Annotated in this window: 46 protein-coding genes and 1 pseudogene; 31 read left to right on the forward strand and 16 right to left on the reverse strand. The window is 62.4% G+C overall.

What is annotated here, in order from left to right; all coding sequences use genetic code 11:
* The first annotated feature begins 324 nt into the window (after positions 1–324).
* From HFK74_RS30185 to HFK74_RS30215, 7 genes are all read left to right on the forward strand, one after another.
* Positions 325–1110, forward strand: coding sequence for an SDR family oxidoreductase (locus HFK74_RS30185; protein ID WP_180206730.1), 786 nt, complete (start codon positions 325–327; stop codon positions 1108–1110).
* A 10-nt stretch (positions 1111–1120) separates the two neighbouring features.
* Positions 1121–1591, forward strand: coding sequence for a MaoC family dehydratase (locus tag HFK74_RS30190; protein ID WP_180206731.1), 471 nt, complete (start codon positions 1121–1123; stop codon positions 1589–1591).
* A gap of 7 nt (positions 1592–1598) precedes the next feature.
* On the forward strand, positions 1599–2807 hold the full coding sequence (locus HFK74_RS30195) for an acetyl-CoA C-acyltransferase (protein WP_180206732.1): 1209 nt from the start codon (positions 1599–1601) through the stop codon (positions 2805–2807).
* 76 nt (positions 2808–2883) lie between these two features.
* The gene (locus HFK74_RS30200) at positions 2884–4101 is read left to right on the forward strand and encodes a helix-turn-helix transcriptional regulator (RefSeq protein WP_180206733.1); all 1218 of its coding nucleotides are present in this window, start codon (positions 2884–2886) and stop codon (positions 4099–4101) included.
* Between the two features lie 79 nt (positions 4102–4180).
* Entirely contained in the window at positions 4181–5557 is a 1377-nt protein-coding gene (locus HFK74_RS30205) for a DUF1329 domain-containing protein (RefSeq protein ID WP_180206734.1), read from the forward strand.
* Positions 5558–5735: 178 nt separating this feature from the next.
* Entirely contained in the window at positions 5736–6776 is a 1041-nt protein-coding gene (locus HFK74_RS30210; protein WP_180206735.1) for a Rieske 2Fe-2S domain-containing protein, read from the forward strand.
* Positions 6777–6875: 99 nt separating this feature from the next.
* Positions 6876–7049 (forward strand): hypothetical protein, encoded by a 174-nt coding sequence (locus HFK74_RS30215; RefSeq protein ID WP_180206736.1) that lies wholly within the window; start codon positions 6876–6878, stop codon positions 7047–7049.
* Here HFK74_RS30215 and HFK74_RS30220 read toward each other — a convergent pair.
* Complete coding sequence (locus HFK74_RS30220) at positions 7036–7197, reverse strand: DUF2986 domain-containing protein (RefSeq protein ID WP_180206767.1); 162 nt, start codon at positions 7195–7197, stop codon at positions 7036–7038. The two genes, HFK74_RS30215 and HFK74_RS30220, sit on opposite strands and share 14 nt — an antisense overlap.
* Positions 7198–7276: 79 nt before the next feature.
* A complete protein-coding gene (locus HFK74_RS30225) occupies positions 7277–8281 on the reverse strand; it encodes an amidohydrolase (RefSeq protein ID WP_218953876.1) in 1005 nt (334 codons plus the stop codon).
* 327 nt (positions 8282–8608) lie between these two features.
* Between HFK74_RS30225 and HFK74_RS30230 the strand changes: the two genes are divergently transcribed.
* The 3 genes from HFK74_RS30230 to nahK all read left to right on the forward strand — a co-directional run bounded on the left by HFK74_RS30230 (position 8609) and on the right by nahK (position 13737).
* A complete protein-coding gene (locus tag HFK74_RS30230; protein WP_180206737.1) occupies positions 8609–9793 on the forward strand; it encodes a porin in 1185 nt (394 codons plus the stop codon).
* Positions 9794–10010: 217 nt separating this feature from the next.
* Complete coding sequence (gene nosP / locus HFK74_RS30235) at positions 10011–11174, forward strand: nitric oxide-sensing protein NosP (RefSeq protein ID WP_180206738.1); 1164 nt, start codon at positions 10011–10013, stop codon at positions 11172–11174.
* Complete coding sequence (gene nahK, locus HFK74_RS30240; RefSeq protein WP_180206769.1) at positions 11143–13737, forward strand: hybrid sensor histidine kinase/response regulator NahK/ErcS'; 2595 nt, start codon at positions 11143–11145, stop codon at positions 13735–13737. Before nosP ends, nahK begins: the two co-directional genes overlap by 32 nt.
* Before the next feature lie 103 nt (positions 13738–13840).
* Here the strand turns inward: nahK and HFK74_RS30245 are convergent, their stop codons facing one another.
* The 6 genes from HFK74_RS30245 to HFK74_RS30270 form a co-directional block, all read right to left on the reverse strand.
* Positions 13841–14506 carry a response regulator transcription factor gene (locus tag HFK74_RS30245; RefSeq protein WP_008056546.1) on the reverse strand — a complete coding sequence of 222 codons (666 nt, stop codon included), beginning with the start codon at positions 14504–14506 and terminating at the stop codon, positions 13841–13843.
* 56 nt (positions 14507–14562) lie between these two features.
* On the reverse strand, positions 14563–15120 hold the full coding sequence (locus HFK74_RS30250; RefSeq protein WP_180206739.1) for a PQQ-dependent catabolism-associated CXXCW motif protein: 558 nt from the start codon (positions 15118–15120) through the stop codon (positions 14563–14565).
* A 270-nt stretch (positions 15121–15390) separates the two neighbouring features.
* Positions 15391–16182 carry an ABC transporter permease gene (locus tag HFK74_RS30255; protein WP_180206740.1) on the reverse strand — a complete coding sequence of 264 codons (792 nt, stop codon included), beginning with the start codon at positions 16180–16182 and terminating at the stop codon, positions 15391–15393.
* The gene (locus HFK74_RS30260; protein WP_180206741.1) at positions 16179–16907 is read right to left on the reverse strand and encodes an ABC transporter ATP-binding protein; all 729 of its coding nucleotides are present in this window, start codon (positions 16905–16907) and stop codon (positions 16179–16181) included. Before HFK74_RS30260 ends, HFK74_RS30255 begins: the two co-directional genes overlap by 4 nt.
* Positions 16904–17863, reverse strand: coding sequence for a YVTN family beta-propeller repeat protein (locus tag HFK74_RS30265; protein WP_180206742.1), 960 nt, complete (start codon positions 17861–17863; stop codon positions 16904–16906). Before HFK74_RS30265 ends, HFK74_RS30260 begins: the two co-directional genes overlap by 4 nt.
* A 25-nt stretch (positions 17864–17888) precedes the next feature.
* Entirely contained in the window at positions 17889–19073 is a 1185-nt protein-coding gene (locus HFK74_RS30270) for an ABC transporter substrate-binding protein (RefSeq protein ID WP_180206743.1), read from the reverse strand.
* A gap of 151 nt (positions 19074–19224) precedes the next feature.
* Here HFK74_RS30270 and HFK74_RS33350 point away from each other — a divergent pair, with 151 nt between their 5' ends.
* Genes HFK74_RS33350 through HFK74_RS30280 form a run of 3 tightly spaced genes read left to right on the forward strand, consistent with a single transcriptional unit; the run spans position 19225 to position 21253 of the window.
* The gene (locus HFK74_RS33350; protein WP_257230472.1) at positions 19225–19353 is read left to right on the forward strand and encodes a hypothetical protein; all 129 of its coding nucleotides are present in this window, start codon (positions 19225–19227) and stop codon (positions 19351–19353) included.
* A 2-nt stretch (positions 19354–19355) separates the two neighbouring features.
* A complete protein-coding gene (locus HFK74_RS30275) occupies positions 19356–20618 on the forward strand; it encodes a histidine kinase (protein ID WP_180206744.1) in 1263 nt (420 codons plus the stop codon).
* Positions 20615–21253, forward strand: a complete 639-nt coding sequence (locus tag HFK74_RS30280; protein WP_180206745.1) for a response regulator transcription factor — start codon at positions 20615–20617, stop codon at positions 21251–21253. Before HFK74_RS30275 ends, HFK74_RS30280 begins: the two co-directional genes overlap by 4 nt.
* A 156-nt stretch (positions 21254–21409) precedes the next feature.
* On the opposite strand, the gene HFK74_RS30285 is transcribed toward HFK74_RS30280, so the two are convergent.
* Together HFK74_RS30285 and exaA are read right to left on the reverse strand one after the other, a co-directional pair.
* A complete protein-coding gene (locus HFK74_RS30285; RefSeq protein WP_180206746.1) occupies positions 21410–22057 on the reverse strand; it encodes a pentapeptide repeat-containing protein in 648 nt (215 codons plus the stop codon).
* Between the two features lie 138 nt (positions 22058–22195).
* A complete protein-coding gene (exaA, locus tag HFK74_RS30290; RefSeq protein ID WP_180206747.1) occupies positions 22196–24088 on the reverse strand; it encodes a quinoprotein ethanol dehydrogenase in 1893 nt (630 codons plus the stop codon).
* Between the two features lie 254 nt (positions 24089–24342).
* Here exaA and pedF point away from each other — a divergent pair, with 254 nt between their 5' ends.
* The 11 genes from pedF to pqqE all read left to right on the forward strand — a co-directional run bounded on the left by pedF (position 24343) and on the right by pqqE (position 34781).
* Entirely contained in the window at positions 24343–24804 is a 462-nt protein-coding gene (gene pedF / locus HFK74_RS30295; protein WP_180206748.1) for a cytochrome c-550 PedF, read from the forward strand.
* 3 nt (positions 24805–24807) lie between these two features.
* Entirely contained in the window at positions 24808–25683 is an 876-nt protein-coding gene (locus HFK74_RS30300; RefSeq protein WP_180206749.1) for an ABC transporter substrate-binding protein, read from the forward strand.
* Between the two features lie 9 nt (positions 25684–25692).
* A complete protein-coding gene (locus HFK74_RS30305; RefSeq protein ID WP_180206750.1) occupies positions 25693–26454 on the forward strand; it encodes a quinoprotein dehydrogenase-associated SoxYZ-like carrier in 762 nt (253 codons plus the stop codon).
* Between the two features lie 16 nt (positions 26455–26470).
* On the forward strand, positions 26471–27409 hold the full coding sequence (locus HFK74_RS30310; protein ID WP_180206751.1) for a quinoprotein relay system zinc metallohydrolase 1: 939 nt from the start codon (positions 26471–26473) through the stop codon (positions 27407–27409).
* A 266-nt stretch (positions 27410–27675) separates the two neighbouring features.
* Entirely contained in the window at positions 27676–29451 is a 1776-nt protein-coding gene (locus HFK74_RS30315) for a PQQ-dependent methanol/ethanol family dehydrogenase (protein WP_180206752.1), read from the forward strand.
* A 264-nt stretch (positions 29452–29715) separates the two neighbouring features.
* Positions 29716–31236 carry an aldehyde dehydrogenase family protein gene (locus tag HFK74_RS30320; protein WP_110754382.1) on the forward strand — a complete coding sequence of 507 codons (1521 nt, stop codon included), beginning with the start codon at positions 29716–29718 and terminating at the stop codon, positions 31234–31236.
* Positions 31237–31481: 245 nt separating this feature from the next.
* The gene (gene pqqA / locus HFK74_RS30325; protein WP_003253598.1) at positions 31482–31553 is read left to right on the forward strand and encodes a pyrroloquinoline quinone precursor peptide PqqA; all 72 of its coding nucleotides are present in this window, start codon (positions 31482–31484) and stop codon (positions 31551–31553) included.
* Between the two features lie 55 nt (positions 31554–31608).
* Positions 31609–32523: a pyrroloquinoline quinone biosynthesis protein PqqB gene (gene pqqB, locus HFK74_RS30330; RefSeq protein WP_180206753.1), complete on the forward strand. Its 915-nt coding sequence runs from the start codon at positions 31609–31611 to the stop codon at positions 32521–32523.
* A 116-nt stretch (positions 32524–32639) separates the two neighbouring features.
* A complete protein-coding gene (gene pqqC, locus HFK74_RS30335; RefSeq protein WP_180206754.1) occupies positions 32640–33392 on the forward strand; it encodes a pyrroloquinoline-quinone synthase PqqC in 753 nt (250 codons plus the stop codon).
* A complete protein-coding gene (gene pqqD, locus HFK74_RS30340) occupies positions 33389–33661 on the forward strand; it encodes a pyrroloquinoline quinone biosynthesis peptide chaperone PqqD (protein WP_180206755.1) in 273 nt (90 codons plus the stop codon). The genes pqqC and pqqD overlap by 4 nt, the downstream gene beginning before the upstream one ends.
* Positions 33639–34781 (forward strand): pyrroloquinoline quinone biosynthesis protein PqqE, encoded by a 1143-nt coding sequence (pqqE, locus tag HFK74_RS30345; protein WP_180206756.1) that lies wholly within the window; start codon positions 33639–33641, stop codon positions 34779–34781. Before pqqD ends, pqqE begins: the two co-directional genes overlap by 23 nt.
* Before the next feature lie 16 nt (positions 34782–34797).
* Here pqqE and HFK74_RS33510 read toward each other — a convergent pair.
* A pseudogene (locus HFK74_RS33510) lies at positions 34798–34929 on the reverse strand (metal ABC transporter ATP-binding protein); the annotation flags it as partial.
* A 65-nt stretch (positions 34930–34994) separates the two neighbouring features.
* Between HFK74_RS33510 and ercA the strand changes: the two are divergent.
* The 4 genes from ercA (at position 34995) to HFK74_RS30365 (ending at position 41167) form a co-directional block, all read left to right on the forward strand.
* A complete protein-coding gene (gene ercA / locus HFK74_RS30350; RefSeq protein WP_180206757.1) occupies positions 34995–36158 on the forward strand; it encodes an alcohol dehydrogenase-like regulatory protein ErcA in 1164 nt (387 codons plus the stop codon).
* Positions 36142–37878: a NahK/ErcS family hybrid sensor histidine kinase/response regulator gene (locus tag HFK74_RS30355; protein WP_180206758.1), complete on the forward strand. Its 1737-nt coding sequence runs from the start codon at positions 36142–36144 to the stop codon at positions 37876–37878. Before ercA ends, HFK74_RS30355 begins: the two co-directional genes overlap by 17 nt.
* Positions 37879–38018: 140 nt before the next feature.
* Entirely contained in the window at positions 38019–40058 is a 2040-nt protein-coding gene (locus tag HFK74_RS30360) for an NADPH-dependent 2,4-dienoyl-CoA reductase (protein WP_180206759.1), read from the forward strand.
* A gap of 182 nt (positions 40059–40240) precedes the next feature.
* Entirely contained in the window at positions 40241–41167 is a 927-nt protein-coding gene (locus HFK74_RS30365) for a 1-aminocyclopropane-1-carboxylate deaminase/D-cysteine desulfhydrase (protein WP_180206760.1), read from the forward strand.
* 8 nt (positions 41168–41175) lie between these two features.
* On the opposite strand, the gene HFK74_RS30370 is transcribed toward HFK74_RS30365, so the two are convergent.
* From HFK74_RS30370 to HFK74_RS30380, 3 genes are all read right to left on the reverse strand, one after another.
* A complete protein-coding gene (locus HFK74_RS30370; RefSeq protein ID WP_180206761.1) occupies positions 41176–41736 on the reverse strand; it encodes a cytochrome b in 561 nt (186 codons plus the stop codon).
* A gap of 193 nt (positions 41737–41929) precedes the next feature.
* On the reverse strand, positions 41930–42757 hold the full coding sequence (gene phnX, locus HFK74_RS30375) for a phosphonoacetaldehyde hydrolase (RefSeq protein WP_180206762.1): 828 nt from the start codon (positions 42755–42757) through the stop codon (positions 41930–41932).
* A gap of 139 nt (positions 42758–42896) precedes the next feature.
* Positions 42897–44006, reverse strand: a complete 1110-nt coding sequence (locus HFK74_RS30380) for a 2-aminoethylphosphonate--pyruvate transaminase (RefSeq protein WP_180206763.1) — start codon at positions 44004–44006, stop codon at positions 42897–42899.
* 109 nt (positions 44007–44115) lie between these two features.
* Between HFK74_RS30380 and HFK74_RS30385 the strand changes: the two genes are divergently transcribed.
* On the forward strand, positions 44116–44979 hold the full coding sequence (locus HFK74_RS30385) for a LysR substrate-binding domain-containing protein (protein ID WP_180206764.1): 864 nt from the start codon (positions 44116–44118) through the stop codon (positions 44977–44979).
* 115 nt (positions 44980–45094) lie between these two features.
* Here the strand turns inward: HFK74_RS30385 and HFK74_RS30390 are convergent, their stop codons facing one another.
* Positions 45095–45967, reverse strand: coding sequence for a LysR family transcriptional regulator (locus HFK74_RS30390; protein WP_180206765.1), 873 nt, complete (start codon positions 45965–45967; stop codon positions 45095–45097).
* 266 nt (positions 45968–46233) lie between these two features.
* Between HFK74_RS30390 and HFK74_RS30395 the strand changes: the two genes are divergently transcribed.
* Positions 46234–47559, forward strand: coding sequence for an MFS transporter (locus tag HFK74_RS30395; protein ID WP_180206766.1), 1326 nt, complete (start codon positions 46234–46236; stop codon positions 47557–47559).
* A gap of 25 nt (positions 47560–47584) precedes the next feature.
* Here HFK74_RS30395 and HFK74_RS30400 read toward each other — a convergent pair whose 3' ends face one another.
* Entirely contained in the window at positions 47585–48994 is a 1410-nt protein-coding gene (locus HFK74_RS30400; RefSeq protein WP_180206770.1) for a type VI secretion system Vgr family protein, read from the reverse strand.
* A 224-nt stretch (positions 48995–49218) separates the two neighbouring features.
* Here HFK74_RS30400 and HFK74_RS30405 point away from each other — a divergent pair, with 224 nt between their 5' ends.
* Entirely contained in the window at positions 49219–49923 is a 705-nt protein-coding gene (locus tag HFK74_RS30405; protein ID WP_008063883.1) for a YebC/PmpR family DNA-binding transcriptional regulator, read from the forward strand.
* The last annotated feature ends 253 nt before the right edge of the window (positions 49924–50176 follow it).

Raw genomic sequence — 50176 nt, forward strand, 5'->3', positions numbered from 1 at the left:
GAGAGAGGGCATGCCGAGCCCTAGCGAGGCACCGAGTGGTGGGGCAAAGCCTTTTGCTTACTTTTTGGCGTTTGAAAAAGTGAGTCGCTGTAAGAGCGAAACCATAAGCCGCCGTTACCGCAGCAATGGATATGTACTCCCAAAAACTCTCCCCCAGGCTTTAACGCGGCATGGATCAACGTCGGTAGTCACAGATTAACGGACAGGCTCAGGTGTAATGGAGCAAGGGATTGCGCCGCGGCTTTTCTACCCCATTTTGACGATGCGCCCGCATTGCCCCCTCCGTACAAATGCAGCGTATTGATTTCTTCGGAGGTAGACGCTGTGAAACAAGCCCCCCCTTATGTTCCCGGTCATCAATTGCTGGCTGGCAAATCGGTGTTGATCACCGCTGCCGCGGGTGCCGGTATCGGTTATTCGGCGGCCCGGCGCAGTGCCGAGGAAGGTTGTCGGGCGTTGATGATTTCCGATGTGCATCCGCGTCGCCTGGAAGAGGCGGTGGAGCGTCTCAAGGCCGAGACCGGCCTGCAGGCGATTTATGGCCAGTTGTGCAATGTCACCGTCGAAGACGAAGTGCAGGCCCTGGTGGCGGCGGCCGAAGAGGCGCTGGGCGGGGTCGATGTGCTGATCAACAACGCGGGCCTGGGTGGTCAGAAGCGCGTGGTGGAGATGAGCGACGAAGAATGGCTGCGGGTGCTGGACGTGACCTTGACCGGCACCTTCCGTATGACCCGGGCGATGTTGCCGCACATGCAGCGCCGTGGCGCAGGGGCCATCGTCAATAACGCCTCGGTGCTCGGCTGGCGGGCACAGAAGGAACAGGCCCATTACGCCGCCGCCAAGGCCGGGGTGATGGCGCTGACCCGCTGCAGCGCCCTGGAAGCCGCCGAGTTCGGCGTGCGCATCAACGCGGTTTCGCCGTCGATTGCCCTGCACGATTTTCTCAAGAAAGCCTCCAGCGAAGAGTTGCTCGCCAGCCTGGCGGGGCGCGAGGCGTTCGGTCGCGCTGCCGAAGTCTGGGAAGTGGCCAACGTGATGATGTTCCTGGCCAGCGACTACGCCTCCTACATGGTGGGCGAAGTGCTGTCCGTCAGTTCACAACAAGCTTGAGGATGGGCGCATGAGCCACGTTTTCAGCAGTGCCCAGGCGTTGCTTGCGGCCGAGGGCCTGGACCTGGGCCACACCGAATGGCTGACCATCGACCAGCAACGCATCGATCTGTTCGCCGAAGCCACCAGCGATCACCAGTGGATTCACGTCGACCCGGTGCGCGCCGCCAGCGGTCCCTTTGGCGCCTGCATTGCCCACGGCTACCTGACCCAATCGCTGGCCAATCTGTTCATGCCGCAGTTGATGACCATTGAAAACATGGCGATGGGGGTCAACTACGGCAGCGACCGGGTGCGTTTCCCGGCGCCGGTCAAGGTCGATTCGCGGGTGCGCGGCAGCGGCCAGGTCATCCGCGCCGAACAGCTGGGCGATGCCGTGCAACTGGTGGTGCGCATCACCGTTGAAGTCGAAGGCCAGGCACGTCCCGGCTGCGTGATCGACACCATCAGCCGCTACACCTTCAACCCTATTTTCGAGTGAGTACCCCATGGACCTGAATGAAGTCGTCATCGTCGCCACCGCCCGCACCGCGCTGGCCAAGTCGTTTCGCGGATCGTTCAACGACACCGAGGCCCCGGTGCTGGGCGGCCATGTGGTGCGCGCGGTGGTCGAGCGCGCCGGCATCGAGCCTGCGGATGTAGAGGATGTGATCATGGGCGCGTCGGTGCAGCAGGGCACCCAGGGCTTCAACATCGGCCGGCTCTGCGCCTACACCGGTGGTTTGCCGGACAGCGTGCCGGGCATGGCCGTGGACCGCATGTGCGCCTCGGGCCTGATGAGCATTGGCATGGCTGCCAAGGGCATCATGACCGGCGAGCTGAGCATCGCCATCGGCGGCGGCGTTGAGTCCCTGTCGCTGACCCAGACCAAGCACAAGAACGCCTACCGCGCCCGCTCCGAAGCCGTGCTGCAGGTGATGCCCAGCGCCTATATCCCGATGATCGAAACCGCCGAGATCGTGTCGCGCCGCTATGGCATCAGTCGCGCCGCCCAGGATGAGTATTCGCTGCAGAGCCAGCTGCGCACCGCCGCCGCGCAGCGAGACGGCCTGTTCGACGATGAAATCGTCAGCCTGAGCGTGGATAAATTGCTGTTCGCCGCCGATGGCCAGCCCAATGGCCATGAACGCGTGCAGGTGGTGAAAGACGAGTGCAACCGGCCCAATACACGCCTGGAAGACCTGGCGGGATTGAAACCGGTGTGGAAGGACGGCAGCTGGGTCGAGCAGGGCGAGTTCGTCACCGCCGGCAACGCGTCGCAATTCTCCGACGGTGCCGCGGCCAGCCTGCTCATGAGCCGTGCCGAAGCCAAGCGCCGCGGGCTGACGCCACTGGGCATCTACCGCGGCATTGCCGTGGGTGGCTGTGCACCAGAGGAAATGGGCATCGGCCCGGTGATCGCGATTCCCAAGCTGCTCAAGCGTTTTGGCCTGGACGTGAAGGATATCGGCCTGTGGGAAATCAACGAGGCCTTCGCCAGCCAGGTCCTGCATTGCCGTGATGCGCTGCAGATCCCGACGGAGCGCCTGAACGTCAATGGCGGGGCGATTGCCATCGGTCACCCGTTCGGCATGTCTGGTGCGCGGATGGTGGGCCACGCCTTGCTCGAAGGGCGGCGGCGCGGCGTGCGTTATGTGGTGATTGCCATGTGCATCGGTGGCGGCATGGGCGCCGCCGGCCTGTTCGAACTGCCGTGAGGCGAACCAGGCACCGACGTTCTGTCGATTAAATCCATGGGGGCCCGCCAGTCGGGTCCCCTGCTGGGGAATGGTTATGCAAAGTTGTGTGCCCAATGCACAGGTCCTGGCGCAAATGGGCCTGGAACTGGCCGAGTACGAACGGATCATCGGCAACATCTACGATTCGGCGATGGACACCCGCTGCCTGAGCGATGCGCTGCGCGAGATCAGGACCTTGTTCAAGGCCAATTTCGTGACCTTGATCCTGCGGGTCCAGGATGAGCCGCTGTTGTCACCCATGGTGGTGGCGGGCGATGTCGAGCGCGGGGAGGGCGGTATCAACCATTATGCCTACTACGCCAAATCCACCCTGTTCGACGGCCTGCCCACCGATACGGTGTTCACGGTCGATGAGCTGATGAGCGATGCCGAATGGTCCAGTTCGGCGTTTTACCTGCTGTTTTGCCAACCCCACGATTGCTACCACATGCTCGGTGCCGATATCCGCATGCCGGATGGCGGCACCGTGCGTTTGCGGATCAATCGCCCCCAGGGCCACCCCGGTTTCAGTGCCATTGAACGGGCCCTGTGTGCCATGTTGCTGCCGCATTTGCGCCGGGCCTTGCACATGCATTCGCTGCTCGATCGCAGTGAGTCCCTGGGCAGCCTGTATTCGCAGACGATCAGCCGCCTGGCGGTGGCGACCTTCGTGCTCGATGAAAACGGCAGTGTGCTGCAACTCAATCCCGTGGCCCGGGAAATTCTCGACAGCCAGGACGGCCTCAAGGTGGTAGGCGGGCGGCTGGAAGCGACCTACCCCAGTGATAACCGGGAGTTGGCGCGCCTGGTGCGCAACGCCTTCCAGCGCGCCAGGCAGGGCGTGGGCAAGGGCGTGCAGGTGGCCGAGGCAACGTCGATATCCCGCCCTTCGGGGCAGGTCAGCCTGGGCGTGGTGGTGGAGCTGATTCCGACCCAGGAGCTGGTCGAAGGCAATGGCAAGCCCACGGTGGTGGTGTATGTGCGCGATGCGGTGAGCAAGTCGCTGGTGAGCACGGTGCTGACTTCGCAACTGTACAACCTGACCCCGGCGGAAACCACGCTGGCCCTGGAACTGGCCAACGGCCTGTCGCTGGAAGAGGCCTCGGAAATCCTCAACATCCGTCGCAATACCGCCCGTGCCCACCTGCGTTCGATCTTCTCCAAGACCGGCGTGCGGCGCCAGACCGAACTGGTGCGGATCATGCTCAACAGCGTGGTGGCCCTAGGGGCGCCTCAGCCGGCGGTGAACCCTGCTTGCGCCAAAACGCGTTAGTCCGTGCGGACGATGCTGCCGGGCTCCTGGCCTGTCGATACTGGGCCACCGTTGTCGAACGTTAATAAGGAGAATAAAAATGAACGGCAGTAATCAGTCCCCCGGCTGGGCCTTGGCGTTGTTGTTGGGATGCTGTGCCATCGGCACGGTGCATGCCGCACCCGAGGACATCGAGCGCCTGGGCAAGGACTTGACGTGCCTGGGCGCGGAAAAGGCCGGCAATGCCGACGGCAGCATTCCACCGTTCAGCGGCAAGTGGCTGGGCGTTCCGCCTCACGTCGATTTCAAGGGCACCGGCAACCACCCGGTGGACCCTTACCCGGACGACAAGCCGCTGTTCGTGGTTACCGCGCAGAACATCGCCCAATACAGTGACTACCTGTCCGATGGGCAAAAAGCCCTGTTCAAACTGTACCCGGCCACCTACAAAATGCCGGTCTACCCCACGCGCCGGGATTTTCGCTTCAACGACGCGGTCTGCCAGGCCACCAAAGAGAACGCCAGCGTGGCGCGACTGGTGGATGACGGCGAAGGCGTGGTCGGCAAGACCGGCGGAACACCGTTCCCGATACCGCGCAGCGGCCTGGAACTGTTGAAGAATGCCTCGACCTTCACCCTGCGGGCCTGGACCGAGGAGTACACCTCCGACAACGCCTACGTGCTCAAGGACGGCAACATCAACTGGGGCCGCGTGCACTCACGCAACCTGGCGCCGTCGCTGGAGCCGGGCAAGATTGGCGAAACCACCGGCAACTCCGCGTTCTACCTCAACGAAACCCTGCTGCCGCAACGGGACAAGGGTGAGATCAACACCGGCACCGAATTCTGGAACGACAAGACCGAACCGCGCCAGGCCTGGCGCTACGATCCGGGTACGCGGCGCGTGCGTCAGTCGCCGGGGTATGGCTTCGACATGTCGTTCCCGGGCAGCGGTGGCTCGATTACCGTCGACGAGGTGCGCCTGTTCAACGGCTCGGGCCAACGGTATGACTGGAAGATCGTCGGCAAGCGCGAGATGTTCATCCCCTACGACACCTATCGTCTGCATGCCGCCAACCTCAAGTACGCCGACCTGCTGACCCCCGGCCACATCAACCCCGATGCCATGCGTTTTGAGCGCCATCGGGTCTGGGAACTGGAAGGCACGCTCAAGCCGGGCTTCCGCCATCTGTATGGCAAACGCAAGTTGTACATCGACGAAGATACCTGGTTCCCGATGCTCGCCGACAACTACGACAACCGTGGCGAGCTGTGGCGCACTTCGATGGTCAACTACTTCTACGCCTACGAAAGCCAGCGGCCGCAAGCGGGCGTGGGCCTGTACTACGACCTCAATGCCGGCAGCTACCTGGCGTTCAACCTGATCAACGAGCAGCGCAACGGCTACCTGTTGAACAAACCCGGTTTCAGTCCCCGGGACTTCGGCCCGGAGGCCGCCCGACGCTTCGGCCAGTAACCCTCCAGCGCGGCGCCCTTGGAGACAGGGGCGCCCTTTGAGAGTGGCTCGCGTTTGATCTAGTCCAACTGAAGGATGTTCTCCCGACAAGGCTGCTCAATGATGCTCGCCATGGGATCACCCTGTATTTCTTGGGGGCATAGCCTGCCCCGAAGTCTGCAATTGAGGAACAATAACAATGACGAAACTCGCTGAACTCAACATCGAGAACGCCCAGCGTACCCACCGTTACGCGCGCGGCTGGCACTGTCTGGGCAATGCCGCCGACTACCGTGATGGCAAGCCCCACACCCTGGAAGTCTTCGGCACCCGCCTGGTGGCCTTCGCCGACAGCCAGGGCACCATCAGCATTCTGGATGCCTATTGCCCGCACATGGGCGCCGACCTGTCCCAGGGCACCATCGAGAACGACCGCCTGGTGTGCCCGTTCCACCACTGGAAGTACGACACCGGTGGCAAATGCGTGGAGATCCCTTACTGCAAGCGCATCCCGCCCAAGGCCAAGACCCGCAGCTGGTTGACCTGCGAGGAAAACAACCTGCTGTTCGTCTGGAACAACCCGGAAGGACGTGCGCCGAAAGACGGCGTGGTCATTCCGCACCTGCCCGAGATGGACGATCCGGACTGGATTCATGACTGGAACATCGACACCATGCACATCGAAACCAACCCACGGGAGTTGGTCGATAACCTGGTGGATGCCCAGCACTTCGGCCCGGTGCACGGTACGCCGACCAAGTACTTCGCCAACGTCTTCGAAGGGCACATCGGCCATCAGATTTTCCATGGCGACTCCGAGCGCCTGGGCGGCGACCTGATCGCGCCATCGGCCTACTACGGCCCGGCTACCCACTTCACACAGATCAGCTCGATGTTCGGCGATGTGCGCATCCACGCCATCCTGCTCAACAGCCATGTGCCGGTGACGCCAAACAGCTTCGACCTGCGCTTCGGTTGCATGGTCAAGCGCGTGCCGGGCTGGACCGAAGAACAGAACCTGGAAGTGGCCAGGGCCTATGTCCAGGGCAATCGGGATTCGTTCTACCAGGACGTGGTGATCTGGAAGCACAAGATCCGCATCGACAAGCCGGTACTGGCGGAAACCGACGGCCCGGTCTATCAGTTGCGCGAGTGGTATGAGCAGTTCTTCACCGACGAGGATGACGTGCCCGCGTTCATGGCTGAGCGTCGCGAGTTCATTACGGTGGACGAGCGCTGACAGAGCAATAGGGCGCCTTCCAGCATCCATCATGCGAAGGCGCCGTTCCAAGGGCACTGCTCAGGCAGTTTCGATTCAAAGGTCATGAGAGCACAGACAATGAAAATAAAAAGTCTTCTCGCCTACTACATTCCTTTCCTGATCCTGTTTTTCCTGGTGGCGACCGTGCTGGTCTCCGTGCCACCGGAGTCGGCCAGCGTCAAGGCCTGCAAGCACTACGCGAGCTGCGTGGCCATGAGTTCGAGCGCCCCGAACTGGATTAATTTTCGCTAGGGGAGCTGATCGAGGCGTCAGCGGCTTCAGCAGCCAGTTTCAATCGGTCAGCCTTACTGATGTATTTAGGCTTTTTCGGGGCCAATTTGGCGCTGGCCTTCTTGGCCTTTTCCTTGAACAGCTGCTGCAGTTTTTTCTGACGGTTCATGTTTTTCCACCCGGCTTGTAAGTCCTTGAATGATACCAGCGTGGCCACCGCCTGGCAGGGCTTGTTGGCCATAGTGGTTTCAGGCGGTGAAGCCGAACAGGCGTCTTGGGGTTTCCCAAAGTATCTGCTGGCGGTCACTGGCACTCGGGAACATCTCGCCGAAGGTTGTCAGGACGGTGCCCAACTCCATGTGTTGACGCGCACGCAAGAACGGCCAGTCAGTGCCCCACATGCAATTTTCGGCAGTGAACGCCTGCAGCAATGCCAGCTGGTAGGGCTGGGCATCGGTATAGGGGGAGCTCATTTTCGAGTATTGCGACAGCCCGGAAAGCTTGACGAAGGTGCGTCCGTTGCCGGCCAGGGACAGCAGTGCCTGGAAGGCCGGCTGCTGCAAACCGGCACTGGCATCGGGCCGCCCGGAGTGGTCGATGAGCACACGGGCGCGCGTGCGCTGCAACAAGGGCAGCAGCGCTAGCAACTGGTCGTCTTTGACCTGGACCTGGGCAAACAGGTCCAGCTCGGCCAAGCGCTCCATCAGTGTGTCGACCTTCGCAAAGCGCTCGGGACCCAGCAGCGCGGCATTGAGTGCGACGCCGACCACGCCCTGTGCCTTGTATTGCGCGAGCGTTTCGCTGGAAACGTCGTTCGGCACCACGACCACACCTTTATGGCGGCCCTTGTTGCGAGCCAGCGTGTCCAGCAGACAACGGTTGTCGAAACCATAAGCGGAGGTCGGCTGCACTATCACTGAATGGCGAATGCCATAGGCCTGCATGACTTGCTCGTAGTACGCCGCCGGGCCAACCTCAGGCCCTGCCGGTTGATAGGTGGATTCAGCGGGATAGGGGTATTGGACGGGGTCGATCACATGGTGGTGGCAGTCGATCTTGGGTTGTGAAAACACACTCAGTAGCTGGGCATCCATGGCCATGCCTGATGATTGTTCTGCGCCTTGCTGACTATTGCGTGAGGCGGCCTGGCTCAGGATCGGCATGCCCAGCGCGGCGCTGGCGGTCAGCACTACGGAGCTTGTCTTGAGCAGCGAACGGCGGGAAAAACCGGATGCATCGAGGCGCGTGGTCATGTTCGAACCCTTGTTTTATTAGTATGTGCGGCTACAGGGAGTAGTGGCCTCGACCTTAACCAAGCACTTCCCGAGCGTCGTCTGTGAACTCATTAAGCGGGTATCGGTTTTTTTTATGAACGACCCCGGTTCCTGTGGATGCCAGTCGGGTCTACAGGCCTACGCCCTAAGTTGTGAGCCCTGCCGACAGGCGGTCTTACGCCACAGTTGTCGCGCGCTTGCGGCCATTCCAAAGCAGCTCGAAACCACCCCCAAGGCAGCGTATGGCGCCGCCCGTCAGCTTTCGATAATCGCCTCCGACACCTCGTCCCAGTCGCGGAGCGCGCCATGCACAACAATAAGAACTTCACGCATCGTTTTTTACCGGCGTTGATCGCCAGCCTGTCTTCCTTTGGCATGAGCGCCACGGCCCAAGCCGAGATCATGCTGTACGACAAGGACCAGACCACGTTCTCCACCGACGGCTACATCAACGCCTTCTATGTGAACAGCGATGTCGACCGTGCCGGCGACCAGTTCGACCGCCGTCAATCACGGGTGAAAATGGGCTTTTTGCCCAACTACCTGGGCTTCAACATGGGCAAGCAGGTCGATGACCTCAAGCTCGGTGCCCGCGCCTCCTTCTGGGTGACCATCAACGACAGTGAAACCAACGGCACCGACACCGCCATCGATGTGCGGCAGTTCTACGGCACCGTGGCCAACCCGGGATGGGGCGAAGTGCTGATCGGCAAGGACTTCGGCCTGTTTGCCCGCTCCAACATCCTGCTCGACGAGATGCTCGCCGGCTACGGCCAGGTCAGCGATACCCTTGGATTGGTGGATGGCGGCGGGGTGTCGTTCGGCAACATCGGCACCGGTTACCCCTATCCGTTCCCGACCTCGCAGATTACCTATCGCACGCCGGTGATGGACGGTTTGCGCGTGGCGGTGGGGATCATGGACCCGGTGGACACCAACGACAGCAGCCCGACCGGCAAGGCCTACCAGGAAAACCCGCGCACCGAGAGCGAGATCACTTACCAGTTCGACCTCGCCGGAGCGCAGATCTACAGCTGGGTCAACGGCAGCTACCAGACCTCGGACAATACCGATTCCACCGTCGACACCGTCACCTCCAAGGGCGTCGGTTATGGCGTGCAGGCGAAAATGGGTGGTTTGTCCCTGACCGGCTCGGGCTTCCAGGCCAAGGGCATCAATCCGTTTTTCACCAACAACGCCGGCGAACCAACCCTGCGCAACGTCGACAGCGACGGCTACCTGTTGCAGGGCTCCTACAAACTGGGCAAGAACCGCCTGGCGTTGTCCTACGGCAAGACCAACGACGACGGCAACGGAGTGGTCGGCAGTGGCGCAGACTACGAGACCCGCGGCATCGCGCTGTTCCATGACGTGAATGACAACCTCAAGCTGGTGGCCGAGTACAACCAGTTCGAAATCAACGGCCATGACAGCAGTGCGCAGAACGAAGACACCGATACCTTTGCGGTGGGGGCGGTGTTGACCTGGTAAACCGCGAACCCCCTGTAGGAGCCCGGCTTGCCGGCGAAGGCGTCATCGAAATCGCCTTCGCCGGCAAGCCGGGCTCCTACAGGGGGTGGTGTTTGCTGGATCTGCGGCACAACTCTCATCCCATTGAAGCGGCTACCTGCTACCCAAGTAGCATTCGTGGCACTTGGCAGGCTTCGTACACTCGAGCCTCACACACACGCACCTGCGGGGGGCGACGATGGAGCAGGTCCAGAACGAAGGGATCGTCAGTGCGATGTCCCAGGCCACCGATCCGCAGCAGGTGGCGCAAGAGCTGGCGCGGCAGTTGCTGCATCCGCACCTGGGCTTCGTGCTGTTCTTCTGTTCCGCCGAGTACGATTTGCCGGGGCTGGGCCAGGCGTTGCAGCAAGGCTTCGGCGGCATACGCCTGGCGGGCTGCACCAGCGCCGGCGAAATCACGGCCCAGGGTTATGGGCGCAATTGCGTGACGGCGGTGGGTTTCGATCATCGGTACTTTTCCATCGCCCTGGAACTGATCGACGAAATGGAGCACTTCAGCCTGATCGACGCGCAGCAGATGGTCGAGCGCCTGGTCAACGGCTGTCGCAGCAACACCCTGGCCCCCATCAAGGGCAACAGCTTCGCCCTGACGTTGCTCGATGGCCTGTCCAGTCGCGAAGAAATGGTCCTCGCCGCCTTGAGTGCCGCATTGGGCGACATTCCGCATTTCGGCGGCTCGGCCGGTGACGACAACTACCTGACCCACACCCATGTCTACTTCGACGGCGGGTTTCACAGCGGCGCGGCGGTGGTGGTGCTGGTCAATACCTGGCTGGACTTCGAAGTATTCACCACCCATCACATCCTGCCGCGTGCGGAGAAATTGGTGGTGACCGGCGCCGACAGCGCCTCGCGGCGGGTCTTCGAACTCAATGCCGAGCCAGCCGCCGCCGAGTACGCCCGGCACATCGGCGTGCCGGTGAGCGAACTCGACCACCGGGTCTTCGCCGCGCACCCCCTGGCGGTGCGCATCAACGAGCAGTATTACGTGCGCGCCATCCAGCAGGTTCATCCGGACCTGAGCCTGAGTTTTTATTGCGCGGTGGAGAACGGCATCGTGCTCACCGCCATGACCCCGGGCCCGATGCTACCGAACCTGCAGAACCTGTTCGATGGCTTGCAGCAACGGCTCGGCGATCTGTTGCTGACCATTGGTTGTGACTGTTTCCTCAGGCGCCTGGAGCTGGAAGACAACGGCGGCCTGGACTTGATCGGCAGCTTTTTGCGCGAGCAGCGGGTGATGGGGTTCAACACCTACGGAGAACAGTTCAATGGCATGCACATCAACCAGACCTTCACCGGCGTTGCCATTGCCCGCGGCCGGTCCCGTGGACAGCGCTGAACTGCGGGCGCAAATCGCCGTCCTGCAGCGCGATAACCAGAAACTACAGCGCATCAACGCGGCGCTGATCGAGCGCATCGAGTCCGGCGTCACCCGTGGCAACGATCCGTACGCCGCCTTCCAGCACTCAGTGGTGCTGGCCGAGCAGGTGCGTGAACGCACCGATGCCTTGAACCAGGCCATGGCCGAACTCAAGGCCGGCAACCATTTGCTCAGCGACGCCCGCCTGCGCGCCGAGACGGCCCATCAACACCTGATCGATGCCATCGAGAGTATTTCCGATGCCTTCGTGCTGTTCGATGCCGAGCAGCGCATTGTCTTGTTCAACAGCCGCTTCAAGGCGTTCTGGAGCAACAGCCGGGTACGGATCAACGCCGGCATGCGCCTGACCGAGGTCAAGCGCCTGATGCTCAATAACGGCCTGTTTACCGAAGAACCCCGCGGGCATGCCGACGAAAACCTGCTGTATCGCTTGCAGGACGGTCGCTGGCTGCAGGTCAGCGAACGGCCGACCCAGGAAGGCGGGCGGGTGATCCTGTTCACCGACATCACCGACGTCAAGCTGAGTGAAACCGTGCGCCGCGAACAGGCGGTGGCGCAGAAGTCGCACTTGCTGCAACGGGCGGTCGACAACTTGTCCCAAGGGGTGGCCATGGTCAACGCCGAGGGTATTCTCGAACTGTGGAACCGGCGCTTCCTCGAGCTCAGTGGCCTGGCGCCGGTGGCGGCCCATCGTCCGTTTGCCGAAGTCATTGCCGACAGCGAATTGACCCTGCTGACCCCGGCCAGTCGTGGCGCAAACGGGCGGCCGGTGCAGGAGTGCGAGCAGCGCCTGTGCGACGGCCGGGTCCTGGAGATCCGCACCCATCCGTTGCCCACCGGCGGCTTCGTCAACACCTTCACCGACATCACCGAACGCTACCAGCACGCCGAAGCCCTGAGCGAAAGCGAGCGCTGGATTCGCCTGATCACCGACCACGTGCCGGCGTTGATCGCCTACCTGAATGCCGACCTGGTCTACGAGTTCACCAACAAGGTCTACGAAGAGTGGTACTGCTGGCCGCGGGGCGTGATGCTCGGCCAGAGCCTGCGCGAAGTGCACAGCGAGCAGCATTACCAGCGCCTGGAGTCGTACGTGGCGCGAGCGTTGGCCGGGGAGAGCGTAACCTTCGAATTCGCCGAGACCAACGTCAACAACCAGGAGCGCTACATGTTGCGCTCCTATGTGCCCAATCGCCTGGCCAGCGGCGAGGTGGTGGGGATCTTCGTGTTGATCCGCGACATCACCGAACGCCGCCGTACCGCCGAGGCGCTGCACCAGGCTTATCAGAATCTCGAACTGCGGGTGCGCGAGCGCACCGCCGAATTGACCACCCTCAACGACCAGTTGCGGCGCGAAATCGACGAGCGTCGCCGGGTCGAGTCACGCCTGCGTGAGGCCAAGCTGGAAGCGGAACAGGCCAACCTGTCGAAAACCAAGTTTCTCGCCGCCGTCAGCCACGACCTGCTGCAACCGTTGAACGCCGCGCGGTTGTTCACCAGTGCCTTGCTGGAGCGGCGCGAGCCGATGGCCAACGAGAATCTGGTGCGCAACGTCAGCAACTCGCTTGAAGATGTGGAAAACCTGCTGGGCACCCTGGTGGATATTTCCAAGCTCGATGCCGGGGTGATCAAGGCCGACATAGCGCCGTTCGCCTTGAGCGAACTGCTGGATAACCTTGCCGCCGAATACACCCAGGTGGCGCGCAGCGAAGGCCTGCAACTGCATTTCATCCCCTGTTCGGCCCTGGTGCGCAGCGACATCCAGTTGCTGGCGCGGATCCTGCGCAATCTGTTGAGCAACGCTATTCGCTACACCTACAGCGGTCGGGTGGTGCTGGGTTGCCGGCGTCATCATCACAGCCTGTCGATCCAGGTCTGGGACAGCGGGATGGGCATCGCGGAAAATCGCCTGGAAGAAATCTTCCAGGAGTTCAAGCGCGGCGATGTACAGCGCCCCGATCAGGATCGTGGGTTGGGCCTGGGCCTGGCGATTGTCGAGAAGATTGCCGGCATCCTCGGGCACCGCATTGACGTGCGTTCGTGGCCGGGCAAGGGCTCGATGTTTTCAGTGGAAGTGCCGATGAGCGCCACCGCACCCAAGCCACTGCCGAGCCTGCTGATGAGTGAACCGATGCTCGAACGATTGCGCGGAGCGCGGGTCTGGGTGCTGGACAATGACGCGACCATTTGCGCTGGCATGCGCACCTTGCTCGAAGGTTGGGGGTGCCACGTGGTGACGGCGTTGTCGGAAGAGGATCTGGCGCGGCAGGTGGACAACTACCATGCCGGTGCTGACCTGCTGATCGCCGACTATCACCTGGACAACGACCAGAACGGCGTCGATGCCGTCGCGCGGATCAATGCCCGCCGTGCCTGCGCGATCCCGGCCATGATGATCACCGCCAATTACAGCAATGAACTCAAGCAGCAGATCCGCGAACTGGGCCATACCCTGATGCACAAACCGGTGCGGCCGATGAAGCTGAAGACGGCGATGAGTCATTTGCTCGCCAGGCCTTGAGGTCTCTAGTGTTTGCTAGGGCCTCTTCGCTGGCAAGCCAGCTCCTACAGGATTGTGGTGATCTTGTAGGAGCTGGCTTGCCAGCGAAGGGGGCAACACCGTTTCAACGGCGCAAATAAGACCCGAAATCGATATCCCCGGCACTCAGGATCGCCTGCACCCGGTTGTGCACGTTGAGCTTGCGCAGGATCGCCGAGACGTGGGCCTTGACCGTGGTTTCGGCGATTTCCAGGGTGTAGGCGATCTGTTTGTTCGATTCACCCTTGGTCATGCGCTCCAGGACCTGCAATTGCTTGCGGGTCAGGGCCTGGAGCAGTTCGGGCGGGAAGCTCGGGGCATCGTTCATCCGCCGGTGCGTACTGCTTTTTGCGGTACGGATGATGTCCGGCGGCAGGTAGACATTGCCATTGAGAATCTGCTGGATCGCCTCGGTCATCTGCGCGCGGGGCGAGGATTTGGTGATGAAACCCACGGCGCCGTAGGTGATGGCCTGCAGGACGATCTGCTTGTCCTGCTCGGCGGAGACGATGACTACGGGAATCGTCGGCGCTTCGTTGCGCAGGTTGATCAGGCCATTGAGCCCGTGCATGCCGGGCATGTTCAAGTCGAGCAGGATCAGGTCCAGGTCGTCGTGTTCCTGAGTCAACGCCAGGGCACTGTCCAGGTCGGCGGTTTCCATCACCTCGCTACCGGCAAAGCCATCGCTGATGACGTTGTGTATGGCTTCGCGAAACAGCGGGTGATCGTCGGCAATCAGAATTTTGTACATAGCCTTTCACCTCATTATTTTGATTATGGTGTGGCAACAACACGCACGCGTAAAGCTCAGGGAAAGGGTTCGGGCAGGGCTGGCGTGACCGGTAGCCTGGCCGCTTGCCAGGCGTCGAGGCCATCGCGATACCAGTACAAAGACTTATAGCCCAGGCTGGCCGCGCGTTTGACCGCGTTCCAGCTCAACCAGCAGTCGGAGCGGCAGTAGAAGACCAGCGGTTGCATCGGGTCGCCGCTGGTCAGCTTTTTCAGGTTGCCCGCGAAATAGTCCTGCCATGGCGGCGTCAGCTCACCGTCGCCGGTGTTCGCCAGCCAATGGCTGCCGGGCAGGTTTGCGTGGGGCTGGTCTTCGATGAAGCGGCCTTGCAGCCATTGGCGGCGGTAGACGTCGATCAGCAGCGGGCGCGGGTTTTGTTCCAGCAGCGTTTGCAGGGCCGGGGTGTCGACGATGGTTGCGCCTTGCAGCTGGGTCGGTGTCGGGCTGCGGTACAGGTCGATGCGATAGCCATCATCGGAAAACAGCGGGGTTTGTGCGTGTGCGCCACCCAGCCACAGGCTTAGCGACAACGCAGCGAGTGTGGGACGCAACAGGTGACGTCGGGCACGCGGCATGGGGTAGGTCCTTATAGTTATGAACCCATTACATGCCAGTCGCGATGCGTTGGGAATGCGACGATAGACAGGTGGAAGCAGTACTAAAGTAGTAATTTTTCCCCGTTGAATGGGGATCAACTGTGGCGAGGGGATTTATCCCCGTTCGGCTGCGAAGCAGTCGCAGAGCCAGGCAACTCGGTATGCCTGAAGGAATGTTGGGGCCGCTTCGCAGCCCAACGGGGATAAATCCCCTCGCCACAGGTCCGCTCCCACAGGGGATTGGTGGGGTTAGCTGGATTTGCGCAGGGCGGCGTGCTGTGGGTTGAAGGTGAGCACGGCGAGCAGAGCGAACAGCAGCGTCAAACCCACGCACACCACCAGCGCCAGCGGATTGAACCGCTCATACAGCGCAAAGCGCACCAGCTCCACCGCATGGCTGAACGGGTTCACCGCGCACAACCAGTACAGCCACTCGCTGGCCTCGCGCATTTTCCACAGTGGGTACAGCGCCGAAGACAGGAAAAACAGCGGAAAAATCACGAAGTTCATCACCCCGGCGAAGTTCTCCAGCTGGCGGATCGCGTTCGACAGCAACAGGCCCAGTGCGCTGAGCATCAACGCCACCAGCAACAGCGCCGGCAGGGCAATCAGCAAACCCATGGCGGGCGGTCGCACGCCGTAGAGCCAGGCGATCGCCAGGAAGGCATACACCTGCAGCAGCGAAATCAGCGCGGTGGCCAGCAGCTTGCTGCACAGCAGGAAGGTCCGGGGCAGGGGGCTGGTCAGCAGCACGCGCATGCTGCCCATCTCGCGGTCGTAGACCATCGACAGTGACCCCTGCATGCCGTTGAACAGCAGGATCATGCAGGCCAGTCCCGGGATGATGTAGACCTCGTACGGAATGTAGGTGTCGTAGGGTTCGATGATGGCGATGCCCAGTGCGGCGCGAAAACCCGCGGCGAACACCAGGAGCCACAGCAGTGGCCGCACCAGGGCGCTGAGAAACCGCGTGCGTTGCAGCACGAAACGCAGCCACTCGCGCAGCACGATACCGCGCAAACATTGCCAGTAAGCGTTCATCGGGCAGCTCCTGTGGTCAGGCGAGTGAAGGCCGAGCCGAGGTCGCCACCGTGTTCCAGGCTCAGTGCATCGGCCTGCCCGCTGGCGACCAGGCGGCCCTGATGGAGGATCAACAAGTCATCGCCGGGCTGCACTTCGTCGAGCAGATGCGTGGTCCAGAGCACGCTGATGCGCTGCTCGTGGCACAGCGTGCGAATGTGCTGGTTGAGCGCCAGGCGACTGGCCGGATCGAGGCCGGCGCTGGCTTCGTCGAGCAGCAACAGGCGCGGTTCATGCAGCAGGGCGCGGGCGATTTCCACCCGTCGGCGATGGCCGCCGTTGAGTTCGCGCACCCGTTCGCCACGGCGTTCGCCCAGGGCCTGGCGAGCCAGTTCCGCATCGACCCGCAAGTCGGTCTGGCGGCGGGACAAGCCATGCAGCGCGGCGTGATAACGCAGGTTCTGTTCGACGCTCAGGTCCAGGTCCAGGGTGCTTTGCTGGAACACCACACCCAGCTGTTTCAGCGCCGGTCTCGGGGCGCTGCGCAATGAACAGCCGCCGACCCGTATGTCGCCGTGCTGCAGATCATAGAGCCGGGTCAGCAGCGCGATCAGGGTCGATTTACCGGCGCCGTTGGGCCCCAGCAGCGCGGCGAAACGACCGGGTGCCAGGCTGAAGTTCACCTGGCGCAAGGCCTCCCGAGGCCCGTAGGCAAAGCTCAGCTCGCTGACTTCCAGGGCGTTCATGGGGTCACCACCACGCCCCATGGATAACGTCCGACCTTCACCGATTTACTGACCTTGAGGTTGTCGACATCAATCACTGACACATCGCCGCTGACGCCGTTGGTGGCGAGCAACTGCTTTTGATCCGGAGTGAACGCCAGTTGCCAGACACGCCGGCCCACCAGCAGGTAATCGAGGATTTCGAAGGTCTTGGCGTCGACCACTGCCACGTGGTTGGCCGGGCCCAGGGCAACGAAAGCGTACTTGCCGTCGGCGCTGAGCTTGATGCCCACCGGCTGCACTTTATCCGGGTGCACGCCCTTGATCTGGAAGTTCAGGGTCTTGAGGATGTGGCGGTTGGCGACGTCGAGAATCGTCACCGTGCCACCGATCTCCGCCGAGGCCCAAAGCTGTGAACCGTCGTTGTTGAACTCGACGAAGCGCGGCCTTTGATCCACCAGCGTGCTGTCGGCCAGGGTCTGGGTGCTGGTGTCGATCCAGTGCAGCATGTTGGTGGTTTCGCTGGTGTTCACCGCCCACTTGCCATCGGGGCTGACGGCCATGCCTTCGGGCTCTACGCCGACGTTGATCTGCCCGAGTACCTTGGACGTCTCGGTATCGATCACCGTGACCAGCGCATCGTCTTCGTTGGAGACGTACAGCCAGCGATTGTTGGGGTGCAGGGCGAATTGCTCGGGGTCTTTGCCGGATGGCAGTTCCTTGATGATCTTGCGGGTGGCCACGTCCATCACCTGCACCCGGTCCGAGTCGCTGGCGCAGATGTACAGCAACTTGTTGTCATGGGACAGCAGCAGGCCACGGGGGCGCTGGCCGACGCTCAGGGTGTCGGTGACTTGCAGGGTCTGCATGTCGATCAGGCTCAGGCTGTTGTCCTTTTCGTTGGAGACCCAGGCGGTGCTGGCGGCGGCGTGGCCGGCGGCGAGCAGTAGGGCGCAGGAAATCAAAGTGCGGCGCATGGCAGTTTCCTTGTTGTAGTTGTTGTCAGGGAAAGCGGCAGCTGACCTCAGGTTTGTCGTAACCCAGGCTGTCCATTTCGTTGAAGGGGTGCAGGAAGCCGTCCTGGGGCGAGGTGCTGACCAGGGCCCGCGGCTGCACGATCGGAATCGGTTGACGCAGTTGGCCGTTCCACGGCCGGTAGCTGAGTTTGCGTCCCTTGAAACCGTCCAGCGGCAACTGGTCGCTGATTTCCAGGTCGCGGATCGCCATCGGCTCGGTCTGCCGCGATTTGCTCACGGCGCTGGCGATGCTGCGCACGGCGATCCAGGCTGCGAAATCTCGGTCATTCATCCAGCGTCCGGCCAGGGCTTCGAAGCGCTTCTGCAACTGTGCGGCGCCGTAGGTTTCCACGGTCTTGTGCCATCCCACCGGGGTCAGGCCCTGGGTACCGGCAACCGGGCGCGGGTACCAGGTCTGGTACGGCACGTACTCACCGAAATCGCCACGCTCATCGGCCACCAGCACCACGTCGTATTCGGCGGTCTGGGTGAACAGCGGCATGTCGGCCTGGGCGCTGCGTCGTTGGTCGTTATCGAAGCTCCAGGGTTTTTCCGCCACCAGTTGCAATCCGAAACGCTTGGCCGCGCGGCGCAGGGCTGCGGCATAGGCTTGATCGTCCGCGGTCGGGCCGACAATCAGCAGCGCCCGTTGCCATTTGCGCAGCACCAGGAATTGCGCCAGCGCGTCGGCGAGCATCGCCCGGCTTGGCAGGCTGTGCAGCACGTTGGGCAGGCAATCGGTGCTGCGCAGGCTGTCGTCGGGGCTGCCGGCGTTGAATAACAGGCTGTCGGGCAGCGCTGCACTGAGTTGGCGCAGGCTGCTGGCAGGTGCGTTCACCACGAACAGGCGCAGGCCTTGCTCATGCTGGGCTTTTGCGGCTTCGAGCAAGGCTTCGGGGCTGTCGACGCGGGCGCTGACCAGGCTGTAGGCATGATTGAGAAAGCGCCCGGTGCTGTTGCTGTCGGTGATCGCCAGTTCGGCACCGCGCAGCCCGGCATCGCCTGGTTCGGGGATGACGTTGGACAGCAGCGGACCGGGGTCCGGGCGATAACCCAGGTAGCCGATCCGCACCTGCAACGGCGCATCCGCCGCCTGGCTCTGGGTGACCAGCCCCGCGGCGCAGACAATCGCCAGCAGGTAGATCAAGGCGTAGGGGGCAAGCTGGCGCATGGGGCACTCCATTACAGGTAGCGCCAGCATAGGAAGCCCATGCAGTCGTGGAAATATGCAGAAAGTACCAACCAGCCAGTACCAAGGTAGTAGCCCGCACCGGCCGGCGCGGTTTTAGCATGATCAACAACGGCCACTGCTCTGGAGGGGATTGACCATGCGTATCGTCAAGGCACTGCTCCTGCCGTTTCTGCTGATCCTGACCCTGATCGGCGTCGACCGGCTCCACGGCCCGCGTCCCGTGCCGTTGCAGGTCATGCCCGCGACACCGGGGCGCTAGGCATGTCGGCCCTGTGGCGGATCAATCTGTGGGTCTGCGGCTTTTTCGCGCTGGTCACCTTGGCCTGCATGGCCTTGTTGGTGCATCAGGCACTGGAGGATGTGGCGCGTGAACTGCAATCGGCCGAAGCGGTGGTCGAGTACCTGAGCGAAACCGCCGAGCGTGACCCCGTCAGCCTGCAACCGCGGCTGACCCAAGGCTTGCGCCACGTTCGCGTGCACTGGCTGGCGGCGGATGAAAAACCACTGCAACCGGTGCAGGAGGGACTCGATGCCTGGTTGGGTCGCCTGCTGTTCGCCGAAGTCCGTCATGCTGCAAAAGTCCTCGATTTGGCAGATGGCCGACGGGTGCTGATTGCTGTCGATCCGCGTGATGAAATCGACGAAGTCTGGGATTCCCTGCAACAGCTGCTCAGCCTGTGCGCAATGGCCCTGGTGGTCAGTCTGCTGACCATCCGCTGGGCCGTGCGCCGGGGCATGGGTGTGCTCGATGAGTTGCTGCGGGCGTTGCAACAGGTGTGCGCCGGACAGCTCAAGGTGCGCCTGCGCCCTGAAGGGGGGCCGGAGGCGCGGCAACTGGCGACGCATTTCAATCGCATGACCGGTGCGCTGGAACAGGCCGGCAGCGACAACGCCCGGCTGACCCAGGCGTTGCTGGCCGTGCAGGAACAGGAACGTACGCAGCTGGCCCAGACCCTGCACGACGATCTCGGTCAGTACCTGGCCGGCATTCGTGCCCAGGCGTGCCTGTTGCGCCTGGCGGCCGATCAACCGCAGACCGTCGAGCGCACGATGCGCGAGCTGGAGCACAACTGCGAACACCTGCAACAAGGCTTTCGGGCACTGGTGCACAACCTCTATCCGGTGGTCCTGCAACATCTGCCGCTGGCCGAAGCCATCACGTTGCTGGTGGAGCAATGGCAGGGCCGGCAGGGCATCGATTGTCGGCTGCGGCTCAGCGCGCAGTTACCGACGCTCTCGGCACCGGACAAAACCCACCTGTACCGCTTGCTGCAGGAAGCCCTGACCAACATCGCCCGGCATGCCGACGCCAGTCAGGTGCAGGTGCGCCTGCAACATCACGGCGCCCGCTTGCGCCTGCTGGTGCGCGATAACGGTCGCGGCGCCGCGCAACCCCAGCGCCCCGGCGTCGGGCTGTATTCGATGCGCGAGCGTGCCCGCAGCCTGGGCGGCGATCTGCGCATCATCAGCCATCCCGGCGCCGGTTGGGCGCTGGCCTTGAACATGCCTTTGGAGGTTTCATGAGTATTCTGCTGGTCGATGACCATGCGGTAGTCCGCCAGGGCTACGCCAGCCTGTTGCGAGCGCTGTTGCCGGCGATGGAAGTTCGCGAGGCGGCAACGGGCGAGGAGGCGTTGCTGCGGGTCCAGGAGAGTGTGCCGCATCTGGTGATCATGGACTTCGGCTTGCCGGGCATCAGTGGCCTGGAAACCACCCGACGTTTGCGCCAGCGCCTGCCGCAACTGCGGGTGCTGTTTTTCAGCATGCACGATGAACTGCCCCTGGTGCGCCAGGCTCTGGAGGCCGGGGCATCGGGCTATCTGACCAAAAGTTCGGCGCCAGAAGTGTTGATCGAGGCGGTGCGCCGCGTGCTCGCCGGCCACGCCTACATCGAACAGCCGCTGGCCACTCAACTGGCCTGCCATGCGCAACAGGATGCCAGCGACCCGCGCTTGCAGAGCATGACCCAGCGCGAGCTGGAGATTTTCGTGATGCTCGCCAAAGGTACCCCGGCGCGGCAGATTGCCGAGCAATTGAGCATCAGCAGCAAGACGGTCTCCAATCACCTGACATTGCTCAAGAGCAAGTTGCAGGTGAGCTCCCATGCCGAACTGGTGCATTTGGGGATTGATATGGGGGTGGTGCGCAAGGCCGGTTGACGCGTTATCACAGACAACACAAATCCCCCTGTGATGATGATCGTTCCCACGCTCCGCGTGGGAATGCAGCCCGGGACGCTCTGCGTCCCAAAAAGCGTGACGCAGAGCGTCACAAGAGGCATTCCCACGCAGAGCGTGGGAACGATCGGTACCCGGTCACCTGTCCCACGTTGTCGGGCACCCCGTGCACCCCTCCATGTTCGCATCCTGAAAATTCGCATAGTGCTGGCGCGAGCCGCTGAGGTTGGCGTGCTCCAGGTTGCTTTCGCCCAACTTGGCTTCTTGCAGGTTGGCGTCGCTGAGGTTGGCGTCCTTGAGGTCGGCCTTGCTCAGCCAGGTCATTTCCAGGTCGGCGGCGCGCAGGTTGCTGTTGTGCAGTTTGGCCCCGGAGAGGCGGGCGAATTGCAGGTAGGCGGCGCTGAGGTCGGCGTTGGCCAATTGCGCGCCCTGGGCGAACAGCCCCCAGCCCTGGATCGCCACCAGCGTGGCGCCGGTGAAATCAGCCAGGCGCGCATTGCTTTGTTGCAGGCTGGCGCGGGTCAGGTTGGCGCCTTGCAGTTGGGCTTTTTCCAGGTTGGCCAGGTCGAGGCGGGCATGTCGCAGGTCGGCCTCGCGCAGGTTGGCGCCGCTGAGGTTCATGTTGCGCAGGTCCTGGTTGCGCAGGTTGGCGCCCTTGAGATTGGCGCCCGGGCACTGGCTGTGTTCGGCGATGGTGCAGCCGTTGATGATCAGTGGGGTGTCGTCGCCTTCGTCGGCGTAAGCCGTGGCAATGCTCAATAGAAGCAGTAGAGGCAGATATTTCATGGCAGGGTCTCCGGGTTCCCTTGTGGGAGCGAGCCTGCTCGCGATGGTCGTCAACGATGACGCGGGGTGTCTGGTGCCCCACGGCGGTCTCAGGTCCATCGCGAGCAGGCTCGCTCCCACAGAGATGGGTGGGGTGGTTTACTTCTGCGCGGTCTGGTTATCCCAGCTCGGAATCTTGAACACCCAGAACGATCCACCCTGGGCCACCGGTTTGGTCAGCTCCGCCATGTCGCCGCCCCACAACGGCACCGCGCCGCCATAGCCGACGGTCACGCCGATGTATTGCTCGCCGTCCTGTTCCCAGGTGATCGGCGGCGAGACGATGCCGCTGCCGGTCTGGAATTTCCACAGCTCCTTGCCGGTCTTCGCATCGAAGGCCTTGAAGAAACCGTCGCCGGTACCGGTGAACACCAGGTTGCCCTTGGTCGCCAGCACGCCGGCCCACAGCGGCAGGTGTTCCTTGTGTTCCCAGACCACTTTGCCGGTGGTTGGGTTCATCGCCCGCAGGGTGCCGACGTGATCGTCGTACATGCGCTTGATACGGAAACCCATGCCCAGGTACGCCGAGCCTTTCTTGTAGTTGACCTCCTCGGTCCAGTACTCCTCTTTCCACTGGTTGCCCGGAATGTAGAACAGCCCGGTGTCCTGGCTGTAGGCCATGGGGTTCCAGTTCTTGCCGCCGAGGAACGGCGGCGAGACTTCCACCGGCTTGCCCTTGGTTTCCCCCGGCAACGGCTTGGCCGGCCGCTGGCCTTCGTTCTCCACCGGGCGGCCGGTCTTGAGGTCGATGTGGCTGGCCCAGGTGATGTTGTCGACAAAGGGGAAGGCGTTCTGCAACTTGCCGTTGTTGCGGTCGACCACATAGAAGAAACCGTTGCGGTCGGCGTGGCCGGTGGCCTTGACCGTCTTGCCGTCCTTGTCCTTGTAGTCGAACAGCACCAGCTCGTTGTTGCCGGAGAAGTCCCAGGCATCGTTCGGCGTGTGCTGGTAGAACCATTTGACCTCGCCGGTGCTCGGGTCGACACCGACCTGGCCCGAGGTGTAGAGGCTGTCGTAGTCGTGCGGGTTGCCGTCCTTTGCGGTGCGCGCCCAGGTGTTCCAGGGGCCCGGGTTGCCGGCGCCGACGATGATGGTGTTGGTTTCGGCATCGAAGCTGGCGCTCTGCCAGGGCGCGCCGCCACCATGGCTCCAGGCCTCGACCTTGCCAGTTTCGGTGGTTGGGTCGTTCGGCCACGACGGCGCCTTGACGTCGCCGGTCGGGGTACTGTCCTTGCCGTTCAGGCGGCCCATGTGGCCCTCGACGAAAGGCCGCATCCAGACTTCTTCGCCGGTGTCCGGATCGCGGGCGTAGAGCTGGCCGACCACGCCAAATTCATCGCCGGAACTGCCATGGATCAGCAGCACCTTGCCGCTGGTCTTGTCCTTGATCAGCACGGGGGCGCCGGTCATGGTGTAGCCGGCGGCGTGGTCGCCGAATTTCTTGTTCCACACCACTTTGCCGGTGTTCTTGTCCAGGGCGATCAGCCGCGCATCGAGGGTGCCGAAGTAGATCTTGTCGCCGAAGATCGCCGCGCCTCGGTTGACTACGTCGCAGCACGGACGAATGTTGTCCGGCAGGCGATGGTTGTAGGTCCACAGGCGTTTGCCGGTCTTGGCATCCAGGGCGAATACCCGCGAATACGAACCGGTGACGTAGACCACGCCGTCGCTGACGATCGCCTGGGATTCCTGGCCGCGCTGTTTCTCGTCGCCAAACGAATAGGACCAGGCCGGGGTCAGCTTGAACACGTTCTTGTCGTTGACCTGGGCCAAGGGGCTCCAGCGCTGGGCGTTGGTGCCCATGCCGTATTGCAGCACATCCCTGGTGGTCAAGTGGTCGTTGGCAATGTCTTCCCAGCTCACATTACGGGTGGCGGTGGCCGGCGCGGTTTCGGCATAACCCGCGGCGCTCAGGGACAGGCTGCCGACCAGCAAAAATGCCTGTACGGCGACGGTCAGGGGGGAAAGGGCGGGTAGCGATCTTATTGTCATGGTTGCAGTTCCCAGTGGAGGTTTTGACCTGCACAGGGTGGGGCGCCGGGGCGGGCGGCGGATACGGAAAATGTCCCGCCGTTGCCGGGAAAAATTCCCATGGGCCACCTGATTTGGCAGTCCATCGAAGGCCTTACTACCAAGGGATTAGACGCCGGCCACCAAAGCAGCATGGGGCCGGAGCGCAGGGGTTTCTAAGATGGCTGCCATAGCCTCTGCCAAGAGGTTTTGCGTGCAATCCTGAGGGCATAACAATGACAACAAAACGCAACGCCTTGCTCGTCACCGGGCTGCTGGCCGGTCTTATCAGTGCAGGCTCCGTTTGGGCCCACGGCAATGTGGTGCCGCAGGCCGTCGAAACCAAGGGACTGACCCCGATCAAGGATGCCGGCGTGCAGCTCGATTCCGACGGTTGGGCCTCGGTGAATCCCTACCGCAAGTCCCCGGAACACGATAAGGCCGTGGAAATCGGCGCGTCGGCCTACAACCAGAACTGCGCGGCCTGCCATGGCCTGGAAGCCAAATCCGGCGGCATCGCCCCCGATTTGCGCATGCTCGATGTCGCTGACGCCGGTGATGAGTGGTTCGTCGAACGTGTGCGCAACGGTGCAGTGCGTGACGGTCGGGTGTACATGCCGAAGATGGCCGACTACCTGAGCCAGGAAGCCCTGTGGGCGGTGCGTACTTACCTGGACAGCGTCCACGTCGAGGAGTGACCCATGCGCCTGCTCGCGGTATTGATCAGCGCTGTGTGGCTGTGCTGCCAGTCGGTGCAGGCGCAAGTTCGCAACTATGACGAAATGATCGCCGCCGGGGAGTTGAAGGTGGCGGTCTACAAGGACTTCGCTCCCTACAGTTTCGAGCAGGCCGGGCAGCCCCGAGGCGTTGACGTGGAACTGGCCCAGGCGTTGGCCAAGGCACTGGGCGTGCGCCTGACGCTGATCTGGGCACCCGCTGGCGAGAAGCTCGACGACGACCTGCGCGATTACATCTGGCGTGCCAGCCCACTGCACAATCAGCAACTGGCCGACCTGATGATGCGGGTGCCTTACGACAAGGATTACGCACAGAAACGCAACGAGTTCGGCGAGATGGAAAACGGCCATGTGGTGATGTTCGGACCGTACCAGAATGAGCAATGGCAAGTCGCCTATGACCGGCGCCGCCTGGACAAGGTCGCCAGCGTCGCGGTGTTCGAGCAGCATTCGATCGGCGTCGAGGTCGACAGCGTGCCGTCGTTCTACCTGACCTCGGTGTTCAACGGCATGCTCGCCGGCAAGACCCGCCACTATCCGGGTGTGCCCCAGGCGTTTGCCGCGATGAAGGCCGGCGAGGTCGACGCGGTCATGGCGATGCGCGGCGAGATCGACTGGCAAGTGCATGAAGCCGCCGACCCGCAACTCGCCCTGGCAGAGAATGCGTATCCGAACATGGGCAAGCAGCTCTGGGAGATCGGCATGGCGGTGCACGAAAGCAATCGGCAACTGGCCTATGCCGTGGAGGAGGCGCTGGAAAGCCTGATCCGCGAGGGCTCGGTGAAAACCATCTACGGCCATTACGGCCTGCGCTACGACGTGCCCGAAATGTATCAATAGGAGCAGGCGATGAATTGGCAAAGGAGTTGTCTGTTGGCCTGCTGTTTGAGCCTGGCGGCCCATGCTGGCGCTGTCGACCCCGGCAAGGACCCGGTGCCATCGGTGATGTGGGGCTTCTATCACAAGCAAATGCTCGGTGATGCGCCGTTCGTTTTCGACGAGCGGGTCAAGCTGCTGGCGCCGCCGTTCGCCGAAGATGCCCGACAGGTGCCGATTGAAATCGACGCCCGGGCATTCAAGGGCGAGGTGGTGAAAATCCTCGCCTGGGCGGAACTCAATCCCTTGCCGAAAATCGTCGATTTCGAACCGCTGGCCGGTGTGCTGCCGTGGCTGTCGATCCGCATCCGCGTCGAACAGGCCACGCCCTTGCGCGCGGCGGTGCTGACCCGTGACGGCGTGTGGCATGTCGGGTCGACCCTGATCGATGCGGCCGGTGGCGGCTGCACCGCGCCGAGCGTGGTGCGCACCCAGGCCGGTTGGGAAGAGCACATCGGCGAAGTGCTGGGCGGGAGGTATCCGCGTGAGGACTTCAGCCGCGTGCGCTTGCAGGTGGCGCATCCGATGGACAACGGCATGGTCAGTGGCATCCCGGAATTTTTCCTCAACCATGCCGAACTGCGCGACCAGCACGATCAACTGCTGGCGCGCCTGGAACTGTTCCCCGCCGTCAGCGAAAACCCCAGCCTGGCCTTTGATCTCGAAGGGGCAGGGCAGACGCGCCTGTTGCTGCGCGATAACAGCGGCAATCAATTCGATGCGTCGATCCCCTGAACGCGAGGAGCCTGTCATGCGCTGGATGCTGCTGTTGTTCATCGGACTGGGCCTGCCAGCCATGGCCGATCTCGAATACTCGCTCAAGCCCCGGCAGATCGCCGAAGACACCTGGTTGCTGGAAGGCAGCACCGACAATTTCGCCAAGGACAATGGCGGCAACATCGTCAACACGGCGTTCATCGTCACCGAGCGTGGCGTGGTAGTGATCGATACCGGACCGTCGAAGCGCTATGGCGAGGCCATGCGCCGGGCCATTGCGGCGACCACCGACAAGCCGGTGATCCAGGTCCTGTTGACCCATCATCACCCCGACCATGTGCTGGGCAACCAGGCGTTTGCCGATGTGCCGATTGGCGCCTTGGCCGGCACCACCGAACTCATGCAAAAGCAGGGCGATGCCATGGCCGAGAACATGTATCGGCTGGTGGGTGACTGGATGCGTGGCACCGAAGTGCTGTTGCCGACCCGGACGCTGACGCCTGGTGTGGAAAGTTTTGGGAACCACGATTTGCGCTTGCTGAGCCTGGGTGGGCATACGGGCGCGGATCTGGCTATTCTCGACCAGCGAACCGGCGTGCTGTTTGCCGGGGACCTGGTGTTTTATCAACGGGCACTGACCACGCCCAACAGTCCGGGGCTGTCGGTGTGGCTGGCCGACATCGCGACCTTGCAGGGGCTGCCCTGGCAACTGATCGTGCCCGGCCACGGCCCGCTGGCCAGCGATCCGCAACCCTTCGTGCAGATGCGCGATTACCTGGGCTGGCTGGATCAACTGATGCGCGACGGTGCGGCCCATGGCAACGACATGGCCGAGATGATCCGCAGCCCCATTCCCGAACGATTCTCCGGGATCAGCCTCAGCCGTTATGAGCTGATTCGCAGCGTCAGTCATTTGTACCCGAGATATGAGCGGGTCCAGATGACGCGAGTGGATTCCAACGCCAGCAACTGACTCTTGATACCGATCGTTCCCACGCTCTGCGTGGGAATGCCTCAACGGACGCTCCGCGTTCGGCTTTTGATTTGGGACGCGGAGCGTCCCGGGCTGCATTCCCACGCAGAGCGTGGGAACGATCAGTCAACCCACACCAGAACCTGTACCAAGGAACTAGAAATCTCCACATTGCGGGCAATTGTTGTCCGGGCGGCGGCGCCCAAGAATCTGCACCACACCGGGAAAATTTCCCGGAAATAACAAAAACTGCAGAGGAAGCCGTCATGACTCAACCCGCACGTCGCCAGCCCTTCGTCTTGAGCCTGTTGCTCAGTGCCATGCTGTTGTCCGGTCAGGCATTGGCCGGGGTTTCTGACCAGGACATTCTCCAGGACCCGAAAAATCCCGAGCAAATCGTCACCAACGGCCTGGGTGTGCAGGGGCAGCGCTACAGCCCACTGGACATTCTCAACGTCGACAACGTCAAGGACCTGCGACCGGCGTGGGCGTTCTCTTTCGGTGGCGAAAAGCAGCGTGGCCAGCAAGCGCAGCCGATGGTCAAGGACGGTGTGATGTACCTGACCGGCTCCTATTCACGGGTGTTTGCCGTGGATGCACGCACCGGCAAGAAACTCTGGCAATACGACGCGCGCCTGCCGGATGACATTCGTCCCTGCTGCGACGTGATCAACCGTGGTGTCGCGCTGTACGGCGACCTGGTGATCTTCGGCACCCTCGACGCCAAGCTCGTGGCGCTCAACAAAGACACCGGCAAGGTGGTCTGGAGCAAGAAAGTCGCCGACCACAAGGACGGCTACTCGATCAGCGCCGCGCCGCTGGTGATCAACGGCAAGCTGATTACTGGCGTGGCCGGTGGCGAATTCGGCGTGGTCGGCAAGATCGAAGCCTACGACCCGAAAAACGGTGATCTGCTGTGGACCCGGCCGACGGTCGAAGGCCATATGGGTTACGTCTACAAGGACGGCAAAGCCGTGGAAAACGGCATCTCCGGCGGCGAAGCGGGCAAGAGCTGGCCGGGCGACCTGTGGAAGACCGGCGGCGCGGCACCGTGGCTGGGCGGCTATTACGACCCGGAAACCAACCTGCTGCTATTCGGCACCGGCAACCCGGCGCCGTGGAACTCGCACCTGCGCCCTGGCGACAACCTCTACTCGTCGTCGCGCCTGGCGCTCAACCCGGACGACGGCACCATCAAGTGGCACTTCCAGAGCACGCCCCACGACGGTTGGGACTATGACGGCGTCAACGAACTGGTGTCGTTCAACTACACCGAGGGCGGCAAGGAGATCAAGGCCGCGGCCACCGCTGACCGCAACGGGTTCTTCTACGTGCTGGATCGCACCAACGGCAAATTCATCCGTGGCTTCCCGTTCGTGGACAAGATCACCTGGGCCACTGGCCTGGATAAAACCGGCCGGCCGATCTACAACGAAGCCAGCCGTCCTGGCGCACCGGGTACAGAAGCCAAAGGCAGCTCGGTGTTCGTAGCGCCGGCATTCCTCGGTGCGAAAAACTGGATGCCGATGGCCTACAACCGCGACACCGGGTTGTTCTACGTGCCGTCCAACGAATGGGGCATGGATATCTGGAACGAAGGCATCGCCTACAAGAAAGGCGCGGCGTTCCTCGGCGCCGGCTTCACCATCAAGCCATTGAATGAAGACTACATCGGCGTATTGCGGGCAATCGATCCGAAAACCGGCAAGGAAGTCTGGCGCCACAAGAACTTCGCGCCGCTGTGGGGCGGTGTGCTGACCACCAAGGGCAACCTGGTGTTCACCGGCACGCCGGAAGGTTTCCTGCAGGCGTTCAACGCCAAGACCGGTGAGAAAGTCTGGGAATTCCAGACCGGCTCCGGCGTGCTCGGCTCGCCCGTGACCTGGGAAATGGACGGCGAACAGTACGTCTCGGTGCTCTCCGGCTGGGGCGGCGCCGTGCCGCTGTGGGGCGGTGAGGTGGCCAAGCGGGTGAAGGACTTCAACCAGGGCGGCATGCTCTGGACCTTCAAGCTGCCGAAAGACCTCGTGGCCAAGCACTAACCCCATCCCCCCCGCTGATCGTTCCCACGCTCTGCGTGGGAATGCCTCAACGGACGCTCCGCGTTCGGCTTTTGATTTGGGACGCGGAGCGTCCCGGGCTGCATTCCCACGCAGAGCGTGGGAACGATCAAACAGGGGGGCGGTGTGAAATATACGACCAAATAACGAGAGCCCCTCCTGCCAACGATGCATTCGTCTGGCGCGCGGGGCTCTCTAGTATCGGTTCATCGCCTGTACAGGCATCGACCCAGACAGAGGCCCACCATGATCTACGCCCAACCCGGAACACCCGGCGCCGTCGTGACTTTCAAGCCACGCTACGGCAACTTCATCGGCGGCGAATTCGTCGCGCCGGTCAATGGCGAGTACTTCACCAACACCTCGCCGGTCAACGGTGAAGTGATCGCCGAATTCCCGCGCTCCAGCGCCGCCGACATCGACAAGGCCCTCGACGCCGCCCATGCCGCCGCTGATGCCTGGGGCAAGACCTCGGCCCAGGATCGCTCGCTGGTGTTGTTGAAAATCGCCGACCGCATCGAGCAGAACCTGGAAATCCTCGCCGTCACCGAAACCTGGGACAACGGCAAGGCGGTGCGTGAAACCCTCAACGCCGACGTGCCACTGGCGGCCGACCATTTCCGTTACTTCGCCGGCTGCATCCGCGCCCAGGAAGGCGGCGCCGCCGAGATCAACGAGCTGACCACCGCCTATCACTTCCACGAACCCCTGGGCGTGGTCGGGCAGATCATTCCGTGGAACTTCCCGCTGCTGATGGCCGCCTGGAAACTCGCGCCAGCGCTGGCCGCGGGTAACTGCATCGTGCTCAAGCCCGCCGAGCAAACGCCGCTGTCGATCATGGTCTTCGCCGAACTGATCGCCGACTTGCTGCCGGCGGGTGTGCTAAACATCGTCCAGGGCTTCGGTCGCGAAGCCGGCGAGGCCCTGGCCACCAGCAAGCGCATCGCCAAGATCGCCTTCACCGGCTCGACCCCGGTGGGTGCGCACATCATGCATTGCGCCGCCGAGAACATCATTCCGAGCACCGTCGAACTGGGCGGCAAGTCGCCAAACATCTTCTTCGAAGACATCATGAACGCGGAGCCTGCGTTCATCGAAAAAGCCGCTGAAGGCCTGGTGCTGGCGTTCTTCAACCAGGGCGAAGTGTGCACCTGTCCGTCGCGGGCATTGGTCCAGGAGTCGATCTACGAACCTTTCATGGCCGAGGTCATGAAGAAGATCGTCAAGATCAAGCGCGGCAACCCGCTGGACACCGAGACCATGGTCGGCGCCCAGGCCTCCGAACAGCAATACGACAAGATTCTGTCGTACCTGACCATCGCCCAGGAGGAGGGCGCCGAGCTGCTCACCGGCGGCGCGGCCGAGCGCCTGGAAGGCGACCTGTCCAGCGGCTATTACATCCAGCCGACGCTGCTCAAGGGCCACAACAAAATGCGCGTGTTCCAGGAAGAGATCTTCGGGCCGGTGGTGGGCGTCACCACCTTCAAGGACGAAGCCGAAGCCCTGGCGATTGCCAACGACAGCGAGTTCGGCCTCGGTGCCGGCCTCTGGACCCGCGACATCAACCGCGCCTATCGCATGGGCCGGGCGATCAAGGCCGGGCGCGTGTGGACCAACTGCTACCACCTGTACCCGGCGCATGCGGCGTTCGGCGGCTACAAGAAGTCCGGCGTCGGCCGGGAGAACCACAAGATGATGCTCGACCATTATCAGCAGACCAAGAACCTGCTGGTGAGCTACGACATCAATCCGCTGGGGTTCTTCTAACCCTTTCAAAAACACCACAACCCCCTGTAGGAGTGAGCCTGCTCGCGATAGCGGTCCGACATTCAACATCAACGTTGAATGTCCAGACCTCATCGCGAGCAGGCTCACTCCTACATTGTTTTTGTGTGTCAGCACCCCCTACCAACGCACCCCCAAACCTCCTTCGAAAGTAGCATTCGGGCGCCCGGCGCACCGTGCATTAATGGTGCTACCGGACTCACCCGGCACAAGAAGAGGAATGACCCATGTGGACTAAACCCGCGTTTACCGATCTGCGCATTGGCTTCGAAGTGACGATGTATTTCGCCAACCGTTGATTGTCCGCCCGGCCAGCCGTTGCGTTGGCCGGGCCTGCCTTCTGGAGCATTGCCCATGCACATCCGCGTTCTCGGTTCCGCCGCTGGCGGTGGTTTCCCACAGTGGAACTGCAACTGCCGCCAGTGCACCGGTGTGCGTAATGGCAGCCTGCGGTCCCGGCGACGCACGCAGTCCTCGATTGCCCTGAGCGACAACGGTGTGGACTGGGTGCTGTGCAATGCTTCGCCGGACATCCGCGCGCAACTCGAGGGTTTTGCGCCGCTGCAACCGGCGCGCCGCTTGCGTGACAGCGCCATCGCCGGCGTGGTGCTGCTGGACAGCCAGATCGATCACTGCACCGGTCTGCTGAGCCTGCGTGAAGGCTGCCCACATGAGGTGTGGTGCACCGAGCGGGTTCATCAGGACCTCAGCAGCGGCTTCCCGCTGTTCACCATGCTCAGGCACTGGAACGGTGGGTTGCAGTGGCAGCCGATAGCGCTGGAGCGTGAGCCGTTCAGTATCGGCGCCTGCGCGCACCTGCGGTTTCACGCGATTCCATTGGTCAGCAACGCACCGCCGTATTCGCCCAATCGCGGTGATCCGCAACCGGGCGATACCATCGGTTTGTTCGTTGAAGACCAGCGCAGCGGCGCCTCGCTGTTTTACGCACCTGGCCTGGGGCAGGTCGATGATCAGGTACTGGCCTGGATGCAGCGCGCCGATTGCCTGTTGCTGGACGGCACTCTGTGGCGCGACGACGAGATGCGCATTTGTGAAGTCGGCCAGAGCCTGGGCAGCGAAATGGGCCATCTGGCACAAAGCGGGCCCGGTGGCATGCTGGAAGTACTGGAAGGTTTCCCTCGCCAGCGCAAGGTGCTGATCCACATCAACAACACCAATCCGATCCTCGATGAAGACTCGGCCGAGCGGGCGTTGCTGGAGCGGCGGGGGATCGAGGTGGCTTATGACGGCATGAGTATCGAGTTGTAGCGGATGGCCTCATCGCGAGCAGGCTCGCTCCTACAATGGATCGCATTCCCCTGTAGGAGCGAGCCTGCTCGCGATGAGGCCAGACCAGAAACCTCAAAGCCTCCAGGAGACCCGAAATGACCGATACAGCATTGACCCGCACCGAATTCGAAACCGCCCTGCGCGCCAAAGGCGCCTACTACCACATTCATCACCCATTCCACCAAGCCATGTACGCCGGCCGCGCCACTCGCGCACAGATCCAGGGCTGGGTCGCCAATCGCTTTTACTACCAGGTCAACATCCCGCTCAAGGATGCCGCCATCCTCGCCAATTGCCCCGACCGTGAAGTGCGCCGCGAATGGTTGCAACGCATTCTCGATCACGACGGGGTCCCCGGCAGCGAAGGCGGCATCGAAGCCTGGCTGCGCCTGGGCGAGGCGGTGGGGCTGGATCGCCAGCAAATTCTCTCCCAGGAGCTGGTGCTGCCCGGCGTACGTTTCGCCGTGGATGCCTACGTCAATTTCGCCCGTCGTGCCTGCTGGCAGGAAGCGGCCAGCAGCTCGCTGACCGAGTTGTTCGCCCCGCAGATCCATCAATCGCGGCTCGATGCCTGGCCGACCCATTACCCGTGGATCGACGTCGCCGGCTACGACTACTTCCGTACGCGGCTGAGCCAGGCCCGGCGCGATGTCGAGCACGGATTGCGCATCACCCTGGCACACTACGTCACCCTCGAGGCCCAACAACGCATGCTGCAGATCCTGCAATTCAAGCTCGACGTGCTGTGGGGCATGCTCGATGCCATGAGCATGGCCTACGAGCTGGAACGCCCGCCGTATCACACCGTCACCCGCGACAACGTCTGGCACCGGGGGATTGCCCTGTGAGCCTGATCGACCGCGAGCAGTCACCTTCATTGCGCCGGGGCTTTCGCCTGCAATGGGAGCCGCGCCAGGACTGCCACGTGCTGCTGTACCCCGAAGGCATGATCAAGCTCAACGCCAGTGCCGGGCAGATTCTCGATCTGCTGGACGGCCAGCGCAGCGTCGCGGCGATCATCGATCGGCTGACGGCGAGTTTCCCTGACGTGCCGGGAATCGACGAGGACGTGCTGGCCTTCCTGGAGGTGGCCCATGCGCAATTCTGGATCGAGTGACGCGCTGCCGGGGCCACCCTTGTGGCTGTTGGCGGAGCTGACCTATCGCTGTCCGTTGCAGTGTCCGTATTGCTCCAACCCCTTGGATTTCGCCCGGCACGGCGAGGAACTGAGTACGGAGGAATGGATTCGCGTATTTCGTGAGGCGCGGGACATGGGCGCCGCGCAATTGGGCTTTTCCGGTGGCGAGCCACTGGTTCGGCAAGACCTGGCCGAGTTGATCAAGGCCGCGCGGGACATGGGTTACTACACCAACCTGATCACCTCGGGCATCGGCCTGACCGAGCAGAAGGTGCGGGACTTCAAGGTCGCCGGGCTCGATCACATCCAGATCAGTTTCCAGGCCGCCGACGAAGCGGTGAACAACATGCTCGCCGGCTCGCGCAAGGCCTTCGCGCAGAAACTGGCGATGGCCCGGGCGGTGAAAGCCCAGGGTTATCCGATGGTGCTCAATTTCGTCACCCATCGACACAACATTGATGACATCGCCAGGATCATCGACTTGTGCCTGGAGCTGGAAGCGGACTTCGTCGAGTTGGCCACCTGCCAGTTCTATGGCTGGGCCGAGCTCAACCGCGTCGGCCTGTTGCCGACCCGCGAGCAATTGCAACGCGCCGAGCGCATCACCAACGAGTATCGCCAGCGGCTTGAGGCGCAAGGCCACCCGTGCAAGCTGATATTCGTCACCCCGGATTACTACGAAGAGCGTCCGAAAACCTGCATGAACGGTTGGGCCAATCTGTTCCTCGACATCACCCCGGACGGTACGGCGTTACCTTGTCACAGCGCCCGGCAATTGCCGGTGCAGTTTCCCAATGTGCGCGAACACAGCATCGAACATATCTGGAACGATTCGTTTGGCTTCAACCGTTTTCGTGGTGATGCCTGGATGAAGGAACCCTGTCGTTCTTGCGATGAGAAGCACAAGGACCTGGGTGGCTGCCGCTGCCAGGCGTTCATGTTGACGGGGGATGCGGAGAATGCCGACCCGGTGTGCAGCAAGTCGCCGCACCATGGCGTTATCCTCAAGGCCCGGGAGGAGGCCGATGCGCCGGGGCTGGGCATGGAACACCTGACGTTGCGCAATGAGAAGGCTTCGCGCCTGATCTACCGCGGCTAATCCGAGTGACACCTCCCTGTAGGAGCGAGCTTGCTCGCGAAGGCGGCGTAACATTCAAAATTGATGTCTTCTGACACTCCGCTTTCGCGAGCAAGCTCGCTCCTACAGGGGATCTGCAGCGAAGCTCGGCAGTTGACCTTGGTCTGATTGCATTAATGGCCGGATGGGTTAGTGTGGCTTTACCTTCCAAAACAATAAAAAACAGGCTTTCCAATGAGCCAGAGTCTCAGCCAGCTGCGTAAATTCGTTTCGCCTGAAATCATCTTCGGTGCCGGCTGCCGGCACAACGTCGGCAACTACGCCAAGACCTTTGGCGCGCGCAAGGTCCTGGTGGTCAGCGACCCCGGGGTAATTGCCGCCGGTTGGGTCGCGGATGTCGAAGCCAGCCTGCAAGCCCTGGGCATCGAATATTGCCTTTACAGCGGCGTTTCGCCCAACCCGCGGGTGGAAGAGGTGATGCTGGGTGCCGAGCTGTACCGGGAAAACCACTGCGATGTGATCGTCGCCGTCGGCGGTGGCAGCCCGATGGATTGCGGTAAAGGCATCGGCATCGTCGTCGCCCATGGCCGCAACATCCTCGAGTTCGAAGGGGTGGACACCATCCGCGTGCCCAGCCCGCCGCTGATCCTGATTCCGACCACCGCCGGCACCTCGGCCGACGTTTCGCAATTCGTGATCATCTCCAATCAGCAGGAGCGCATGAAGTTCTCCATCGTCAGCAAGGCGGTGGTGCCGGATGTGTCGCTGATCGACCCCGAAACGACCCTGAGCATGGACCCGTTCCTGTCGGCCTGTACCGGTATCGACGCGCTGGTGCACGCCATCGAAGCCTTCGTGTCCACCGGGCACGGGCCACTGACCGATCCCCATGCGCTGGAAGCCATGCGCCTGATCAACGGCAACCTGGTGCAGATGATCGCCAACCCGACGGACATCGCCCTGCGCGAGAAAATCATGCTCGGCAGCATGCAGGCCGGGCTGGCGTTCTCCAACGCGATCCTTGGCGCGGTGCATGCCATGTCCCACAGTCTCGGCGGCTTTCTCGACCTGCCCCATGGGCTGTGCAACGCGGTGCTGGTGGAACACGTCGTGGCGTTCAACTACAGCTCGTCACCGGATCGTTTCAAGGTCATCGCCGAGACCTTTGGCATCGACTGCCGGGGCCTGAACCAGCGGCAGATCTGCGGGCGCCTGGTCGAGCATCTGATCGCTCTTAAACACGCCATTGGTTTCCATGAAACCCTCGGTTTGCATGGGGTCAGTACGTCGGACATTCCCTTCCTGTCGCAACACGCCATGGATGACCCGTGCATCCTCACCAACCCGCGCGAATCCAGTCAGCGTGATGTCGAGGTCGTCTATGGCGAAGCCCTCTGACGAGCAACAACGGGCGCTGGCCGGACTGCTTGGATTAGGCAGCCATTCGGCGCGCAAGAGCCATTACCCGGAACTGGCCGCGCGCCTGGATGAACTGGAAGCCGAGCGCAACCGCTACAAATGGCTATTCGAAAACGCGGTCCACGGGATTTTCCAGGCCAGCCTGCAAGACGGCATGCGCGCCGCCAACCCGGCAATGGCGCGCATGCTCGGCTATCAAGACCCGCAGGAGGTGCTGTTCTCCCTGGCGGACCTGGCCAGCAACCTGTTTGTCGGCGGTGCGCAGGAGCTGGAAGACATTGGCGAAATCCTCACCCACCAGGGCAGCCTGCACGGCTATGAAACCCAGTTGCGGCGCAAGGATGGCAGCTGTCTCGACGTGCTGATGAACCTGCTGCTCAAGCCCGGTCAGGAAGGGCTGGTGGAAGGATTTGTCGCCGACATCACCGAACGCAAACTCGCCCAGCAACGCCTGCAGCAACTCAACGACGAGCTGGAGCAGCGGGTTACCGCGCGCACCGATGAACTGCTTGAAGCCAACCGCAACCTGCAACAGCAGATCACCCAGCGTAAACAGATCGCTGAAGCCTTGCGCGATGCCCGTGACGCCGCGGAGGCGGCCAATCACAGCAAGGACAAATACCTCGCCGCCGCCAGTCACGACCTGCTGCAACCCCTCAACGCCGCGCGGTTGCTGATCTCCACCTTGCGTGAGCGCAAGCTGCCCGAGGTCGAGCAGGTGCTGGTCGAACGTACTCACCAGGCACTGGAAGGCGCCGAGGATCTGCTCACCGATTTGCTGGATATCTCAAGGCTTGATCAAGCGGCGGTCAAGCCGGATGTCGCGCTGTACCGTCTCGACGAATTGCTCGGGCCACTGGTTTCGGAGTTCCAGTCCGTGGCCGAGGCCGCCGGCTTGCGTTTGCGTGTGCACATGGGCGACTACGCCATTTGCACGGACTTGCGCCTGATGACCCGGATCCTGCGCAACTTCCTCAGCAACGCCTGCCGCTACACCGACGAAGGCAGCATCCTGCTGGCGGCACGGCGCCGGGGCGACAGGCTGCGCCTGGAAGTGTGGGATACCGGGCGCGGGATCCCGGCCGATCGCCTCGATTCGATCTTCCTCGAATTCAATCAACTGGACGTCGGCCGTGCGGCCGACCGCAAGGGCGTGGGGCTGGGGCTGGCGATCGTCGAGCGCATCGCGAAAATCCTCAATTACCGGATCCAGGTGCATTCACTGCCGGGCCGGGGTTCGATGTTCAGCATCGAGGTGCCGATTTCCCGTGAGGTGCCGTTGCCCATCAGCCTTGCGGCGCCTCAACCGGGCACGGGCAATCCGTTGCCGGGCCGGCGCTTATTGGTGCTGGATAATGAAGTGAGCATCCTCGAGAGCATGGGTGCATTGCTCGGGCAGTGGGGCTGCGACGTCGTCACGGCCACCGATGAAGCTTCGGCGGTCGCGGCCCTGGCGGGCCAGGCACCGGAACTGATCCTGGCGGACTATCACCTTGACCACGGCGTGGTGGGATGTGATGTGGTCAGGCATCTGCGCGAGCATTACGCCCAGTCAATTCCTGCGGTGATCATCACTGCGGACCGTACGGATCAGTGCCGGCGCGCATTGCAACGGCTCGAAGCGCCGTTGCTGAACAAACCGGTGAAACCCGGCAAGTTGCGTGCGGTGTTGAGTCAGTTGTTGGGCGCGCCAGCTTGAGCGCAGCTGCACATTTCGATCATTAAGTTGTCAGTTTCGGTCATTGAGTGCCGACGGTGCGGCTCTTAGTCTGTCGAACATGACTGACGAGAGCCGTAGAGCTCCCGCTTTTTCCGTGATCGCTCGCTGTGGAGTTACCGATGACCGCCGCTCACTACCCGCACCTGCTGGCCCCGCTGGACCTGGGATTCACCACGTTGCGCAACCGCACCCTGATGGGTTCGATGCACACCGGCCTTGAGGAAAAGCCCGGTGGTTTCGAGCGCATGGCGGCGTACTTCGCCGAGCGTGCCCGTGGCGGTGTCGGCCTGATGGTCACCGGGGGCATCGGCCCGAACGACGAGGGCGGTGTGTATTCCGGTGCGGCCAAGCTGACCACCGAGGAAGAAGCGCTCAAGCACCAGATCGTGACCCGCGCGGTGCACGAGGCGGGCGGCAAGATCTGCATGCAGATCCTCCACGCCGGTCGTTATGCCTACAGCCCGAAACAGGTCGCGCCAAGCGCCATCCAGGCGCCGATCAACCCGTTCAAGCCTAAAGAGCTGGACGAGGAAGGCATCGAGAAACAGATCCGCGATTTCGTCACCTGCTCGACCCTGGCCCAGCAGGCCGAGTACGACGGCGTGGAAATCATGGGCTCCGAAGGTTATTTCATTAACCAGTTCCTCGCCGCCCACACCAACCACCGCACCGACCGCTGGGGCGGCAGCTACGAAAACCGCATGCGCCTGCCGGTGGAAATCGTGCGCCGTGTGCGTGAGGCGGTTGGCCCGAACTTCATCATCATTTTCCGCCTGTCGATGCTCGACCTGGTCGAAGGCGGCAGCACCTGGGACGAAATCGTGCTGTTGGCCAAGGCCATCGAGCAGGCCGGTGCGACGATCATCAACACCGGTATCGGCTGGCACGAAGCGCGGATTCCGACCATTGCCACCAAGGTGCCGCGCGCAGCCTTCAGCAAGGTCACGGCCAAGCTGCGCGGCTCGGTGAACATTCCGCTGATCACCACCAACCGCATCAACACCCCGGAAGTCGCCGAGCAGATCCTGGCCGAAGGCGATGCCGACATGGTGTCCATGGCGCGGCCGTTCCTGGCCGACCCGGACTTCGTCAACAAGGCCGCTGAAGGTCGTGCCGATGAAATCAACACCTGCATCGGTTGCAACCAGGCCTGCCTGGACCACACCTTCGGCGGCAAGTTGACCAGTTGCCTGGTCAACCCGCGTGCCTGCCACGAAACCGAACTCAACTATGTGCCGGTGCAGCAGATCAAGAAAATCGCCGTGGTCGGTGCCGGGCCTGCCGGCTTGTCCGCCGCGACCGTGGCGGCCGAGCGTGGCCATGCGGTGACGCTGTTCGATTCGGCCAGCGAAATCGGTGGCCAGTTCAACGTCGCCAAGCGGGTGCCGGGCAAGGAAGAGTTCTTCGAGACCCTGCGTTACTTCGGTCGCAAACTGCAGACCACCAACGTCGAGGTGTGCCTGAACACCCGCGTCGATGTGGCCAGGCTGGTCGAGGGCGGCTACGACGAGATCATCCTGGCCACCGGCATTGCGCCGCGGTTGCCGGCGATCGAGGGGGTGGAGAATGCCAAGGTGTTGAGCTACCTGGACGTGCTGCTTGAGCGCAAGCCGGTGGGCAAGCGTGTCGCGGTGATTGGTGCCGGTGGTATCGGTTTCGACGTCTCGGAATTCCTGGTCCACCAGGGCGAGGCCACCAGCCTGAACCGCGATGAGTTCTGGAAGGAGTGGGGCATCGATACGCACCTTGAAGCACGCGGCGGTGTCGCCGGGATCAAGGCGGCACCCCATGCCCCGGCCCGCGAAGTGTTCCTGCTGCAACGCAAGAAATCCAAGGTTGGCGACGGCCTGGGCAAGACCACCGGCTGGATTCACCGCACCGGTCTGAAGAACAAGCAGGTGCAGATGCTCAACAGCGTCGAGTACCTGAAGATCGACGACCAAGGCCTGCACATCCGCATCGGCGAAACCGGTGAACCGCAGGTGTTGCCGGTGGACAACATCGTGATCTGCGCCGGTCAGGATCCGCTGCGCGAGTTGCAGGACGGCCTGGTGGCGGCGGGGCAGAACGTGCACCTGATCGGCGGCGCGGATGTCGCGGCGGAGCTGGATGCCAAGCGGGCGATCAACCAGGGCTCGCGGTTGGCTGCGCAGTTGTAATCCGCAGGACCAACGTGCCAATGGCTTTCGCGGGCAAGCCCGCTCCCACAGGTTCCATGTTGTTCATGCATTTTGTGATCAACATTAATCCATTGTGGGAGCGGGCTTGCCCCGGGCGGCGTTCCGACGAAGGCGTCGTCAAGGCTGCTAAGATGCCGGCTCTTTACCCTGGGCCGGCATCAATGCTTTCTCCTCCCGCAAACTGGCTACCCCAAGCCCCCCTCGACCATCTCCCTCTCGACTGGCTCAAAACCGCCAACATCGAACTCGCCATCCTGCGCCTGGACCAGATCGACCCGCTGATCAGCGGCAACAAATGGTTCAAGCTCAACGAACACCTCAAGGCCGCTGATCATGCAGGCGCCAAGGGCATCATCAGCCTCGGTGGCGCGCATTCCAATCACCTGCATGCGCTGGCCGCTGCCGGCAAGCGATTCGGTTTTGCCACGGTCGGCCTGTTGCGCGGGCATGCTCAGCAAACGCCGACGGTGAACGATTTACAGGCGTTCGGCATGCAACTGCACTGGCTGGGTTACGGCGGCTATCGGGCGCGGCATGAAGCGGGTTTCTGGGAGCCATGGCAGGCGCAATATCCCGGTCTGCTTGCGGTCCCGGAAGGCGGCGGCGGTTTGCCGGGAGCCCAGGGCTGCGTGCAGCTCAAGGAATTGGCCTGCCGGCAACTGGCTGGCCTGGGGTGGAGCGACTACGACGGTTGGTGGCTGGCCTGTGGGACTGGCACGACCCTGGCCGGACTGGTCATGGCCGAAGCGGGGGAGCACCCGGTCTACGGCGCCCTGGCGGTGCCCGATGATCACGGTGTAGCGCAGCAGGTCGAACGCATCGTCGAGCAAGCGGGCGTGCATCATCCGTCTTATGAACTGTTCGACGCCAGCCGGGGTGGCTTTGCCAAGGTCGACCCGCTGTTGCTCGAATTCATCGAGCAGACCGAACAAGCCAGCGGCATTGCCCTGGAACCGCTGTACACCGGCAAGGCGTTGCTGGCGCTCAGGCAGCAGGTCGAGGCGGGGAGGTTTGCCCCAGGCACGCGGCTGATCTTTATCCACACCGGCGGTTTGCAGGGCCGCCGGGGATTCAGTCCACAAACCTGACAGGTGTTTCAGGTATCGCTGTTCACCCGCTTGGGCATCATCCGCAGCAAGGTGTTATCGCCCACCACATAGTGGTGATACAGCCCGGCAACGGCGTGCAGGCCGATCAGCCAGTAGCCGATGGTGCCACCGAGCACGTGCCAACCCTGCATCTGCTTGGCCAGGTCCTTGTTTTCCGCGACCAGAAGGGGCAGGTCGAAGCCGTAGAACATCACCTGGTTACCTTTGGCGCTGGTGACCAGCCAGCCAAGAATCGGCATGGCGATCATGAAAATGTACAGCGCCCAGTGCATCAATCTGGCCAGCACCGTTTGCCAGCGAGGCGACGCCGGAAAGATCTGCGGTGCCGGGCCGAGGCTGCGGGCGAACAAGCGTAGCCAGACCAGCACGAACACGGTCAGGCCGAGCATGAAGTGCGATTCCACGATCAGCGTTCGACCACCGCTGCCCTTGGGAAACAGGCCGCGCAGTTCGATAGCGGCGTAAACCAGCGCCAGCAGGACCAGCATCAACCAATGCAGCGCGATCGAGACGGTACTGTAGCGCGAGTCGGAATTTTTCCACGGCATACGGTGTTCCTCACAGGGGGGTAGCCACCGTTAACTGTAATCCTGTTTCACCGGGTTTGCCTGAGGCTATTTGACGCGCAATGCCCTCTGTAGGAGCCAGGCTTGCCGGCGAAGAACGATGACGCGGTGTGACAGGTACACCGCGGCGCCTGGTTCGCGGGCAAGCCTCGCTCCTACAGGGGGGGGCGGTGAATCAATTGGTCTGTGGCATCTCGCCTTTGGCCAGGCGCTGGTTGATGTCGGCAATCACTTGCGGCAAATCGGTGATGGTGTCGATCATGTAGTGCGGGCGCGAGCCTTCGAACAGGGCGTGGATGCGCTTGCGCTCGCTGTCCAGCGTGTCGCTGTCCAGGGCACGGTAGCCGTCGTAGTCCAGGCCCAGCGCGTTGCCCGAGCAGATCAGCGCCACGGTCCACATGCCGGCACGACGGCCTTCGAGAATGCCCGGCACGGTGTCGTCGATCTTCACGCAGGCGGCAACATCGTCGATGCCCAGGGCTATCACGTTGGCCAATGCCTGGGCGGGCCATGGGCGGCCGTTCGGCACTTCGTCGGTGGCGACCACATGGTCGGCCACGTAGCCGTTGGTGGCGGCCAGCTCGACGACTTTATCCATGACCTGTTTCGGATAACCGGAGCAGGAGCCGATCTTGATCCCCTGTTGGCGCAGGTTGGCGATGGTGTCCAGGGCGCCGGGAATCAGCGCCGAGTGTTCGGCGATTTTCTCGATCTGCAGTGGCATGAAGCGCTGGTAGATGGCGGTGACGTCATCGTCGGTCGGCGTACGGCCGAACACCTTGCGATAGCGCTCGGCGACTTGCGGCTGGTCGCACAGGGTGCGGATGTGGTCCCACTTGCCCATGCCCATCGGGCCACGGGCCTCTTCGATGGAGACCTGGACGTCGAACTCGGCGAAGGCCTCGACGAAAATCTGCGTCGGCGCGAACGAGCCGAAGTCGACCACGGTGCCGGCCCAGTCGAGGATGGCGGCTTGGAGTTTGGTTGGGGTGGTGTAGTTCATGGTGATCAAATTCCTGAATTGGCAATACGATTCAATGTAGGAGTGAGCCTGCTCGCGATGAGGCCCTGTCAGTCGACATCAATGGTGAATGTCGGGCCGCTATCGCGAGCAGGCTCACTCCTACAAGGGAAAGGGGGGGTTAGATCTCTAGGACTTCCATCTCGCGCAGCACTTCGGCAATCGCCGCCACCGCTTCGCGCATTTCCGAAGGTTGCACATGGCCGATGCAGCCGACGCGGAACGTCTCGATCTGGGTCAGCTTGCCGGGGTAGAGGATGTAACCCTTGGCCTTGACCCGCTCGTAGAACTCCTTGAACTGATAACGCGGATCTTTCGGGGCATGGAACGTGGCGATGATCGGCGCCTGGATGGCGGCTGGCAGGAAGCTGCGCAGGCCAAGGGTGGCCATCTCTTCCATCAGGGCCTGGCAGTTGGCGGCATAGCGCTGGTGCCGGGCGGGCAGGCCGCCTTCTTCATTGTATTGCAGCAGGGCTTCGTGCAGCGCGGCGACCACGTGGGTCGGCGGGGTGAAGCGCCATTGCCCGGTCTTGACCATGTAGGTGTGTTGGTCGTGCAGGTCCATCGCCAGGGAGTGCGAGTTGCCGGCGGCGTTGGCCAGGGATTCCTTGCGGGCGAAAACGAAACCCATGCCCGGAACGCCTTCCAGGCATTTGCCGGAAGCGGCGATCAGCGCATCGAACGGCACCTGTTGGGCGTCCACCGGCAGCGCGCCGAAGGAGCTCATGGCATCGATGATCAGGCGTTTGCCGTGTTGTGCGACCACCTGGGCGATTTCCGGCAGCGGATTGAGGATGCCGGTGCTGGTTTCGCAGTGAATCAGTGCGACGTGGGTGATGCCGCCGTCGGCCCGCAGCAGGCGGTCGACGTCGGCGGCGGTGGTCGGTTCGTCTTCGGCGGTTTCGAAGGTGCTGAACGAGCGCCCCAGCACGTCGCAGATCTTCGCCAGGCGCTTGCCGTAGGCGCCGTTGATCAGCACCAGGACCTTGCCGTCGCGTGGCACCAGCGTGCCGATCGCCGCTTCGACGGCGAAGGTGCCGCTGCCTTGCAGGGGCACGCAGTGGTGGCTGTTCGCGCCGTTGATGATCGCCAGCAGTTGCTCGCACAGGCTGGCGGTCAGTTGGTTGAAGCGGTCATCCCATGAACCCCAGTCAACCATCATCGCCTGGCGGGTGCGGGCCGAAGTAGTCAACGGGCCGGGGGTGAGCAGGATGGGGGCGGCAGTACTCATTCTCGTGTCCTCGCAATCGATGGGATGAAGCTACGGGGCTTAAATTGCAATTTGCCGAGCTATCAATCAAATTGTTTGTTGTTATGCCAGCCATCAGTGAGAGTTATTCATGAACCTGTTTCAGCTCCGCGCTTTCGATGCCGTGGCCCGTGAGGGCAGTTTCACCCGTGCCGCTGCTCGACTGTTCATCAGCCAACCGGCGGTCACCGGGCACATCAAGGCGCTGGAGGAGCACTACCAGATCACCCTGTTGCGCCGCACGGCCCGCCGGGTGGAGCTGACGGAGGAGGGCACCCGGCTGGCAGCGATCACCCGGGCGATGTTCGGCCTGGCCGAGGAGGCGCAAGCGATGCTGGAGGCCAACCGGCAGTTACTGACCGGGCGCCTGGAAGTGGCGGCGGACGGCCCGCACATGGTCATGCCGATGCTTGCGAGCCTGCGGGCGCGTTATCCCGGCATCACCGTCAACCTGCGCCTGGGCAATGCCCAGGAAACCCTGGCGGCGCTGTTGTCCGAGCATGCCGACGTGGCGGTATTGACCGAGGTCGAGCCGCGCAAGGGCCTGCACTTGCAAGCCCTGAGCGAATCGCGGATTTGCGCGCTGGTGCCCGTGGGGCATCCGTGGGCCCGGCGGCCCAAAGGGGTGCCGCTCAAGGAGCTGGACCAGGTGATCATGGTGTTGCGTGAACCGAGTTCGATTACCCGACGCACCTTCGATGACGCCTGCGTCCAGGCGAAGGTCAATCCGCGGGTGTTGCTGGAGCTGGACAGCCGGGAAGCGGTAACCGAGGCGGTCGCTGCCGAGTTAGGGGTGGGCGTGGTGTCGTCGGTGGAGGTCAGCCATGACCCGCGGGTGACGGCGGTGCCGATCATCGGCGAGGGCTTGGTCAATCGGCACATGATGGGGTGCATGGAGCGGCGGCGGGATTTGCGCTTGATCCAGGCGTTTTTCGGCTTGGCGCCCACCTCATAGACCGAGTTGCCCGCATCGCCAGCAGGCTGGCTCCCACAAGGGGTTTGCATTCGGCCACAGTGACGACTCACTACCACTGTGGGAGCCAGCCTGCTGGCGATGGGGCCAGACCTGTCTACACCAGGCTCTCGCGCACCATCTCCAGAAACGTCGCCACAATCCGCCGCGAGCTCTGCTCGCGCAAACACACCAGCGTTTCCGTCAGCCGCCGCTTGCAATCGGTGATCGGCAACGCGCACACCCGCGAGTCGGCGCCAAACTCAGCCGCCGACACCACGCCAATCCCGATCCCCACCACCACCGCCTCACGCGCCGCTTCCCGACCTTCGACCTGGATCGCCGGGCGAATGCGGAAGCCGGCGCCGGCCATTTCTTCTTCCAGGGTCTGGCGGGTCACCGAACCGATTTCGCGCAACACCAGCGGCGTGTCGTCCAGGTCTGCAAGGGTGATGGATTGGCGATCCGCCCACGGATGATTGCGCGACACGAACGCCACCATCGGGTCATTGCGCAGCGGCAACGAGATCAATCGTTCGTCGCTGACCTCGCGGCCGAGCAACGCCAGGTCGGCCTGATAGTTGAACAGCCGGAACAGCGACTCGTCCGTGTTGCCGGTTTCGATCTTCACGCTGATGCCGGGGTAGCGTTCGCAAAACCGGGCGATCTGTGGCAGTACATGCACCGGCGCATCCACCGCCAGAATCAGGCTGCCGGTCTGCAACGCCTGGGAATCCTGCAGCAATTCCTGGGCCTCGGCTTCGATCACGAACAGTTTCTGGGTGACGCTCAACAAGCGCTCGCCCAGGTCGGTGAGGCGCACCGAGCGTTTGTTGCGATGGAACAGCAACACACCGTAGCGCTCTTCGAGTTTGCGCACCTGGTCGGAAATCGCTGGCTGGGTGAGAAACAACCGCTCGGCGGCTTTGGTGAAGCTTCCATGCACGGCCACGGCGTGGAAAGCTTTGAGTTGGGCGTGGGAAACCGACATGGGCATCTCCAGTAACAAGCAGTGCTTATTTTGGAAATACGATAAATCGATTTCACTTATTAAACATTAATTGTTTTTATCCACCTCAGGCTCCGTGACTGCTCAGTCGAACAGCGCGAGTGCCATGGGCCTGTACGTGTAACCACAGGACTCATCTGACCGCAATCGCCTACAGGGACAAGGTGATTGCGCAGTGCTCAACAATAAGAACACAGGCGTTTTTCTTAAATCTGCCGGCACACTCAGACCCTGAGGTCAGAACCACAATGAACAAGCATTTCGGCACCCTCAAGCGTTGGCGCGTGCAGATCTTCGCGATCACCTGGCTCGCCTACGCCGCTTTCTATTTCACCCGCAAAGCGTTTTCCGTGGCCAAGCTCGGCATCGGCGAAGATCCGAGCTTCATGCTCGACAAGATGGCCATGGCCAACCTCGACGCGATTTACCTGACCGCCTACGCCATCGGCCAATTCACCTGGGGCATCCTGGCCGACCGCTTCGGGCCGCGGGTGGTGGTGCTGGGTGGCTTGCTGATTTCCGCGGCGGCGGCGCTGGTGATGGGCAGTTTCGCCACCTTGCCGATTTTCGCCACCTGCATGCTGATTCAAGGGCTGGCGCAGTCCACCGGCTGGTCGGGGTTGTGCAAGAACCTCGGCAGTTTCTTTCCCGCCCAACAGCGCGGGCAGGTCTTGGGATTGTGGAGTTCCTGCTACGCCTTCGGCGGCCTGGTGGCATCGCCGTTTGCCGGCTGGTGGGCCTATACGCTGATCGGCAGTTGGCATGCGGCGTTCATTTCCAGTGCGGCGGTGGTGGGGCTGGTCGCCGTGCTGTTTTTTCTTTTTCAACGCAACAAGCCTGAAGACGTGGGCTTGCCGGCCGTGGAGCCTGAACCCGCACTGAGCGCTGAAGAGGCCTATGCCCAAAGCAAAATCAGTGTGCTGGAGCCGCTAAAGGAAATCCTGCGCAACCGCACGGTGCTGGTGCTCGGCTTGGCGTATTTCATGCTCAAGCCGGCGCGCTACGCGATTCTGCTCTGGGGCCCGGTGATCGTTTTCGAACAGATGCCCTCGGTGGGCAAGGTCGGCGCGGCGATCATTCCCACCGCGTTCGAACTGGCCGGCTTGCTCGGGCCGATCATGATCGGCCTGGCCTCGGACAAACTGTTCGGCGCCCGGCGCATGCCCGCCTGCGTGCTCAGCCTGTTGGCGCTGACCCTGTCCCTGGGGTTTTTCATGGGCGCACTGCATACCGGCAGCGTGATGCTGGTGGTGGCCCTGCTGTTCGTCATGGGCCTGACGCTCTACGGACCTGACTCGATGATCAGCGGTGCGGCCGCCATCGATTTCGGCACCGCCAAGGCCGGCGCCACGGCGGCAGGTTTCGTCAACGGTTGCGGTTCGGTCGGGGCGATTCTCGGCGGATTGCTGCCAGGCTATTTCGATACCGTGACCGTGTTCATCGTCTTTGCCGGCTGCGCGCTGTTCTCGGCCCTGGTGCTGGTCCCGCACTGGAACAGCCGCCCCGGGAGCCAGGGTACCCGGCATGCCTGCGTACCGAACCAGGCGATGATCATCAAACCCCTGCGTACCTGAACGATCCGGTAACCGCGTCTGATGCTCAAGGCGCGGGGTCGGTGCGACTGATCAACCAGTCGAGCAGCAGGCCGGTGTCACTGCGTGGGGTGTCGGCACGCACCGCTGGCGGGCGGCGACGCTGCCCGCTGCTGGCGCAGAGCACCGGGCGGTCCGGGTCGCTGTCGAGAAAACTGACCCAGCCGTCGCTGCCGGCCATTGGCAGCGGGATCTCTTGCCCTGGGACCTGGGGCATTGCCAGTGCCACAGGTAGCCACAGCCCTGTGGCCGCCTCGGGATCGACAGCCGTGTCGGGCCATACACTCACCTGCAGGCGACCTTGATCATCCTGTTTCGCCTGCTGCCCGGCCCGGCCACAGACCCGGGCAGGCTGGAAACCGGGGATGCGCGGCCTGGCCTGGTCCAAGGGTGGGCGAAACACCGTCGACCAGGGAATGGCCGTGAACTGATTGCGATAGTGCCGGGCAATGCTGTCTTCGGACAGGATCGAACCCTGCTGGCCTTGATGCCGAGCCTGGCAGACCAGCCATTGGTCGTTGAACCCCGGCACGGGATGGTCGGCCACCTGCACGATGTGTGCGCTGCGTAACAGACACTGATTGCTTTGACCGTGAAGCTGCAGCTGCTGGCAACGCATGCGCTGCAGATCGCGGCGTTCGAGCTGATCCCGATGGCGCTGCTCCTGGGGAGGGCGAGGGGTGTGGGAAAAGGCGTGATTGGCCGCGGCTTCATCGACCTGAACACCGCGATTTTTCGCCTCCACTCGTGGGTAAACGGCTTGTGAGTCATGGCGCTGGAACAGCTCGCTGATGACCGGTGCAGTGCTTTCGCCTGTCTCATCGCCGTGGAAAGGCATCAGCAGCGGCTCTTGGGGAAAGCTCATGTTGTCGTCGGCCAATACCAGCACGTGCCCGTGGCGCGAGTGTTCGAAGTGATAGTGAATGCCTTCCTCCTCGCACAGGCGCTGCAGCAAGGCCAGGTCGGTTTCCTCGTACTGGATGCAAAAAGGTCGCAGGGGATAATGCCCGTCTGCCAGTTCCATGCGATAGCTGTCTGCGGGCAAGTCATGTTCCTCCAGCAGCTGGCGCAGGATCATGGGCACGCTGAGGCGCTGGAAGACCCGCCGCGATCTGTATCGATCCAGCGCTTGAAGGGCGGGCACCAGGACCAGTTTGTAGCCGACCCGGCCGCGCCCTCGATATTCGCAGCTGGCGCTGTGCAGCACGCCATGGATGCCCTGGCCTTGTCCCAAGTCGAGCAGCGCCGGTTGTTGCAGCAGCCGTTCGAGGTTGAGGGCCGGTGCCAGGCCGATCACGTCGATATCGAATCGATAGGGTTGATTGAGGGCCTCGTGCCCGCTGAACTGCACTACTTGCAAACTCAGGTGGTCGTCGAGGAGTGTGAGGGTGAAGGGACTTTCCTTGTCGTTGTGCATCGGACGCGCTTCTGCCATGGAGTACGGCCACAGAGAGTACAAACCCGCATGCCTTGTGGACATCGCCAACCGAAATTTCAGAATCGCCCTACAACCATCGGTAAAGATGTCGATCCGTGGTTGAGCCTGAGATTTTTTGGTCGATTGCCAACTTTAGGCCGTATAAACTTGGCGGCATGCGTCGGCCAATAGATGTTTCGGCGCCATAGACAAGAGAGTGAGTAATGGGCGCACAGTGGAAGGTTAAACACAAAGAAGCGGCAGCCAACGCCAAGGGCAAGATCTTCGGCAAACTGGTGAAGGAAATCACCATTGCTGCGCGCAACGGTGCCGATACCGCCACCAACGCACACCTGCGTCTGGTGGTCGAACAGGCGAAAAAGGCCTCGATGCCCAAGGAAACCCTGGATCGCGCCATCAAGAAAGGCGCCGGTCTGCTGGGCGAAACCGTGCAATACCATCGCGTCACCTATGAAGGCTTCGCGCCGCACCAGGTGCCGCTGATCGTCGAGTGCGTGACGGACAACATCAACCGTACCGTCGCTGAAATCCGCGTGGCTTTCCGCAAGGGCCAACTGGGCGCTTCCGGCTCGGTGGCCTGGGACTTCAACCACGTGGGCATGATCGAGGCCTCGCCGGACACCCCGGACGCCGATCCGGAAATGGCCGCCATCGAAGCCGGTGCCCAGGATTTCGAGCCGGGCGAAGACGGCGCGACGCTGTTCCTGACCGAACCTACCGACCTGGACGCGGTACAAAAAGCCCTGCCGGAGCAAGGTTTCACCGTGTTGTCGGCCAAGTTGGGCTACCAGCCGAAGAACCCGGTCAGCGGCCTGAGCGATGAGCAGATGGCTGAGGTCGAAGCGTTCCTCGAAGGCCTCGATAACCATGACGACGTGCAGGATATGTTTGTCGGCCTGGCCGGTTAACTTCCGCCCTCACGGCGACTGAAAAAACATCCTTGTAGGAGCCAGGCTTGCCGGCGAAGGCGGCCTGGCATCCGATTAATCTCTCGCAGATGTACCCGGTCCAAACAGTGGGAGCTGGCCTGCCAGCGATGACGGCCTGACAGCCGACCATTCTCCTGCATGTGTACATATCCATTCCTGCGGTAACGGCCACTTAGGGTTTCGCTCTTACAGCGAGTCACTTGGAAAAGCCCCAAGTAACCAAGGGCTCTTG

The organism is Pseudomonas sp. SbOxS1, from assembly GCF_013416725.1.
Taxonomy (GTDB): domain Bacteria; phylum Pseudomonadota; class Gammaproteobacteria; order Pseudomonadales; family Pseudomonadaceae; genus Aquipseudomonas.

Excerpts from the sequence above, each read along its gene's own strand:
- HFK74_RS30190 (WP_180206731.1), top strand. The coding sequence starts at position 1,121 with ATGAGCCACGTTTTCAGCAGTGCCCAGGCGTTGCTTGCGGCCGAGGGC.
- HFK74_RS30395 (WP_180206766.1), top strand. The coding sequence starts at position 46,234 with ATGAACAAGCATTTCGGCACCCTCAAGCGTTGGCGCGTGCAGATCTTC.
- HFK74_RS30310 (WP_180206751.1), top strand. The coding sequence starts at position 26,471 with ATGCGCTGGATGCTGCTGTTGTTCATCGGACTGGGCCTGCCAGCCATG.
- HFK74_RS30370 (WP_180206761.1), bottom strand. The coding sequence starts at position 41,736 with ATGCCGTGGAAAAATTCCGACTCGCGCTACAGTACCGTCTCGATCGCG.
- HFK74_RS30380 (WP_180206763.1), bottom strand. The coding sequence starts at position 44,006 with ATGAGTACTGCCGCCCCCATCCTGCTCACCCCCGGCCCGTTGACTACT.
- HFK74_RS30360 (WP_180206759.1), top strand. The coding sequence starts at position 38,019 with ATGACCGCCGCTCACTACCCGCACCTGCTGGCCCCGCTGGACCTGGGA.
- HFK74_RS30210 (WP_180206735.1), top strand. The coding sequence starts at position 5,736 with ATGACGAAACTCGCTGAACTCAACATCGAGAACGCCCAGCGTACCCAC.
- exaA (WP_180206747.1), bottom strand. The coding sequence starts at position 24,088 with ATGACAATAAGATCGCTACCCGCCCTTTCCCCCCTGACCGTCGCCGTA.
- HFK74_RS30215 (WP_180206736.1), top strand. The coding sequence starts at position 6,876 with ATGAAAATAAAAAGTCTTCTCGCCTACTACATTCCTTTCCTGATCCTG.
- pqqE (WP_180206756.1), top strand. The coding sequence starts at position 33,639 with ATGCGCAATTCTGGATCGAGTGACGCGCTGCCGGGGCCACCCTTGTGG.
- ercA (WP_180206757.1), top strand. The coding sequence starts at position 34,995 with ATGAGCCAGAGTCTCAGCCAGCTGCGTAAATTCGTTTCGCCTGAAATC.
- HFK74_RS30385 (WP_180206764.1), top strand. The coding sequence starts at position 44,116 with ATGAACCTGTTTCAGCTCCGCGCTTTCGATGCCGTGGCCCGTGAGGGC.
- HFK74_RS30305 (WP_180206750.1), top strand. The coding sequence starts at position 25,693 with ATGAATTGGCAAAGGAGTTGTCTGTTGGCCTGCTGTTTGAGCCTGGCG.
- HFK74_RS30275 (WP_180206744.1), top strand. The coding sequence starts at position 19,356 with ATGTCGGCCCTGTGGCGGATCAATCTGTGGGTCTGCGGCTTTTTCGCG.
- HFK74_RS30200 (WP_180206733.1), top strand. The coding sequence starts at position 2,884 with ATGCAAAGTTGTGTGCCCAATGCACAGGTCCTGGCGCAAATGGGCCTG.
- HFK74_RS30245 (WP_008056546.1), bottom strand. The coding sequence starts at position 14,506 with ATGTACAAAATTCTGATTGCCGACGATCACCCGCTGTTTCGCGAAGCC.
- HFK74_RS30320 (WP_110754382.1), top strand. The coding sequence starts at position 29,716 with ATGATCTACGCCCAACCCGGAACACCCGGCGCCGTCGTGACTTTCAAG.
- HFK74_RS30230 (WP_180206737.1), top strand. The coding sequence starts at position 8,609 with ATGCACAACAATAAGAACTTCACGCATCGTTTTTTACCGGCGTTGATC.
- HFK74_RS30365 (WP_180206760.1), top strand. The coding sequence starts at position 40,241 with ATGCTTTCTCCTCCCGCAAACTGGCTACCCCAAGCCCCCCTCGACCAT.
- HFK74_RS30355 (WP_180206758.1), top strand. The coding sequence starts at position 36,142 with ATGGCGAAGCCCTCTGACGAGCAACAACGGGCGCTGGCCGGACTGCTT.
- HFK74_RS30205 (WP_180206734.1), top strand. The coding sequence starts at position 4,181 with ATGAACGGCAGTAATCAGTCCCCCGGCTGGGCCTTGGCGTTGTTGTTG.
- HFK74_RS30285 (WP_180206746.1), bottom strand. The coding sequence starts at position 22,057 with ATGAAATATCTGCCTCTACTGCTTCTATTGAGCATTGCCACGGCTTAC.
- HFK74_RS30255 (WP_180206740.1), bottom strand. The coding sequence starts at position 16,182 with ATGAACGCTTACTGGCAATGTTTGCGCGGTATCGTGCTGCGCGAGTGG.
- pqqC (WP_180206754.1), top strand. The coding sequence starts at position 32,640 with ATGACCGATACAGCATTGACCCGCACCGAATTCGAAACCGCCCTGCGC.
- nosP (WP_180206738.1), top strand. The coding sequence starts at position 10,011 with ATGGAGCAGGTCCAGAACGAAGGGATCGTCAGTGCGATGTCCCAGGCC.
- HFK74_RS30390 (WP_180206765.1), bottom strand. The coding sequence starts at position 45,967 with ATGTCGGTTTCCCACGCCCAACTCAAAGCTTTCCACGCCGTGGCCGTG.
- HFK74_RS30195 (WP_180206732.1), top strand. The coding sequence starts at position 1,599 with ATGGACCTGAATGAAGTCGTCATCGTCGCCACCGCCCGCACCGCGCTG.
- pedF (WP_180206748.1), top strand. The coding sequence starts at position 24,343 with ATGACAACAAAACGCAACGCCTTGCTCGTCACCGGGCTGCTGGCCGGT.
- HFK74_RS30315 (WP_180206752.1), top strand. The coding sequence starts at position 27,676 with ATGACTCAACCCGCACGTCGCCAGCCCTTCGTCTTGAGCCTGTTGCTC.
- HFK74_RS30280 (WP_180206745.1), top strand. The coding sequence starts at position 20,615 with ATGAGTATTCTGCTGGTCGATGACCATGCGGTAGTCCGCCAGGGCTAC.
- HFK74_RS30220 (WP_180206767.1), bottom strand. The coding sequence starts at position 7,197 with ATGAACCGTCAGAAAAAACTGCAGCAGCTGTTCAAGGAAAAGGCCAAG.
- pqqB (WP_180206753.1), top strand. The coding sequence starts at position 31,609 with ATGCACATCCGCGTTCTCGGTTCCGCCGCTGGCGGTGGTTTCCCACAG.
- HFK74_RS30225 (WP_218953876.1), bottom strand. The coding sequence starts at position 8,281 with ATGACCACGCGCCTCGATGCATCCGGTTTTTCCCGCCGTTCGCTGCTC.
- HFK74_RS30405 (WP_008063883.1), top strand. The coding sequence starts at position 49,219 with ATGGGCGCACAGTGGAAGGTTAAACACAAAGAAGCGGCAGCCAACGCC.
- HFK74_RS30300 (WP_180206749.1), top strand. The coding sequence starts at position 24,808 with ATGCGCCTGCTCGCGGTATTGATCAGCGCTGTGTGGCTGTGCTGCCAG.
- HFK74_RS30260 (WP_180206741.1), bottom strand. The coding sequence starts at position 16,907 with ATGAACGCCCTGGAAGTCAGCGAGCTGAGCTTTGCCTACGGGCCTCGG.
- HFK74_RS30250 (WP_180206739.1), bottom strand. The coding sequence starts at position 15,120 with ATGCCGCGTGCCCGACGTCACCTGTTGCGTCCCACACTCGCTGCGTTG.
- HFK74_RS30265 (WP_180206742.1), bottom strand. The coding sequence starts at position 17,863 with ATGCGCCGCACTTTGATTTCCTGCGCCCTACTGCTCGCCGCCGGCCAC.
- HFK74_RS30270 (WP_180206743.1), bottom strand. The coding sequence starts at position 19,073 with ATGCGCCAGCTTGCCCCCTACGCCTTGATCTACCTGCTGGCGATTGTC.
- HFK74_RS30400 (WP_180206770.1), bottom strand. The coding sequence starts at position 48,994 with ATGCACAACGACAAGGAAAGTCCCTTCACCCTCACACTCCTCGACGAC.
- phnX (WP_180206762.1), bottom strand. The coding sequence starts at position 42,757 with ATGAACTACACCACCCCAACCAAACTCCAAGCCGCCATCCTCGACTGG.